Source organism: Streptomyces sp. NPDC031049 (assembly GCF_055571015.1).
Window position 1 is genome coordinate 180,555 of sequence record NZ_JBVIGC010000011.1, and the last position, 54,297, is coordinate 234,851.

At 73.6% G+C, this 54,297-nt stretch carries 55 protein-coding genes and 2 pseudogenes (2 of these 57 running past the window's edge); 20 read left to right on the forward strand and 37 right to left on the reverse strand.

Translation table 11 applies throughout. The features are described from left to right. Both ACZ45Q_RS20210 and ACZ45Q_RS20215 read right to left on the reverse strand, forming a co-directional pair. Positions 1-471, reverse strand: the 5' portion of a protein-coding gene (locus ACZ45Q_RS20210) for an immunity 21 family protein (RefSeq protein WP_468262981.1). 48 nt of this gene lie to the left of the window's left edge; 471 of the gene's 519 nt are visible here — the first part of the coding sequence; it begins with the start codon at positions 469-471; its stop codon lies off the left edge, out of view. A 21-nt stretch (positions 472-492) separates the two neighbouring features. Further along, complete coding sequence (locus tag ACZ45Q_RS20215) at positions 493-984, reverse strand: rhodanese-like domain-containing protein (protein ID WP_468262983.1); 492 nt, start codon at positions 982-984, stop codon at positions 493-495. Positions 985-1,106: 122 nt separating this feature from the next. Here ACZ45Q_RS20215 and ACZ45Q_RS20220 point away from each other — a divergent pair, with 122 nt between their 5' ends. Further along, complete coding sequence (locus tag ACZ45Q_RS20220; protein ID WP_468262986.1) at positions 1,107-1,553, forward strand: Lrp/AsnC family transcriptional regulator; 447 nt, start codon at positions 1,107-1,109, stop codon at positions 1,551-1,553. Between the two features lie 6 nt (positions 1,554-1,559). Here ACZ45Q_RS20220 and ACZ45Q_RS20225 read toward each other — a convergent pair whose 3' ends face one another. From ACZ45Q_RS20225 to ACZ45Q_RS20240, 4 genes are all read right to left on the reverse strand, one after another. Beyond that, positions 1,560-4,553 (reverse strand): AAA family ATPase, encoded by a 2,994-nt coding sequence (locus ACZ45Q_RS20225; RefSeq protein ID WP_468262988.1) that lies wholly within the window; start codon positions 4,551-4,553, stop codon positions 1,560-1,562. A gap of 34 nt (positions 4,554-4,587) precedes the next feature. After that, entirely contained in the window at positions 4,588-5,751 is a 1,164-nt protein-coding gene (locus ACZ45Q_RS20230; protein ID WP_468262991.1) for an exonuclease SbcCD subunit D, read from the reverse strand. 115 nt (positions 5,752-5,866) lie between these two features. After that, positions 5,867-6,493: a YigZ family protein gene (locus tag ACZ45Q_RS20235; RefSeq protein WP_468262994.1), complete on the reverse strand. Its 627-nt coding sequence runs from the start codon at positions 6,491-6,493 to the stop codon at positions 5,867-5,869. A 17-nt stretch (positions 6,494-6,510) separates the two neighbouring features. Then, entirely contained in the window at positions 6,511-7,053 is a 543-nt protein-coding gene (locus ACZ45Q_RS20240) for a SixA phosphatase family protein (protein ID WP_468262996.1), read from the reverse strand. Positions 7,054-7,277: 224 nt separating this feature from the next. Between ACZ45Q_RS20240 and ACZ45Q_RS20245 the strand changes: the two genes are divergently transcribed. Continuing rightward, positions 7,278-7,685, forward strand: a complete 408-nt coding sequence (locus ACZ45Q_RS20245) for a CoA-binding protein (protein ID WP_468262999.1) — start codon at positions 7,278-7,280, stop codon at positions 7,683-7,685. Here the strand turns inward: ACZ45Q_RS20245 and ACZ45Q_RS20250 are convergent. The 3 genes from ACZ45Q_RS20250 to ACZ45Q_RS20260 form a co-directional block, all read right to left on the reverse strand. Beyond that, a complete protein-coding gene (locus ACZ45Q_RS20250; RefSeq protein WP_468263001.1) occupies positions 7,682-8,527 on the reverse strand; it encodes an alpha/beta fold hydrolase in 846 nt (281 codons plus the stop codon). The genes ACZ45Q_RS20245 and ACZ45Q_RS20250 overlap by 4 nt on opposite strands. Positions 8,528-8,614: 87 nt before the next feature. After that, a complete protein-coding gene (locus tag ACZ45Q_RS20255; protein ID WP_468263004.1) occupies positions 8,615-10,033 on the reverse strand; it encodes an aminotransferase-like domain-containing protein in 1,419 nt (472 codons plus the stop codon). Between the two features lie 144 nt (positions 10,034-10,177). After that, a complete protein-coding gene (locus ACZ45Q_RS20260) occupies positions 10,178-10,537 on the reverse strand; it encodes an ArsR/SmtB family transcription factor (RefSeq protein ID WP_468263006.1) in 360 nt (119 codons plus the stop codon). A 79-nt stretch (positions 10,538-10,616) separates the two neighbouring features. On the opposite strand from ACZ45Q_RS20260, the gene ACZ45Q_RS20265 reads away from it, so the two are divergent. Next, positions 10,617-11,759 (forward strand): cation diffusion facilitator family transporter, encoded by a 1,143-nt coding sequence (locus ACZ45Q_RS20265; protein WP_468263009.1) that lies wholly within the window; start codon positions 10,617-10,619, stop codon positions 11,757-11,759. A gap of 114 nt (positions 11,760-11,873) precedes the next feature. Here the strand turns inward: ACZ45Q_RS20265 and ACZ45Q_RS20270 are convergent, their stop codons facing one another. Both ACZ45Q_RS20270 and ACZ45Q_RS20275 read right to left on the reverse strand, forming a co-directional pair. Continuing rightward, complete coding sequence (locus tag ACZ45Q_RS20270; RefSeq protein ID WP_468263012.1) at positions 11,874-12,431, reverse strand: YbaK/EbsC family protein; 558 nt, start codon at positions 12,429-12,431, stop codon at positions 11,874-11,876. Between the two features lie 43 nt (positions 12,432-12,474). Beyond that, a complete protein-coding gene (locus ACZ45Q_RS20275) occupies positions 12,475-13,047 on the reverse strand; it encodes an XRE family transcriptional regulator (RefSeq protein ID WP_468263255.1) in 573 nt (190 codons plus the stop codon). Between the two features lie 110 nt (positions 13,048-13,157). Here ACZ45Q_RS20275 and ACZ45Q_RS20280 point away from each other — a divergent pair, with 110 nt between their 5' ends. Next, positions 13,158-14,015 carry an EamA family transporter gene (locus ACZ45Q_RS20280; protein WP_468263015.1) on the forward strand — a complete coding sequence of 286 codons (858 nt, stop codon included), beginning with the start codon at positions 13,158-13,160 and terminating at the stop codon, positions 14,013-14,015. Positions 14,016-14,058: 43 nt separating this feature from the next. On the opposite strand, the gene ACZ45Q_RS20285 is transcribed toward ACZ45Q_RS20280, so the two are convergent. After that, entirely contained in the window at positions 14,059-14,823 is a 765-nt protein-coding gene (locus ACZ45Q_RS20285) for an acyltransferase (protein ID WP_468263018.1), read from the reverse strand. Positions 14,824-14,930: 107 nt separating this feature from the next. Here ACZ45Q_RS20285 and ACZ45Q_RS20290 point away from each other — a divergent pair, with 107 nt between their 5' ends. After that, complete coding sequence (locus ACZ45Q_RS20290; protein WP_468263021.1) at positions 14,931-15,461, forward strand: gamma carbonic anhydrase family protein; 531 nt, start codon at positions 14,931-14,933, stop codon at positions 15,459-15,461. Between the two features lie 100 nt (positions 15,462-15,561). Here the strand turns inward: ACZ45Q_RS20290 and ACZ45Q_RS20295 are convergent, their stop codons facing one another. The 3 genes from ACZ45Q_RS20295 to ACZ45Q_RS20305 all read right to left on the reverse strand — a co-directional run bounded on the left by ACZ45Q_RS20295 (position 15,562) and on the right by ACZ45Q_RS20305 (position 19,517). Next, positions 15,562-16,188 (reverse strand): DedA family protein, encoded by a 627-nt coding sequence (locus tag ACZ45Q_RS20295; protein WP_468263024.1) that lies wholly within the window; start codon positions 16,186-16,188, stop codon positions 15,562-15,564. Between the two features lie 105 nt (positions 16,189-16,293). Beyond that, positions 16,294-18,807, reverse strand: a complete 2,514-nt coding sequence (locus ACZ45Q_RS20300; protein ID WP_468263027.1) for a beta-glucosidase — start codon at positions 18,805-18,807, stop codon at positions 16,294-16,296. Positions 18,808-19,079: 272 nt separating this feature from the next. Beyond that, positions 19,080-19,517, reverse strand: a complete 438-nt coding sequence (locus ACZ45Q_RS20305; protein WP_468263258.1) for a DUF4442 domain-containing protein — start codon at positions 19,515-19,517, stop codon at positions 19,080-19,082. Between the two features lie 275 nt (positions 19,518-19,792). Here ACZ45Q_RS20305 and ACZ45Q_RS20310 point away from each other — a divergent pair, with 275 nt between their 5' ends. After that, positions 19,793-20,821, forward strand: a complete 1,029-nt coding sequence (locus ACZ45Q_RS20310; RefSeq protein ID WP_468263030.1) for a DUF8017 domain-containing protein — start codon at positions 19,793-19,795, stop codon at positions 20,819-20,821. 28 nt (positions 20,822-20,849) lie between these two features. Here ACZ45Q_RS20310 and ACZ45Q_RS20315 read toward each other — a convergent pair whose 3' ends face one another. Together ACZ45Q_RS20315 and ACZ45Q_RS20320 are read right to left on the reverse strand one after the other, a co-directional pair. Further along, the gene (locus ACZ45Q_RS20315; protein ID WP_468263033.1) at positions 20,850-21,695 is read right to left on the reverse strand and encodes a spermidine synthase; all 846 of its coding nucleotides are present in this window, start codon (positions 21,693-21,695) and stop codon (positions 20,850-20,852) included. Between the two features lie 58 nt (positions 21,696-21,753). Further along, positions 21,754-23,193, reverse strand: a complete 1,440-nt coding sequence (locus tag ACZ45Q_RS20320; RefSeq protein WP_468263036.1) for a purine-cytosine permease family protein — start codon at positions 23,191-23,193, stop codon at positions 21,754-21,756. A 70-nt stretch (positions 23,194-23,263) separates the two neighbouring features. Between ACZ45Q_RS20320 and ACZ45Q_RS20325 the strand changes: the two genes are divergently transcribed. After that, entirely contained in the window at positions 23,264-24,055 is a 792-nt protein-coding gene (locus ACZ45Q_RS20325; RefSeq protein WP_468263038.1) for a TetR/AcrR family transcriptional regulator, read from the forward strand. A 209-nt stretch (positions 24,056-24,264) separates the two neighbouring features. After that, a complete protein-coding gene (locus ACZ45Q_RS20330) occupies positions 24,265-25,902 on the forward strand; it encodes an amidohydrolase (protein WP_468263041.1) in 1,638 nt (545 codons plus the stop codon). A 54-nt stretch (positions 25,903-25,956) separates the two neighbouring features. On the opposite strand, the gene tuf is transcribed toward ACZ45Q_RS20330, so the two are convergent. Both tuf and ACZ45Q_RS20340 read right to left on the reverse strand, forming a co-directional pair. Beyond that, positions 25,957-27,141: an elongation factor Tu gene (gene tuf, locus ACZ45Q_RS20335; protein ID WP_468263044.1), complete on the reverse strand. Its 1,185-nt coding sequence runs from the start codon at positions 27,139-27,141 to the stop codon at positions 25,957-25,959. Positions 27,142-27,402: 261 nt separating this feature from the next. Then, complete coding sequence (locus tag ACZ45Q_RS20340; protein ID WP_468263047.1) at positions 27,403-28,125, reverse strand: DNA alkylation repair protein; 723 nt, start codon at positions 28,123-28,125, stop codon at positions 27,403-27,405. A gap of 49 nt (positions 28,126-28,174) precedes the next feature. On the opposite strand from ACZ45Q_RS20340, the gene ACZ45Q_RS20345 reads away from it, so the two are divergent. From ACZ45Q_RS20345 to ACZ45Q_RS20355, 3 genes are all read left to right on the forward strand, one after another. Then, positions 28,175-28,945 (forward strand): TVP38/TMEM64 family protein, encoded by a 771-nt coding sequence (locus ACZ45Q_RS20345; protein ID WP_468263049.1) that lies wholly within the window; start codon positions 28,175-28,177, stop codon positions 28,943-28,945. 192 nt (positions 28,946-29,137) lie between these two features. Continuing rightward, on the forward strand, positions 29,138-30,013 hold the full coding sequence (locus ACZ45Q_RS20350) for an undecaprenyl-diphosphate phosphatase (protein ID WP_468263051.1): 876 nt from the start codon (positions 29,138-29,140) through the stop codon (positions 30,011-30,013). 80 nt (positions 30,014-30,093) lie between these two features. Beyond that, positions 30,094-30,273: a hypothetical protein gene (locus ACZ45Q_RS20355; RefSeq protein WP_468263054.1), complete on the forward strand. Its 180-nt coding sequence runs from the start codon at positions 30,094-30,096 to the stop codon at positions 30,271-30,273. Between the two features lie 109 nt (positions 30,274-30,382). Here the strand turns inward: ACZ45Q_RS20355 and ACZ45Q_RS20360 are convergent, their stop codons facing one another. Next, positions 30,383-31,123 (reverse strand): SDR family NAD(P)-dependent oxidoreductase, encoded by a 741-nt coding sequence (locus tag ACZ45Q_RS20360; protein ID WP_468263057.1) that lies wholly within the window; start codon positions 31,121-31,123, stop codon positions 30,383-30,385. Between the two features lie 304 nt (positions 31,124-31,427). On the opposite strand from ACZ45Q_RS20360, the gene lnt reads away from it, so the two are divergent. Further along, positions 31,428-33,011, forward strand: a complete 1,584-nt coding sequence (lnt, locus tag ACZ45Q_RS20365) for an apolipoprotein N-acyltransferase (protein WP_468263060.1) — start codon at positions 31,428-31,430, stop codon at positions 33,009-33,011. Here the strand turns inward: lnt and ACZ45Q_RS20370 are convergent. Continuing rightward, a complete protein-coding gene (locus tag ACZ45Q_RS20370) occupies positions 32,935-33,840 on the reverse strand; it encodes a Gfo/Idh/MocA family protein (RefSeq protein ID WP_468263063.1) in 906 nt (301 codons plus the stop codon). The two genes, lnt and ACZ45Q_RS20370, sit on opposite strands and share 77 nt — an antisense overlap. Positions 33,841-33,851: 11 nt before the next feature. Beyond that, positions 33,852-35,036 (reverse strand): FAD-dependent monooxygenase, encoded by a 1,185-nt coding sequence (locus ACZ45Q_RS20375; protein ID WP_468263066.1) that lies wholly within the window; start codon positions 35,034-35,036, stop codon positions 33,852-33,854. Between the two features lie 93 nt (positions 35,037-35,129). Between ACZ45Q_RS20375 and ACZ45Q_RS20380 the strand changes: the two genes are divergently transcribed. The 3 genes from ACZ45Q_RS20380 to ACZ45Q_RS20390 all read left to right on the forward strand — a co-directional run bounded on the left by ACZ45Q_RS20380 (position 35,130) and on the right by ACZ45Q_RS20390 (position 36,952). Beyond that, positions 35,130-35,747: a TetR/AcrR family transcriptional regulator gene (locus tag ACZ45Q_RS20380; RefSeq protein ID WP_468263069.1), complete on the forward strand. Its 618-nt coding sequence runs from the start codon at positions 35,130-35,132 to the stop codon at positions 35,745-35,747. Between the two features lie 44 nt (positions 35,748-35,791). Continuing rightward, positions 35,792-36,304 (forward strand): DinB family protein, encoded by a 513-nt coding sequence (locus ACZ45Q_RS20385; protein WP_468263072.1) that lies wholly within the window; start codon positions 35,792-35,794, stop codon positions 36,302-36,304. A 129-nt stretch (positions 36,305-36,433) separates the two neighbouring features. Then, positions 36,434-36,952, forward strand: coding sequence for a hypothetical protein (locus ACZ45Q_RS20390; protein ID WP_468263075.1), 519 nt, complete (start codon positions 36,434-36,436; stop codon positions 36,950-36,952). A 245-nt stretch (positions 36,953-37,197) separates the two neighbouring features. On the opposite strand, the gene ACZ45Q_RS20395 is transcribed toward ACZ45Q_RS20390, so the two are convergent. From ACZ45Q_RS20395 to fabG, 5 genes are all read right to left on the reverse strand, one after another. Further along, entirely contained in the window at positions 37,198-37,776 is a 579-nt protein-coding gene (locus ACZ45Q_RS20395; RefSeq protein ID WP_468263260.1) for a hypothetical protein, read from the reverse strand. Positions 37,777-37,903: 127 nt separating this feature from the next. Continuing rightward, entirely contained in the window at positions 37,904-38,587 is a 684-nt protein-coding gene (gene ung, locus ACZ45Q_RS20400) for a uracil-DNA glycosylase (RefSeq protein WP_468263077.1), read from the reverse strand. 118 nt (positions 38,588-38,705) lie between these two features. Further along, on the reverse strand, positions 38,706-40,292 hold the full coding sequence (locus ACZ45Q_RS20405) for an ABC transporter substrate-binding protein (protein ID WP_468263080.1): 1,587 nt from the start codon (positions 40,290-40,292) through the stop codon (positions 38,706-38,708). A gap of 189 nt (positions 40,293-40,481) precedes the next feature. Next, positions 40,482-41,249 (reverse strand): SDR family oxidoreductase, encoded by a 768-nt coding sequence (locus tag ACZ45Q_RS20410; RefSeq protein ID WP_468263082.1) that lies wholly within the window; start codon positions 41,247-41,249, stop codon positions 40,482-40,484. Between the two features lie 21 nt (positions 41,250-41,270). After that, positions 41,271-42,032, reverse strand: coding sequence for a 3-oxoacyl-ACP reductase FabG (gene fabG / locus ACZ45Q_RS20415; protein ID WP_468263085.1), 762 nt, complete (start codon positions 42,030-42,032; stop codon positions 41,271-41,273). A gap of 259 nt (positions 42,033-42,291) precedes the next feature. Here fabG and ACZ45Q_RS20420 point away from each other — a divergent pair, with 259 nt between their 5' ends. Then, positions 42,292-42,735, forward strand: a complete 444-nt coding sequence (locus tag ACZ45Q_RS20420; protein WP_468263088.1) for an excalibur calcium-binding protein — start codon at positions 42,292-42,294, stop codon at positions 42,733-42,735. An 11-nt stretch (positions 42,736-42,746) separates the two neighbouring features. Here the strand turns inward: ACZ45Q_RS20420 and ACZ45Q_RS20425 are convergent, their stop codons facing one another. From ACZ45Q_RS20425 to ACZ45Q_RS20440, 4 genes are all read right to left on the reverse strand, one after another. Continuing rightward, complete coding sequence (locus tag ACZ45Q_RS20425; protein WP_468263090.1) at positions 42,747-43,163, reverse strand: DUF3037 domain-containing protein; 417 nt, start codon at positions 43,161-43,163, stop codon at positions 42,747-42,749. Then, positions 43,160-43,915: a HipA family kinase gene (locus ACZ45Q_RS20430; protein WP_468263093.1), complete on the reverse strand. Its 756-nt coding sequence runs from the start codon at positions 43,913-43,915 to the stop codon at positions 43,160-43,162. Before ACZ45Q_RS20430 ends, ACZ45Q_RS20425 begins: the two co-directional genes overlap by 4 nt. Before the next feature lie 79 nt (positions 43,916-43,994). Beyond that, a complete protein-coding gene (locus tag ACZ45Q_RS20435) occupies positions 43,995-44,684 on the reverse strand; it encodes a site-specific integrase (RefSeq protein ID WP_468263097.1) in 690 nt (229 codons plus the stop codon). A 626-nt stretch (positions 44,685-45,310) separates the two neighbouring features. Beyond that, a complete protein-coding gene (locus ACZ45Q_RS20440; RefSeq protein WP_468263100.1) occupies positions 45,311-45,721 on the reverse strand; it encodes a helix-turn-helix transcriptional regulator in 411 nt (136 codons plus the stop codon). Between the two features lie 354 nt (positions 45,722-46,075). On the opposite strand from ACZ45Q_RS20440, the pseudogene ACZ45Q_RS20445 reads away from it, so the two are divergent. Then, positions 46,076-46,348: pseudogene (locus ACZ45Q_RS20445) on the forward strand (hypothetical protein); the annotation flags it as partial. 152 nt (positions 46,349-46,500) lie between these two features. Here the strand turns inward: ACZ45Q_RS20445 and ACZ45Q_RS20450 are convergent. Together ACZ45Q_RS20450 and ACZ45Q_RS20455 are read right to left on the reverse strand one after the other, a co-directional pair. After that, positions 46,501-47,184 carry an ABC transporter ATP-binding protein gene (locus ACZ45Q_RS20450; RefSeq protein ID WP_468263102.1) on the reverse strand — a complete coding sequence of 228 codons (684 nt, stop codon included), beginning with the start codon at positions 47,182-47,184 and terminating at the stop codon, positions 46,501-46,503. Beyond that, complete coding sequence (locus ACZ45Q_RS20455) at positions 47,181-48,269, reverse strand: ABC transporter permease (RefSeq protein WP_468263105.1); 1,089 nt, start codon at positions 48,267-48,269, stop codon at positions 47,181-47,183. The genes ACZ45Q_RS20450 and ACZ45Q_RS20455 overlap by 4 nt, the downstream gene beginning before the upstream one ends. Before the next feature lie 174 nt (positions 48,270-48,443). Between ACZ45Q_RS20455 and ACZ45Q_RS20460 the strand changes: the two genes are divergently transcribed. Beyond that, positions 48,444-49,664: a sensor histidine kinase gene (locus ACZ45Q_RS20460; RefSeq protein ID WP_468263109.1), complete on the forward strand. Its 1,221-nt coding sequence runs from the start codon at positions 48,444-48,446 to the stop codon at positions 49,662-49,664. Further along, on the forward strand, positions 49,661-50,299 hold the full coding sequence (locus tag ACZ45Q_RS20465; protein WP_468263112.1) for a response regulator: 639 nt from the start codon (positions 49,661-49,663) through the stop codon (positions 50,297-50,299). The genes ACZ45Q_RS20460 and ACZ45Q_RS20465 overlap by 4 nt, the downstream gene beginning before the upstream one ends. Positions 50,300-50,333: 34 nt before the next feature. Here the strand turns inward: ACZ45Q_RS20465 and ACZ45Q_RS20470 are convergent, their stop codons facing one another. The 3 genes from ACZ45Q_RS20470 to ACZ45Q_RS20480 are packed head-to-tail and all read right to left on the reverse strand — an operon-like array spanning position 50,334 to position 51,418. After that, on the reverse strand, positions 50,334-50,915 hold the full coding sequence (locus ACZ45Q_RS20470; RefSeq protein ID WP_468263115.1) for a hypothetical protein: 582 nt from the start codon (positions 50,913-50,915) through the stop codon (positions 50,334-50,336). Further along, the gene (locus ACZ45Q_RS20475) at positions 50,909-51,175 is read right to left on the reverse strand and encodes a hypothetical protein (RefSeq protein WP_468263118.1); all 267 of its coding nucleotides are present in this window, start codon (positions 51,173-51,175) and stop codon (positions 50,909-50,911) included. Before ACZ45Q_RS20475 ends, ACZ45Q_RS20470 begins: the two co-directional genes overlap by 7 nt. 9 nt (positions 51,176-51,184) lie before the next feature. Continuing rightward, complete coding sequence (locus tag ACZ45Q_RS20480) at positions 51,185-51,418, reverse strand: hypothetical protein (RefSeq protein WP_468263121.1); 234 nt, start codon at positions 51,416-51,418, stop codon at positions 51,185-51,187. Positions 51,419-52,984: 1,566 nt separating this feature from the next. Here ACZ45Q_RS20480 and ACZ45Q_RS20485 point away from each other — a divergent pair. After that, a pseudogene (locus tag ACZ45Q_RS20485) lies at positions 52,985-53,134 on the forward strand (IS5/IS1182 family transposase); the annotation flags it as partial. Between the two features lie 47 nt (positions 53,135-53,181). On the opposite strand, the gene ACZ45Q_RS20490 reads toward ACZ45Q_RS20485, so the two are convergent. Then, positions 53,182-54,297 carry the 3' portion of an N-acetylmuramoyl-L-alanine amidase gene (locus ACZ45Q_RS20490; protein ID WP_468263124.1) on the reverse strand. The gene runs 984 nt beyond the window's last position, so the window shows 1,116 of its 2,100 coding nt (coding positions 985-2,100); its start codon lies beyond the right edge, outside the window — the gene reads right to left on this strand; it ends in the stop codon at positions 53,182-53,184.

The window sequence follows — 54,297 nt, forward strand, 5'->3', positions numbered from 1 at the left end:
CGGCCCGGGCCGCACATGGGCGGCCCGCACCTCGTACCGCCCGGGTTCCAGGGCCACCGTCACATGGTCGGTGCCGGTCGACTCGCCGCCGGGCCAGGCCGCGTCGAACAGCCGTACCGCACCCGGCACGTCCCAGCGCACCTCCGGTTCCCACTCCGCGGTGCGCAGCGCGTCCGGGACGCCGGCCAGCAGTTCGTCCTCGTCGTCGGCGGCGCACCACCGGACGAAGGTGCCGTGGTCCGGCAGGTAGGCGGTCGAGGCGGGTTCGTCCCCGAGCACCAGGGCGGTGGCGTCGCCGACCGGGAGCAGCCCGACCTGTCCGTCGACCTCGCAGGCCCGGTCGTAGTCGGACGCCGTCTCCTCACCGTCGGCGCCGGTCCAGAACGGCAGCACCGTCTCCGGTACGGCGACGAGCGGCCCGCCGCCCGACTCGACCCAGTCCACCACACCCGGTTCCGCGTATCGCACCATGCGGCAGAACCTACACGTCCGTCAGCAGCCGCAGTCCGCCGCGTCCACGGGTGCGGTCAGGGGATCGGCGGGGCGCCGCGCGAGGCCCCGCCGGGTGTCGTACGCGAAGCCCTCCCGCACCCAGTACTCGAACCCGCCGAGCATCTCCTTGACCCGGTAGCCGAGTTCGGCGAGGGCGAGCGCGGCGCGGGTGGCGCCGTCGCAGCCGGGGCCCCAGCAGTAGGTGACGACGGGCACGGACCGGTCGAGGAGGTGCGGGGCCCGCTCGGGGACGAGCGCGGTGGGCAGGTGGACCGCCCCGGGGATGCGGCCCTGGTCCCAGGCCTCGGTGGAACGGGAGTCCACCAGGACGAAGCCGGGGCCGCCGTCCGCGGCGAGGGCGGCGGCGACGTCGGAGACGTCGGCGTGGAAGGCCAGGCTCGCCCGGAAGTGGGCGGCGGCCTCGGCCGGGGGCGCGGGGGGAACGCGCAGCACGGGGTCGGCGGATGCGGGATCGACGGTGGTGGCACTCATGGTCCTGCCTTTCCTCATCGGGCTCCTGACCGGGAAATCTACGGGCGGGCGACCCGGGTCAGAAGGGACGATCGACGGCGCACCCCTTGCTCCGCCGGGGATTGCCCTGCTACCAATCCGGGATGACCGCGTATTCCCCGGACGCCACCGACTGGCGCATCCTCGACGTCCTCCAGCGGGAGGGACGCGCCAGCTACGCCGAGCTGGCACGTGCCGTCTCCATGTCCGCGAGCGCGGTCACCGAGCGGGTCCGGCGCATGGAGGAGGCCGGGGTCATCCAGGGGTACGCGGCCGTCGTCGATCCCGACCGGCTGGGACTGCCGATCCTGGCGTTCGTCCGGCTGCGCTATCCGAACGGCAACTACAAGCCGTTCCACGACCTGGTCGCCGTCACCCCGGAGATCCTGGAGGCGCACCACGTCACCGGTGACGACTGCTTCGTCATCAAGGTCGCGGCCCGTTCCATGCGGCACCTGGAGGAGGTGTCCGGGAGGATCGGCGCGCTCGGCTCGGTCACCACGAGCGTCGTCTACTCCTCGCCGCTGCGCCGGCGCCCGCTGGGCCGCTGAGGACGCTCAGGCCGCGCCCCGCTGCCGCAGCGCCGACCCGGTCCGCCCCTTGACGACCTCCAGCTGGGCGTGGATGCGGCGCCGCAGGTCGGGCACGTGGCTGACGATGCCGACGCTGCGGTCCCGCTCGCGCAGGGAGTCGAGCACGTCGAGGACCTCGTCCAGGGTCTGGTCGTCGAGGCTGCCGAAGCCCTCGTCGATGAAGAGCGTGTCGAGGCGGACCCCGCCGGCCTCCTCGGTGACGACGTCGGCGAGCCCGAGGGCGAGGGCGAGCGAGGCGAAGAACGTCTCGCCGCCGGAGAGGGTCGAGGTGTCCCGCTCGCGCCCGGTCCAGGCGTCCACGACGTGCAGGCCGAGGCCGCTGCGCCCGCGGCCGCTGCGGTCGTCGGAGTGGACGAGGGTGTAGCGGCCCGCCGACATGCGGCGCAGCCGTACGGTCGCGGCGGCGGCGACCTGCTCCAGACGGGCCGCCAGCACGTACGACTCCAGGCGCATCCGGCGGTCGTTGTCGGCCGAGGTGCCCGCGGTGAGGCCGGCGAGGCGGGCGACGCGGGCGTGCTCCTCGCGCAGCGGGGCGAGCCGGCGTACGGCGGCGCCGGCGCGGGCGGAGAGCCGGTCGAGTTCGGCGCAGCGCCGGGCGGCGGCGTCGCGCGCGGAGGCCGCCTCGCGCAGCCGCCGGGCGGCCTCCTGGGCGGTGGTCTCCGCCGCGGCGAGGTCGGCGGGCGGCTGCTGGGCGGCGGCTGCGGTGTCCGCCTCGGCGAGCACCGCGCGGACGGCCGAGTCCTCGGTCTGCCAGGCGTCGAGACGGCGTTGCAGTTCGCGGTGGGCGCCGGCGTCGAGGAGGGCGCCGGCGGCCTCCTGCGGGGTGTCGAACCCGGCGCGGAAGGCGGCGTCGGCGAGCCGGGCGTCGGCCTCCTTGAGCCGCTGGGCGGCGTCCTCGGCGACGCGGGCCGCCTCGGCGGCGTCGGCAAGGAGGGCGGCGTTCCGCTCCAGCTGGGCGGCGCGCGCGGCCACGCTCTCCGCGTCGCCTCTCGCCTGTGCCAGCTCCTCTTCCAGTGCGGCCCGTTCGCGGTCGAGGCGCTCGCGGTGGCCGACGCGGGAGGCGGCCCGGACGGCGGCCTCCTGCCGGGCGGCGATCCGCTGTTCGCGTTCCTGTTCCAGGCGGCGCAGTTCCTCCTGCGCCGCGTGCAGGCCGGAGGCGGCGGCACGGGCCCGGGCGAGGCGGCGTTCCCCTTCCTCCGCCTCCCGGGCGAGCGCGTCGGCGGGGGCGTCCCCGGCCTCGGCGGTGGCGGCGGCGAGGGCTTCCCGGACGGCGCCGAGGCGCTGTTCGTCCTCGGCGCGCCGCTCCTCGGCGGCCTGGTGGGCGGCGAGGGCGCGTTCCTCGGCGGCCCGGTCGACATGGCCGGCGACCCTGCGGGCGGGCGCGGGGTGGTCGGTGGAGCCGCAGACGGCGCACGGCTCGCCGGGGGTGAGGCCGGCGGCGAGTTCGGCGGCGATGCCGTTCAGCCGCTGCTCCTTCAGGTCGAGCCAGTGGGTGCGGGCCTCGACGGCGCGCTCGGCCGAGGCGAGGGCACGCCGCCGGGCGTCGGCGGTCTCCTCGGCGAGCCGGTCGCGCCGCCGTGCCGCCGTCAGCCGCCGCCCGGCGCTCTCGCGCTGGTCGGCGAGGCGTTCGGCGTGGGTGACGGCCTCCTGCGCGTCCTCGATGCGCCGTCTGAGGGCGTCCCGGGTCGTCTCCCAGCCGGCGAGCCAGCTCTCGGCTTCCTGGCGGACGTCCTGGTCGGCGCGCTCGTCGCGGTCGAGGCCGGCGCGTTCGGCGACCAGTTCGGCCAGGCGGCGTTCGGCGCGGCGGGCCGATTCCAGGCCGCCCAGTTCCTCGGCGGCCCGGCGTGCGGCGGCGGCCAGTCCCGCGGGGCCCGCGTCGGCGTGGGCTCTCGGCAGCAGGGCACGCGCGTGGGCCTCGGCACCGGCCGCGCGCCGGTGGTCGGCGTCGGCGGCCTCGCGCAGTTCCAGGGCGGGGGCGACGGTCTCGGCCTTGCGGGCGCGGTCCATGCGGTCCTGGTCCGCGCGGTGGGCACCGGCCCGCTCCGCGAGGCGCGCCGCCCGCTCCCGGGCCTCGGCGAACCGGCGCTGGAGGCGGGCCAGTTCCCTGGCTCCGGCGAGTTCGCGCTCGGCGGCGGCCTGCGCGGCCTCGGCGGCGGACAGCCGGAGGTGGGCGGCGCTGAGCTGCTCGCGGGCGGTGCTGCGGGCGAGGGCGGCGGCGGTGAGGACGGCTTCGGCGAGGCCGGGGTCGCCGGGGGCCAGCTCGGGGAGTTCCATGGCGTCGCCTGCGGCCTGCTGCATGCGGTGCGCGTCGGCGAGCAGCTCGGCGTCGCCGTCGCGCACCTGGGCCTCGGTCGCGCGGCGGCGGTCGGCGAGGCGCTTCTCGACGTCGGCGAAGCGACGGGTGTCGAACAGCCGGCCGAGAAGCTTGCCGCGGGCTTCGGCGTCGGCACGCAGGAACCGCGCGAAGTCGCCCTGCGGCAGCAGCACGACCTGGCAGAACTGTTCCCGGCTCATCCCGAGCAGCTGGGTGATCTCCTCGCCGGCCTCCTGGTGGGAGCGGCTGAGGTCCTTCCAGGTGCCGGTGGTGGCGTCGTACTCGCGCAGCCAGGTCTGGGCCTTGTCGACGGTCGTGCCCCTGCCGCGCTTCTTCGGCCGCTCCCAGGGCGGCTGCCGGGTGATCTCCAGCCGCCGTCCGGCGACGGTGAGGTCGAGACGCACCTCGGTGCGGGTGCCGGGCGCGGCGTGGTCGCTGCGCAGGGTGAGGCCCTGGGCGCTCTGGCGGGCGCCGGGCACGGAGCCGTAGAGGGCGTAGCAGACGGCGTCCAGGACGGAGGTCTTGCCGGCGCCGGTCGGGCCGTGCAGCAGGAAGAGCCCGGCGGCGGACAGCTCGTCGAAGTCGACGGTCTGCGTGCCGCCGAAGGGCCCGAACGCGGTGATGTCCAGCCGGTGCAGTCTCATCGGGCCTCCCCCGTCGGTGGTGCGGCCGGCGTCCTCACCGCGCCACCTCCCGGACGGCCTCGTCGGCGCGCACCGCGTCGAAGGCGTCCCGCAGCACGGTCCGCTCCCGGTCGTCGGGTCCGGCACCGCGCACATGGGCGACGAAGTCCTCGGCGATCTGCTGGTCGCTGCGCCCGGCGAGCCGCCTGGCGTAGGAGACGGCCGGGTCCTCGGCGGGGCGCTCGGGGTCGAAGACGAGGCTGAGGGTGTGCGGGAAGCGTGCGGTGAGCCGGACCATGGGTTCGTCCGGGCGGACGGGGTCGGTGAGGGTGGCCTCGACCCAGGCCTCCTCGTGCGGGGTCAGCCGGGGGTCGGCGAGCAGGTCCTCCAGGGTGCCGCGCAGCCGGGCCAGCGGGCGCGGCACGGGGCAGTCGAGCCGCTCCGCGCTGACCGTGCCGTCCGCGTCCAGGTCGACGAGCCACATGCTCTTGCGGTGCGCGGCCTCGGAGAAGGAGTACGGCAGCGGGGAGCCGGAGTAGCGGACGCGCCCGGTGATGGTCTGGCAGCCGTGCAGATGGCCGAGGGCCACGTAGTCCACGCCGTCGAACACGCCGGCGGGGACGGCGGCGACCCCGCCGACGGTGATGTCGCGTTCGCTGTCGCTGGGCTCGCCTCCGGTGACGAAGGCGTGGGCGAGGACGACGGACCGGGTGCCGTGGGGGCGGGTGGCGAGGTCGGCCCGGACCCGGTCCATGGCGGCGGCGAGCACGGCTTCGTGCCCGGCCTTGTCGACCCCGAACTCGCCCCGGACCAGGGCGGGTTCCAGATAGGGCAGTCCGTAGAAGGCGACGTCCCCGTGGGCGTCGCGGAGCAGTACGGGGGTGCCGCACTCGGCGGGCGCGGTCCGCAGGTGGATGCCGGCCCGGCCGATCAGGCCCGCGCCCACGCCGAGTCGGCGCGCGGAGTCGTGGTTCCCGGAGATCATCACCGTGGGGACGCCGAGACCGGCGAGGCGGTGCAGGGCGTCGTCGAACAGTTCGACCGCGGCGAGCGGCGGCACCGCCCGGTCGTACACGTCACCGGACACGACCACGGCGTCGACGGCGTGCTCGCGCACGGTCGCCACGAGGTGGTCGATGAAGGCGGCCTGGGCGCCGAGCATGTTCACGCGGTGGAAGGCGCGGCCCAGGTGCCAGTCGGACGTGTGCAGCAGTCTCATGATCCCCCGAGACTAACGGCCGGGTCCGACACCACGGGCGGTTACTCCCGTATCGACCGTTCACACCCCGGAACTTGGTCCCGCTATGCCTGCCTTGCCCGGCTCTGCGGTCCGGTCACGCGTCCCCGTACGCCTCTCCGCCCACCTCGAACCCGGCCGTCCCGGCGGTGGCGTCGGCGAGCCAGGCCCGGAAGGCGTCCACGTCGGCGTCCGGCAGGCCGATCTCCAGGGTGACCGCCTCCCCGTAGTGCACGCCCCGCACCTCCCGCCCGGTGGCGCGCAGGTCGTTCTGGAGCTTGCCGGCGCGCTGGTGGCCGACGGTGACCGTGGCCAGCCGGAACCGGCGCCGGGTGATCGTGCCGAGCGTGTCGAGGGCCTCGCCGACCGCTCCGCCGTAGGCGCGGATGAGCCCGCCCGCGCCGAGCTTGACGCCGCCGTAGTACCGGGTGACGACGGCGACGACGTACCGCATGTCGCGGCGCAGCAGCATCTGGAGCATGGGCACGCCCGCGGTGCCGCCGGGCTCGCCGTCGTCGCTGGCCTTCTGGATCGCGGCGTCGGCACCGACGACGTACGCCCAGCAGTTGTGGCTGGCGTCCGCGTGCTCCTTGCGCACGGCCGCGACGAACTCCTGGGCCTCCCGCTCGGTGCCGGCCGGCGCGAGGGCGCACAGGAAGCGCGAGCGGTTGACCTCGGTCTCGTGCACACCCGCGCGGGCGACGGTGCGGTACTCGTCCTGCATCCGGCCAGCCTATGTGCTCACGCCCGGCGGCCCCGCGGCACCATGACCGCGGTCAGCAGGGCGGTGCCCGGGGCCGGCGCGCGCCAGGTGGGGCCGTGCCAGGCCAGTACGGCGACGGCGGAGGTGGGGAACTTCGCCCGGACCCGGTCCAGGCCGTCGCCCAGGGCGTCGCCGGCCAGGGCCAGGACCAGGTCCTCCAGCCCGGGGTTGTGGCCGATCAGCAGGAGCGTGGCGACGTCGGCGGGCGTCTCGCGCACCACCGCGAGCAGCTCGGCCACGCCCGCGCCGTACAGCCGCGGGTCCAGGCGCACCGGCGGGGGCGCGCCCCACTGGGCGGCGGCCAGTTCCCAGGTGGCACGCGCGCGTGCGGCGGTGGAGCACAGGGCGAGGTCCGGCAGGCAGTCGGCCTCGGCGAGCGCGCGTCCGGCGGCCGGGGCGTCGCGCCGGCCGCGTCCGGCGAGCGGGCGGTCGTGGTCGGCGACGCCCTCGGGGCGGGCCGACTTGGCGTGCCGCAGGACGACGAGCCGGCGCAGCGGGCCCGCACCCGCGCGCTCGATCATGTCGCGGCCCCCGGGCCACGGGCACCGGCGGGAGCGGGGCGCCGGTGGGTGCGGGCGCACCCCTCGTGGCCGGCGGTGGGCGGCGCGGGACGGACGGCGGGCGGCACAGGGCGAGGGTAAGCCGCCGGCCCGGGGCGCGCAGTCGGTGGGGCACCGGGAATCTCCGCGGGGCGCCGGCCGTTGCCGGGGAGGAGAGCGTGTCCAGGAGCCGAAGGAGGCCGCCGGTGTACGGCGACGAGGCAACCGTCCGCAAGATCCTCACCGAGCTGGGCGACACCTGGGCGGTGGTGGGTCTGTCCGCCAACCGGCAGCGCGCGGCGTACGGCGTGGCGGAGGTGTTGCAGCGCTTCGGCAAGCGTGTCGTGCCGGTGCACCCCAAGGCCGAGACGGTGCACGGCGAGCGGGGTTACGCCACGCTGGCCGACATCCCCTTCGACGTCGACGTGGTCGACGTGTTCGTCAACAGCGACCTGGCCGGGCCGGTCGCCGACGAGGCGGTCGCCAAGGGCGCCCAGGCGGTCTGGTTCCAGCTCGGCGTGATCGACGAGGCGGCGTACGACCGGACCCGGGCGGCGGGCCTGGAGATGGTGATGGACCGCTGCCCGGCGATCGAGATCCCGCGCCTGGGCTAGGAGCCGACGCGGCCCCGGCTGCCGTCCACGGCATCCACGGCGTCCGCGTGGGCGGGTCCGTCGCACCGGCGCAGGAAGGCGGCCAGGGCGGCGTTGAAGTCGTCGGGCCGTTCCAGGTTGGGCATGTGGGCGGCGCCGTCGATCACGACGAGGTCGGAGTCCGGCAGCAGGTCGTGCAGGGACCGGGCCACGTGGACAGGGGTGTACTCGTCCTCGGCGCCGACGACGACCAGCGCGGGGACGGCCAGGCCGGCCAGCACCGGCCGGTAGTCGGGGCGTTCGGCACGGCCCCGCAGCGCCGCCGCGGCACCCCGCGGATCGGTGCCGGTCATCATGCGGTGCACGTGGGCCGCGACGGCCGGGGCCGCGTGGGGGGCGACCATCTTGTACAGGACCTCGTCGGCGTAGCCCCGCATCCCCTCGCGCAGCAGCCGGTCCGCCATGTCGTTGCGGGCGGTGCGTCCCTCGGGCGTCTCCGGTGCGGCGAAGGTGTCGGCGAGCAGCACGCCGCGCACCCGCTCGGGGAAGCGGGCGCAGCACTCCATGACGATCTGGCCGCCCATCGACAGACCGCCGAGCACGCACCGGTCGGCACCGAGCGTGTCGAGCAGCCGCTCGATGTCCTCCGCGAACACCGACAGCGGGGTCGCGCGGCCGGTGACCCGCGTGGCGGCACCGTAGCCCCTGAGGTCCGGTGCGATCACCCGGCGTCCGGGTGAGAAGGCGGCGACCTGAGGCGCCCACATCGTGTGGTCGAAGGGATGGCCGTGGACGAGGACCAGGGGCAGCGCGGACGGCGCACCGGTCGCGTCCCCGGTCTCGTGTGCGAGACGGGAAGTCATGCCGTCGACCCTAGAAGCGCGGGTCTTCTCGGTGCAATGAAAACATTGCCCTCGGTGCAATGTCGCTCGGGCGTCGCCGGCGTCGCGTCAGCGTGGTGCCGGGCCCGCTTCCGGCGGGCCGCCGCGGGCCACCCTCGCGAGCGTTCCGAGGGCCCGTTCGAGCGCTTCGAGGGGTACGGACGCCAGGCCGAGCCGCACGCAGTCCGTCGCCGCGGGGACGGACTGCGTGCGGTTGTCCGTCGCCCCGGGGACGGCGGGGCCCGACGACCCGGCCCGGCCCGGCCCGGCGGCCGGCACCGCGAAGGACGGTCCGGGCGTCACCGCGATGCCGTGGGCGGCCGCGGCGGCGGTGAACGTGTCCGCCCGCCACGGCTGCGGCAGGCGCCACCAAGCGTAATAGGCCCGCGGGTCGGCCTGGACGGCGAATCCCCGCAGGTGCTCGCCGACCAGCCGTTGCCGGCGTGCGGCGTCGGTGCGCTTGGCCCGCACCAGCCGCGTGACGGTGCCGTCCGTCATCCACCGCTGGGCCGCGTCCAGCGCGAAGCGCCCCGCGGTCCAGCCGCCCGACCGCAGTGCGCCGCCCACCTCCCCGGCCCGCCCGCCGGGTACGGCGAGGAAGCCGACGGTCAGCCCCGGGGCGACCCGTTTCGACAGTCCGTCGACCACGTACGTGCGCTCGGGGGCGTGGGCCGCGAACGGCTCGGTGCCGTGCGCGAGGAAGGACCACACGCGGTCCTCGACGACCGGCAGGTCCGCCTGGCGCACGTGATCCGCCAGTCGCCGGCGGCGGTCCTCCGGCATGGTCGCCGACGTCGGGTTGTGCAGCGTCGGTTGCAGGTACAGCGCCGACAGCGGCGCCCTGCGATGGGCCTCGGTCACGGCCTCGGGAAGGATGCCGTCCGCGTCCCCGGCGAGCGGGACCAGGGTGGCGCCGAGCCGCGCCGCGATGTCCTTGACCAGCGGATAGGTCAGCGTGTCGATGCCCACCCGTCCACCCGGCCGGACCAGTGCGGCCAGCGCGCCGGCGATGGCCTGGCGGGCGTTGCCGGTGAACAGGATCCGGTCGGGCGGGGGCCGCCATCCGGCTGTCGCGAGCAGGGCGGCGGTCGCTTCGCGTGCGGCCGGCGTGCCCGCGGCCGGTGCGGTACGGGTCGCCTCCGCCAGCACGTCAGGGCGCAGCAGCGGTGCCAGGGCCGGGGCGAGGAGACCGGCCTGGTCCTCCGCCGTGGGGTAGTTGAGCTCCAGGTTGACCGGTGCGGTGGTGGACGGCTCGGCGAGCGCCCGGCCGGACGGTACGGGCGCGGCCCGCACGAACGTTCCGCGGCCGACCTCGCCGACGACCAGTCCGCGCCGGACGAGTTCGGCGTAGACCCGGCCGGCCGTCGACGGCGCGATCCCCCGGCGGCGCGCGAAGGCCCGCTGCGGGGGCAGCCGCCGGCCCGGCTCGAGCCGCCCGCTGAGGATGTCGGCGGCGATCCGGTCGGCGATGCGCTGGTAGTCGTGCACGTCACCAGTAAACCCCCGGCCCACTCACGCCCCGCCCGCACGGACCGCTCCGCCCCCGCGCGAGACCCGCGCGCGGTCGTTCCGCCCTCCCTCGGGGCGGGGACCGCCGGCTGAGGCGCGGGCCGCACCCGTCCCCGGCCGGCCTCAGTCGTGGGCCGGCCGGTCGCCGAGACGGTGGTCGGCCACGTTCAGCGCCTCGCCCACCAGCCGGCGCAGATGTCCGTCGCGCAGCGAGTAGACGACCCGGCGGCCCTCCTTGCGGCTGTGCACCAGACCGGCCAGGCGCAGCCGGGCCAGGTGCTGGCTGACGGCGGGCCGGGCCGCGCCGCACGCCTCGGTCAGCGTGGTGACGTCCGCCTCCCCCGTGGTGAGGGTGTGCAGCAGCGCGAGCCGCGTCCGGTCGCCGAGCAGGGCGAGGAGTTCGGCGGCGAGCGCCAGTTGCTCCTCGCTCGGGGTGTGCGGATGCGCATCGTGCGCATCTGATAGGTGCATGCGTGCGCTCATACGCACATAATGGGGCCGTGGGCGTCGCACGTCCAGCTCCGTGACCGACGCGACCGGATCACGACCGGAAGGGGAATCCGTGAGCGACCAGCACGACGAGGGGCACCGGCACCGCCACCACCACCCCGAGGGCCTCCGGCACCACGACCGCCACGACCACCACGGCCACCACGACAGCCATCGGCGCCAGGACGGCCCCGGCGGTCCCGGGCACCACGACCACCCGCGCACCGCCGGACGGCGTCACCGTCTCGCCCATCTCCTCACGCCGCACTCCCACGCAAGCGCCGACAAGGTGGACCCGGCCCTGGAGTCCTCCGCCCGCGGTCTGCGCGCGCTGTGGGTGTCGCTGGCCGTGCTCGGCGCGACGGCACTGCTCCAGGCGCTGGTCGTGGCCGCTTCCGGGTCGGTGGCGCTGCTCGGCGACACGGTGCACAACACCGCGGACGCGCTCACCGCCGTCCCGCTGGGCGTGGCCTTCCTGCTGGGCCGGCGCGCGGCCACCCGCCGCTTCACCTACGGCTACGGCCGGGCGGAGGACCTGGCGGGCCTCGTGATCGTGCTGACGATCGCCGCCTCGGCGGTCTTCGCGGGGTGGACGGCGGTGGACCGGCTGCTGGACCCGCGCGACGTCGAGCACGTCCCGGCGGTCGCGGCGGCCGCGCTGGTCGGCTTCGCCGGCAACGAGTGGGTGGCCCGTTACCGCATCCGCGTCGGCCGTGACATCGGCTCCGCCGCGCTGGTCGCCGACGGCCTGCACGCCCGTACCGACGGCTTCACCTCCCTGGCGGTGCTGCTGGGCGCCGGGGGTGCGGCTGTGGGCTGGCGGCTCGCCGACCCCCTGGTCGGGCTGGCCATCACGGCCGCGATCCTGCTGGTGCTGCGGGACGCGGCGCGCGAGGTGTTCCGGCGGATGCTGGACGCCGTCGACCCGGCGCTGGTGGACCGCGCGGAGCGGGCGCTGCTGGACGTGCCGGGCGTGCGGGAGGTCGGCGAGCTGCGGCTGCGTTGGATCGGGCACCGGCTGCGCGCCGAGGTCGCGGTCGTGGTGGACGGCGAGGCGACGCTGCGTCAGGCGCACCGCACCGCCGTGGACGCCGAGCACGCGCTGCTGCACGCCGTGCCGCGCCTCACCGCGGCCCTGGTGCACGCCGATCCGGCGCCGGCACCGGGTGAGGCGGACCCGCATCTGGCGCTGGCCCACCACACCACGCCGGCCTGACGCCCCTGGCCGACCTGACCCACTGGCCCACCGGCCCATTGACCCACTGACCCACCTGACCCACTGGCCCACAGGCGCCCGGCCCGTCGCGGGGCCACCACGCGGGCCCCCGGGTCAGGCGACGCCCAGGCCCTCCAGGACCACCGCGCCGGGCAGTTCCGCGAAGGCCTTGCCGGGCACGAGCAGCTTGCCGCGCCGGCGTCCGCTGCCGACGAGGACGTAGGGCAGGTCGACGACGGCCGAGTCCACCAGCACGGACCAGGCCTCGGGCAGTCCGATCGGGGTGATGCCGCCGTACTCCATGCCGGTCTCGCCGGTGGCGGTGTCCATGGGGGCGAAGGAGGCCTTGCGGGCGCCCAGGTGGCGGCGGACGACGCCGTTGACGTCGACGCGCGTGGTGGAGAGCACCACGCACGCGGCGAGCGTGGTCCCGCCGCCCCGCTTGCCCGTGACGACCACGCAGTTGGCGGACTGTTCGAGCAGCTCGCGGCCGTAGTGCTCGACGAAGACGGCGGTGTCGGCCCACTGCGGGTCGGTGTCGACGTAGACGATCTGGTCGGCGGGGACGCTGCCGCTCCAGCGGCGTACGGCGTCGGCGACCGGGGCGGTCAGCTCGTCGAGGGCCTCGGGGGCGGGGGTCGCGGTGTCGAAGTGTCCGATGGGTGCCTGCATGCCGGCACGCTAGCAAGGGCGGCCGGGGCGGTGACCGGCCGTCTCAGCGGACGGGCGGCACCGAGACGGCCATGATCATCTCCATGGGCACCTCACCCGCGTTGCCGTAGCCGTGCGGGGTGTTGGCCTCGAAGGAGGCGCTGGCGCCGGCCGGGACGCGGTACTCGGTGCCGTCCACGGTGAGGGTCAGCTCCCCGGCGGTGACGTGCACCAGCTCGACCGTGCCCGCGGGGTGCGGGTCGGAGGGGCTGGACTCGCCGGGCATGAGCCGCCAGTCCCACATCTCCACCGGGCCGGGGGCCTCGGTGCCGGCGAGCAGGCGGTTGTAGCTGCCGGCGTCGGTGCGCCACAGCCGGACGGCCTGTTCGGCGGGGACGATGCGGACGGCGGGGCCCTGCTCGTAGTCGAGGAGGGTGGTGATGCTGACGCCGAGGGCGTCGCCGATCTTGACCACCGTGCCGAGGCTGGGGTTGGTGCGGGCCTGCTCGATCTGGATGAGCATGCCGCGGCTGACGCCGGCGCGGGCCGCCAGGGCGTCCAGGGTGAAGCCGCGCTCGGCGCGCCAGCGCTTGACGTTGCGGGCCAGGGACTGGGTCAGCAGATCGAGGTCCGACACGTTCCGTCCGTCGTCGTGGTCCATCATTTTGGATGACAGGGTGCACCAGACTGAACTATGGTCTGCTGCACCCGATCGTCCACCGAACTGTACTGCGAGGCCCTCCCGTCATGACAGCGCTCTTCGCCCTGGCCACCAGCCTGCTGTGGGGTCTAGCGGACTTCGGCGGCGGGGTGCTGACCCGGCGCACTCCCGCGCTGACGGTGGTCGTGGTCTCCCAGACCATCGCGGTCGCGGTGCTCGGCGCGATCGTCGTCGCCACCGGGGCCTGGAGCGAGGCGACACCGAGGCTGTGGTTCGCGGTGGCCGCCGGTCTCGTCGGGCCGGTGGCGATGCTCGCCTTCTACAAGGCGCTCGCCCTTGGCCCGATGGGCGTCGTCTCGCCGCTCGGCTCGCTCGGCGTCGCCGTCCCGGTCGCCGTGGGCCTGGTGCTCGGCGAGCGCCCCGGGCTGCTCCAGTTCGCCGGCATCCTCGTCGCCGTCGCCGGCGTGGTGCTCGCCGGCGGCCCGCAGCTGCGCGGCGCCCCGGTGCAGCGGCAGGCCGTCGTCCTCACCCTGGTCGCGGCCTTCGGCTTCGGCGCGGTGATGGCGCTGATCGCCGAGGCGTCGACCACCCTGACCGGGCTCTTCCTCGCTCTGTTCGTCCAGCGCGTCACCAACGTCGCGGCGGGGGGCCTCGCGCTGTTCGTGTCCGTGCGGCGCGGCGCTCCCGCCCTCGGCCCCGACGGCTTCCCGTGGCGCGCGCTGCCGGCGCTGGCCTTCGTCGGCCTCGCCGACGTCGCGGCCAACGGCACCTACTCGCTGGCCGCCCGGCACGGTCCGGTCACCGTCGCCGCGGTGCTCGCCTCGCTGTACCCGGTGGTGACGGCCCTGGCGGCGCGCGGGCTGCTCAGCGAGCGGCTGCGCGGCGTGCAGGCGGCGGGCGCCGGGCTCGCCCTGGTGGGCACGTTGCTGCTGGCGACGGGGTGAGAACGGGCCGGCACGGCGGCAGCCGGAAAGCCGGCGCGCCGGGTCAGGACTCCGCGTCCAGCCGGGCCAGGTCCGCGACCGCGGCCTCGTCCAGCTCGGCCAGGGCGCGCAGTTGGCCCGGAGTGGTCCCGTCCGGTATGGGCACCGGAGCCGGGGTCCGCAGCGGCGGCTGCCAGCCCTCCTCGGAGGTCCAGCGGCGTACGACCCGGGCGGGGGCGCCCGCGACCACGGCGTGGTCGGGCACCGTGCCCCGCACCACGGCGCCCGCGGCCACGACGACGTTCCGGCCGATGCGGGCGCCGGGCAGGATCACCGCGCCGGTGCCGATCCAGCAGCCGGGCCCTATCTCGACCGGCTCCATCCGCGGCCACTGTTTGCCGATGGGCTCATGGGGGTCGTCGTAGGAGTGGTTGGTGGACGTGACGTACACGTACGGCCCGAAGTAGCAGTCGCTGCCGATCGTGACGGTGGTGTCGGCGATGACGTGGCTGCCCCGGCCGAGGACGACGCCGTCGCCGATGCGCAGGATCGGCTCCGGACCGAGGTCGAGGTCGGGCATGAGCCCCGCGGTCAGCGTGACCTGCTCGCCGATGATGCAGTGGGCGCCCAGCTCGATCCAGGGCTCGCCGAAGACCGTGCCGAGCGGGAAGGCGAGCCGGGTGCCGGTGCCCAGCGCGCGGAACCGGAAGCGTCCGGGCCGCTCGGCGGTGACGGAGCCCGTGCGCTGCACCCAGGCCCAGCCCGCGTGGACGGCCCGCTGTACGAGGCGGCCCCGCCAGGACGAGAACGTGTTCTTGCGCTTCGGCACCCGCTCACGGTACTCAGCGGGCGCGCCGGCCACGGGGCGGGAGCCCTGTGATCTTCACCCCACCGGGTGGCGTACCGTGCCGTACATCACCCGACCAGGAGGCGACGATGACGCACAAGGCGCTGATCACGGGCATCGGCGGCAGAGACCCGAAGGTGGACGAGGAGGCCTTCGTGGCGCCGACGGCCACCGTGATCGGGGACGTGACCCTGCACGCGGGCGCGAGCGTCTGGTACGGGGCGGTGCTGCGCGGCGACGTCGAGCGGATCACCGTCGGCGCGAGCAGCAACGTCCAGGACAACTGCACGCTGCACGCCGACCCCGGCTTCCCCGTCACGGTCGGCGAGCGGGTCTCCATCGGGCACAACGCGGTGGTGCACGGTGCCGTCGTCGGCGACGACTGCCTCATCGGCATGGGCGCGACGGTCCTCAACGGCGCGGTGATCGGCGCCGGTTCGCTGGTGGCCGCGCAGGCGCTGGTGCCGCAGGGGATGGAGGTGCCTCCGGGGTCGCTGGTCGCGGGGGTGCCGGCGAAGGTGCGGCGGGAGCTGACGGAGGAGGAGCGGCAGGGCGTCACCCTCAACGGGACGATGTACGCGGCGCTGGCCGGGGAGCATCGGGACGCGGTGGCGGACTGACCGTGGTGGGCGGCCTGCGGGTGGGGGCTGGCTGCCGTGGGCGGCCCGCGGGTGGTTCGGTGGTCGCTCGCGCCGTTCCCCGCGCCCTTCGGGGGCGCTGCTACTCGGCCGCGGGGAGCGGCTCGGCCCGCTTCGCCGCCTTCCTCTTCAGCACCAGCACGGAGACCGTGCCGACCAGGACCGCCGCCACCAGACCCACCCAGGAGAACCGCTTCAGCCAGGGCTCGGCGACGATGCCGGCGTAATGGACGACGGCGGTGGTGCCGCCCGCCCAGACGATGCCGCCGAGGACGTTGGCGGTCAGGAACTTCCCGTACGGCATGCGCAGCACACCGGCGAGCGGCCCGGCGAAGATGCGCAGCAGGGCGACGAAGCGGCCGAAGAACACCGCCCACATGCCCCACCTCCTGAAGGACCGCTCGGCGGTGGCGATGTGCGCCTCGCCGAAGTGACGCGGGAACCTGCGGCCCAGCCGGGCCAGCAGCCCTCGGCCGCCCTTGCGGCCGACGGCGTAGCCGACGGAGTCGCCGGCCACGGCGCCGGCGACCGCGCAGATCCCGAGGACCAGCGGGTCGACGCCGGTGTGCTGGGAGGACAGCAGCGCCGCCGAGACCAGGACGATCTCGCCCGGCAGCGGAATGCCCAGGCTCTCCAGTGCGATGACCAGGCCCACCGCGGCGTAGACCGCCGCCGCGGGCACCGTGCCGAGCCACTCCTGGACGTGCACCGCCGTCCTCCCTCGTCGAGACACCGTCTTGTCGGGACGCCACCGGGGCCGGCCGCCTCGGCCGCCCCTGTCCGCCCCCGCTACCCCGGGAAGGGTACTTGGCCGCTACATGGAACCGACGTCGGCACTCGTCCTGAGCCGCAGGTCCCCCGCCGACGCCCCGACCCACACGGTGCGCCGGCCGGTGCCGCGCACCCAGTCGTGGCGCTCCGGGTCCCAGCACGCCAGCGTGCGCCCGCCGACGTGCACGGTGATCCGGCGTCGTTCTCCCGCACCCAGGGCGACCCGCCGGTACCCGGCCAGCGTCCGCACCGGCTGGTCGAGCCGCAGGCCGGGGGCGGGTCCGACGTACACCTGCGGCACCGCGATGCCCTCCCGCTCACCGGTGTTGCGCACGGTGAAGCTCACGTCGAGCCCCCCGCGGGCCGCCCGGGCCCGAAGGTCCTCGTAGGCGAAGGACGTGTACGACAGTCCGTGCCCGAAGGGGAACAGCGGTCGCACGCCGCGCGCGTCGTACCAGCGGTGGCCGGTGTGCACGCCTTCCGAGTACTCCTGGACGCCGTCCACGCCGGGGTAGCGCACGGGGTCGGCGGCGACCGGGTGGTGGGCGTCGTCGGCGGGGAACGTCTGGGTGAGCCGCCCGCCGGGGTCGCGGTCGCCGAACAGGACGGCGGCGGTGGCCGCGGCACCCTCCTGGCCGGGGTAGTACATCTGGAGCACGGCGCCGGTGCCGTCCAGCCACGGCATCGTGGTGGCCGACGAGGTGTTGAGGACGACGGTGGTGCGCGGGTTGGCCCGGGTGACGGCCTCGATCAGCCGCTCCTGGTTGCCGGGCAGGGCGAGGGTGGTGCGGTCCTGGCCCTCGGTGGCGTCCTCGTAGGCGAAGAGGACCACGTCGTCCGCGGCGCGGGCGGCCCGCACCGCCTCGGCCACGTCGGCCGCGCGGGTCGCGCCGGTGATGTGGCGCAGCCTGAAGAGCTGGCCGCCTTCCCCGCCCTCCGCCACGATGCGCAGCCGGTGCGGGCCCGCGGCGAGCGTCACGGTTCTGCGGCGCACGGCGAGGCCGTCGGGGGCGGTGGTGACCAGCCCGCCGGCGAAGTACTCGGTGTAGCCGGGGGCCATCGGGAAGAGGTCCTCGCCGTCCAGCAGGACCTGGGGCCGGTCGGCCGGGGCCGCGGAGTAGTGCAGGACGAACGTCCACGCGTCGGCCTCGTCGACGGTGAGCGTGCCGTCGTACGTCCACCTCCGCCCGGCGGCGACGCGGCGTTCCCCGGTGTCCAGGGCCGGGGCGAGGGCGGTGGCGGGCAGCCGCTTGCCGAAGACGTCCTCGCCGAGCGCGTACGTCACGCGGGCGGCGCGGGGCCCGATGACGTCGAGCGGGCTGTCGGCACGGTCGGGGACGACGTGTGCGCTGCCGCCGCCGCTGACCAGCGGCCGGGCGCCGGTGGGGCCGATCACGGCGATGTGGCGGCCCGGCGCCAGGGGCAGGGTGCCGCGCTCGTTGCGCAGCAGGGTCGCGCCGGCCTCGGCGACCTCGCGGGCGACGGCGGCACCGGCCGCGGCGTCGCGCGCGGGACGTGGCGGCGGGGCGCCGTCCAGGAGCCCGAAGCGGTCCATGACGGTCAGGACGCGGCGCACGGCGCGGTCGACGTACCGCTCGGGTACGCCGCCGTTCTCGACGGCCTTCCGGAGCGCCTCCCCGAAGTGCTTTCCGTCCGGCATCTCCATGTCGAGGCCCGCCGTGAGCGACGCGGCGGTGCTGTGGGTGGCCGACCAGTCGCTCATCACCCAGCCGTCGAAGCCCCATCGTCGGCGCAGCACGTCGGTGAGCAGCGTGGCGTTCTCGCACGCGTGCGTCCCGTTGACCTTGTTGTAGGCGGCCATCACCGCGCCGGTCCCGGCGGCGACGGCAGCCTCGAAGCCGCGCAGTTCGACCTCGTGCAGGGTGCGCTCGTCGACGCGGACGTCGATGGTCTCGCGGTCCTTCTCCTGGTTGTTCAGCGCGAAGTGCTTGACGGTGGCGACGAGCCCCTCGCTCTGGATGCCCTCGATCTCGGCGGCGACCAGGTCGGCGGCGAGCAGCGGGTCCTCGGCGAAGGTCTCGAAGTTGCGGCCCGCGTACGGGGTGCGGATGAGGTTGACCATCGGGGACAGCAGCACGTCCTGGCCGAGGGCGCGTCCCTCGTGTCCGATGACCCTCCCGTAGCGGCGGGCCAGGTCCGGGTCGAAGGCGGCGGCCAGCAGGACCGGGGCGGGCAGGGCGGTGGCGTGCGCCGTGACGCGGACGCCGGCCGGGCCGTCGGCGAGCCGCAGCGGCGGGATGCCGAGGCGTTTCACTCCGGGGACGTAGCCCGCCTGGCCGAGCGGTGCGGGGTCGGTGGCGCCGTGCAGCAGGGAGACCTTCTCGGCGAGGGTCAGCCGGGCCAGGAGCCCCTCGACGCGCGGGCCGGCGCCTGCGTCGGCGGGCCCGGCACCGGCGGCGGCGGACGCCACGGAGGGAAAGCCGCTGCTGGACGCCGCCGCGACGGCGACGGCACCGGCCAGGAGGCGCAGGGTGGAGCGCCGGGACGGGGGCCGGGAGGACGGGTCCGGGGTGGTCCGGGAGACGGGATCGGTCATGCGCCGTGGCTCCTTCGTGCGTGCGGGATCTGCGCGCACTATGCGCCACAACCGACCTGACGCCCCGTTGGCCCCGATTGCCCCGGCGGGTCTCCCCGCGCCGCTGGAGAGACGGACCAGGGCCCCGTCCGGGCGGTGTCGCACCCGGACGGGGCCCCGAAGCCGGGGGTTCCGGCGGCGCTTCTGCCATCGCGGGCACGCCGCGGCACCCTCGCACCGCCCTCACCCTCATCCTCGCCGTCGGTGGCGGTGACCGTGGCGGTGGCGGTGGTTCAGCTGTTGGGCCGCAGCGTCCAGACGACCGTCATCTCGCCGGTCACGGCTCCGTCCTCGCGCTGGATGGCGACCGCCACCGGGAACTCGGGCCGCTTGCCCTCGTCCAGTTCGGCGACGACGTCGGCGATCGGACGGCCCAGCGTCGCCGTCGCCGTGACGGGACCCAGCGCGATCTTCTTGAACGCGATCTCGGCGTTGACGGGAAGCGGCACGGCACGGGAGAGCTGGTCCCCGAACGCGGCCAGCACGATGGCGCCGCTGGCCGACTCACCGAGGGTGAACATCGCCCCGGCGTGCGGCCCGCCGACGTGGTTGCGGTACTCGCTCTGGTCCGGCAGGGCCAGCACGGCCTTCTCCGGAGTGGTCTCCAGGTACTCCAGGTTCAGCGTCCGAACCATCGGCACCGTCGCGGCGAGCAGCTCGCCGATCGACATCTGATCTGCGCTCATGACCGACAGGTTACCCGCGAGTAGCTTCCGGGGCCAGATCCCGGCGGCGATCACCGTGCGCTTGCCGCGCAAGTGGCCGGGAGAACAGTCGCCCGCTGACGAGGGACCACGGCCGGCCGTCGCGGGCCGGAAGACCGTGGTCAGCCGAGATCCGGGCGTCGCCTTCGACGCGCCGGCCGCTCGGGAGCGGCCGTTTCGGTACGTCCCTGACAAGGGGCAGTGACCGAATCGTGTCCCGGACGCGGATAGGGTTGCTGCCCATGTGGCCAGGACAGCAGCCGCCCGGGGGCGAGCAGAACCCGCAGCAGAACAATCCGTACCAGCAGCCGGGGTACCAGCAGCCGAATCCGTACCAGCAGCCCGGCTACCAGCAGCAGCCGAACCCCTATGCGCAGCAGCCGCAGTGGGGCCCGGCGCAGCCGGCGGGCTCCCCGCAGCCGCCCACCCAGGGCGGCGGCGGTGGCGGCGGGAACCGGACGAAGCTGGTCGCGATCGTGGCGGCCACGGCCGTGGTGATCGCCGCCGGCGTCACCGGGTTCCTGGTGCTCGGCGGCGACAAGGACGACGAGGCGGGCGGCGGCAAGGACGCCAAGCCCACGGCGAGCAAGTCCGCCGAGCCCAGCGGGTCCACCGAGCCGAGCCCGTCGGGCGGCGGCGACAACCCGCGGGGCGACGGCGAGCTGAAGCCCACCGTTCCCGGCTGGAAGGTGGTGGCCAACCCGCGCTTCGGCACCATGTTCGACGTCCCGCCGGAGTGGGAGATCGAGAAGACCGGCACCAGCGTCGGCTTCGAGTGGGAGGCCGAGGACGGCGAGATGGACCGCACCACGGTCACCGCCCCCGCCTATCTGAAGTCCAAGTGGTGCACGACCGACGAGGACAAGGACGGCCGCGAGGAGGACACCGCGCTCGTCACCGCCGGCACGCGCGGCGAGAACGGCGCGAAGACCGCGCAACAGGCGGCCGAGACCCGCGTGCCGTGGTGGATCTTCGGCGGTTACACGCAGCCCGACAAGAAGAGCGTGAAGTACGGCAAGCCGAAGCCGTACAAGACGGCGTCGGGCATCGAAGGCAGTCTCGCCACGGCGCACTCGGAGAACACCCCGCAGAAGGGCAAGTGCGCCACCGACGGCAAGGCGGTCACCTTCGCCTTCAAGAACGGCGCCGGCGACTTCGTCACCTGGAACCTCTACGGCGCCAAGGGCGTCGACGAGGAGATCCCGCAGAAGACGATCGACAAGATCCTCAGCACGGTGCGCCTCACGGAGGAGCCTCCGACGGGGTCGTGACCCCGGGAACCGGGCCGGGCCCGCGCCCTCAGCCGATGCCGAAGGCCCCGTCGGGGGGCTCCGGTGACGGTACGGCGTCCTCGTCCCGCACCGGCCGCGCGTCGCCGACGAAGTCCCGCAGGGCACTTCCGTGTGCGACGCGGGCCGGGAAGGCGTCGGCGGCGGTCAGCCGGATCAGGGCGGCCGTGTCCAGGGGGCGGTGCGCGGCCACGAGCACGGCGTTGCCGAAGCGCCGCCCGCGCAGCACCGCCGGCTCGGCGATCAGCGCCAGCTCCTCGAACAGCGAGGCGAAGGTGGCCAGTTGCGAGCGGAGGAAGGCGAACGGCGCGGCGTCGGGGAGGTTGGCCAGGTAGACCCCGTCGGCCCGCAGCACCCGCTCCGCCTCACGGGCGTAGCCGAGGGACGTCAGGTGCGCGGGCACGCGGGAGCCGCCGAAGACGTCGGCGACGAGGACGTCGGCCGTGTCCGCCGGGGCCGCCGCCAGCCAGGCCCTGGCGTCGGCCGTGTGCAGGGCGACGCCGGAGCCGTCCGGCAGCGGCAGCTGTTCGGCGACCAGTTCCAGCAGGCGCCCGTCGGCGTCGACGACGTCCTGCCGGGAGCCGGGCCGGGTCGCGGCCAGGTAGCGGGGCAGGGTGAGTGCGCCGCCGCCGAGGTGCAGCGCGTCCAGCGGGCGTCCGGGCTCGGCGACGGTGTCCAGGACGTGCCCGAGCCGGCGCGCGTACTCGAACTCCAGGTGGGCCGGCTCGTCCAGGTCGACGTACGACTGCGGTGCCCCGTCGACGGTCAGCAGCCAGGCGCGCCTGCGGTCGACGTCGGGCATCAGCTTGGCGGTGCCGTGGTCGACCACGCGGCTGACCGGGAGGGGCTCGTTCACGGGCACCATTGTGCCGCCGCCCGGGGCGCTCAGGGCCACGGTGCTCACGGCCCGGTGCTCACGGCCCCGTGCGCAGGGCGCGGGTGAGCACCGCGTACAGCGCGGAGGCGACGAGCAGCCCGACGGGCAGGGCCAGGTCCACGCCGCCCAGGACGCGGGCGACCGGGCCGGTGTAGAGGGTGTCCACGCACAGGGCCGACGCGGTGACACCGCCGACGAGCGCCAGTGCGCCCGGGAGGCTGTACCCGCCGGTGTACCAGAAGGGGCTGCCGCGGGTCTCGTCCGCGAGGGCCGGACCGTCGTAGCGGTTGCGGCGCAGGACGACGTCGGTGGCGTAGACGGCCATGGCGGGGCCGAGCAGCACGACGGTGAGCTGGAGGACGTTGCTGACGGTGTCGAGGAAGTCGGAGACCAGGAGCCCGTAGAGGGTGAGGGCGACCGCGGCGGTGCCGTCGACGAGCACGCTGCGGGAGCGGCGGATGCGCAGGCCGACGGCCTGGAGGGCGAGTCCCGCGCTGTAGGCGGTCAGGGCGTTGATGGCGACGGTGCCGAGGACCAGGGCGAGCAGGAACACCGGGTGGAACCAGCCCGGCAGGATCCGCTGGAGGCCGGCCTGCGGATCGCTCATGTCGACGGCGGTGGCGGCCAGGGCGCCCAGGGAGCACACGGCCGCTCCGGGCAGGGAGCCGCCGAGCGCCGTCCAGCCGACGACCGCCTTCGCCGACGTGGTGCGCGGCAGGTAGCGGGCGAAGTCGGCGCTGGTCGTGTACGACAGCGGGCCCGAACCGACCAGGGTGACCCCGGCGATGAGCACCGCCCACAGCTCGGTGCCGGTCAGTGGTTCGGCGGGGGCGTGGGAGAAGTCGGTGTGCCCGAGCACCGCGACCGCGACGACGGCGAAGACCGCGGTCAGGACCAGGGTGATCGGGAGGTACAGCTTCATGATCGCGGCGTGGCCGTAGACGCCGATGGCCAGGGTGAGGGCGGCGACCACCAGCACCACGGCGATCTGCACGCCGGTGGTGGCCCGGACGCCGGCCATCTCGACCAGGGCGAAGGCGGCGGTCGCGGCGGCGGCCAGGTTGAGGGCGAAGTAGCAGACGGAGATCAGCCAGCCGACGATCGCGTTGTTCACGCGGTTGCCGCGGATTCCGTAGACCGCGCGCGTGATCACTTCGCTCGGCGCGCCGGCGGCCGGCCCCGAGACCGACAGCAGACCGGTGAGCACCCAGAACAGGTTGCCCGCCACGATCACGGCGAGGGCCTGCCACAGGCTCAGGCCCATCAGGACCAGGGCCCCGCCGACGACCAGGTTGAGGTAGTTCACGTTCGCCGCCGCCCAGACGGAGAACAACTGCCGGGGCCGGCCGTGGCGTTCGGCGTCGGGGATGTGGTCGATGCCGTGCGCCTCCACGCCGCCCGCCCGGCCCGAAGGGGGCCGGACCTCCTGGTGTGCGGCGCGGGCGCCGGGTTGCGGGTCGCCGATCGTGGACGCCATGGGCCCCTCCGGGTGTGCTGTTGTCACCACCTGCTTGCTTGTTGGTCGCACACTCAATAGCATTGATTCCATGGCGTCAAGCGTTCCGAACAAGCGAATCCGTAAGTCTCCTCCCGAAAGACGTGCGGAAATCGTTGCGGCAGCCGCGAGGGTGGCTCTGAGCGAAGGGCTGGAGTGCATCACGCTCCGCCGGATCGCCGAGGAGCTGGCCGTCCGGCCGGGACTGATCAGCCACTACTTCCCCGCGGCCGAGGAACTGGTCGCCGAGGCCTACGGCAGCGCCGTCGGGTCGGAACTCGACGACCTCCTCCCGGCCGACCGGGGCGACGCCACGTGCACCCGGCACCTGGCGCGCTTCCTCGCCCGCACGTCCGGTCCGGCCTACGACGACATCAGCCGGCTGTGGCTCAACGCCCGGCATCTCAGCCGCTACCGTCCGGCCCTGTGGCAGCGGGTCGCCGTCCAGGAGGACGCCTGGCGGGACCGGCTCGCGGGCCTCGTCCGCGAGGGGGTGGAGCGGGGCGAGTTCCACACCGCGGACCCGGTGCTGACGGCGGTGCACATCCTGGTCGTCCTCGACGGCATCGGCATGCTCGTCAACAGCGCCTCGACCGCCGACGACCCGCCCGCCGTACGCGAGCTGCCGCTCAGCACGGCGGAACGCGAACTGGGCCTGCCCCGGGGCACGTTGAAGGCCGCCGCCGCTCCCGGCGGGCCGGCGTCCCCGCCCGGTGCCACCACGGACGCCGGCTCCGCCACGCACGCCGGCCCCACGGCGGACGCCGGTCCCACCACGGACGCCGGCTCCGCCGCGGAAGCAGGCCCCCCTGACGGCCCCCGCTCCCCCTCCGTCCCCGGCTAAGGATCCGCCCGCCGCTCACCCGTCCGTCCCACCCGGTTTCCGCGCCCGGGGATTCGTCCCCGATCCGGTATCCGACCCCCGACCCGGCATCCGCCCCACCCGGCGTCCGGCCCCGGCACCCGACCCCACCCGGCCTCCAACCCCCGACCCGACACCCCGCCCCCACCCGGCGCCCGCCTCCTCCCCGCGTCCGCCCCTAGGAGACCTCTGTGCAGTCCCCCGCGCGCACCTCGCTCGTCCTGCTCTCGGCCCGTCTGCTGGACCCGGTCACCGGCCGGTTCCTGCCCGGGACCGCCCTCGCCGCGGCCGGCGGCCGGATCACGGCCCTCGGCGACGACCGGGAGATCCGCGCGCTCGCGGACCCCTCGGCCACGGTGATCGACCTCAAGGGCGCCGTGGTGACCCCGGGCCTGGTCGACGGGCATCTCCACCCGGTCCACGGCGCCGACCTCACCCACGGCCTCGACCTGTCGGCCTGCGCCGATCTGGAGCAGGTGCGGGCGGCTCTGGCCGCCGAGGCGCGCTCGCTCGCGCCCGGCGCGTGGCTGCGCGGCTGGGGCCTGGACCCCAACGTCTTCGGCGACGGCCCCGCCGGCATCGCGCCGTTCGACGACGTGCTCGACGGCGTACCCGCCCTCCTGCTGCTCTTCGACGCGCACTCCATGCTGGCCAGCAGGCGCGCGCTGGAACTCGCCGGGGTGGACGGGCCGCGCACCTTCGACCAGGCCTCGGCGGAGGTGGTCTGCGACGCCGACGGCCGGCCCACCGGGCTGCTCCTGGAGGACGCCGCGTGCGAGCTGGTCGAGCGCGTCGCCCCGCAGCCGAGCCGCGAGGAGCGCCGCGAGCGGCTGGCCTCGACGCTGCGCGGCATGGCCGCCGCGGGCCTGACCGGCGGGCACGTCATGGACGCCAACGGCGACAGTCTCGCCTTCTTCGCCGAACTGGACGCCGCCGGTGAGCTCCCGCTGCGGCTGCGTGTCGCACCGTGGTGCCAGCCCGGCACGGACGCCGACGGGGTGCGCGCGCTGATCGAGCAGCAGGGGACGGGCGGCGCGCTGTGGCGGACGGCCGGCGTCAAGATCTTCATGGACGGCACCGTCGACAACGGCACCGCCTGGCTGGAGCACCCGGACTGCCACGGCGAGTCCACACACGCCTTCTGGCCGGACCCGGAGGTCTACACCGGGATCGTGGGCGAGCTGCACCGGGCCGGGGTGCCGACCGCCACGCACGCGATCGGTGACGCGGCGGTGCGCCATGTGCTCGACGCCGTCGAGAAGGCGCAGGCCGAGGGCGGGCGCGGGGTGCGGCACCGGGTGGAGCACATCGAGACCGTGCCGGACGACACGCTGCGCCGGTTCGCCGGGCTGGGCGTCGTCGCGTCGATGCAGCCGACGCACTGCTGCGACTTCACCCGCGCCGACCACACGGACAACTGGTCGCGCCGGCTCGGCGAGGAGCGGGCCTCCCGCGCCTGGCGCTGCCGCGACCTGGTCGACTCCGGCGCCACGGTGGTCCTCGGCTCGGACTGGCCGATCGCCCCGTACCCCCCGCTGGGCGTGCTGGCCGGCGCCCGGCACCGCCGCCCGGCCCGGGACCTCACCCAGCCGCCGCACGGCCCGGAGCAGGCGCTCACCGCCCTGGAGGCGCTCCAGGGCATGACGGTCAATGCCGCGTACGCGGCCGGCGAGGAGCACGAGGCGGGCCGGATCACCGTCGGACGGCGCGCGGACCTGACGGTCCTGGCCGCCGACCCGCTGACCACGGAGGCCACCGAGCTGCCCGGGGTGCCGGTGCTGCTCACGGTCGTGGACGGCCGGCCGACCCACCGCGACGCGAGCCTCTGACGGACGGGGTCCGCCTCCCGTACGGCCTGAGGGAGGCGGACCCGTGGACTCCGGTCAGCCCGCGCGGTCCACGGTCGTCACGGTGCCCGCGCCGACCGTCCGGCCGCCTTCGCGGATCGCGAAGCCGTCACCGGGCTCCAGCGGCATCGGGCGTCCCAGCTCGACCGCCATGGTGACGGTGTCGCCGGGCCGGGCCACCCCCGCCTCGCCGAGGTCGATGTCACCGACGACGTCGGCGGTGCGCAGGTAGAACTGCGGGCGGTAGCCGGTGGTGACCGGCGTGGTCCGGCCGCCCTCGCCCGCCGACAGGACGTACACCCGGGCGGTGAACCGCCGGGCCGGCTTCACGCTCGCGGGCGCCGCGACCACGTGCCCGCGGCGGACCGCGTCGCGCGGCACCCCGCGCAGCAGCAGGGCCACGTTGTCACCGGCCTGGGCCTCCTGCATCGGCCTGCCGAAGGTCTCCAGACCGGTGACGACCGTCTCGACGTCCGCGCCGACCACCTCGACCCGGTCGCCGACGCGGACGGTGCCGCGCTCGACGGCGCCGGTGACGACCGTGCCGCGGCCGGTGATGGTGAGCACGTTCTCCACCGGCAGCAGGAACGGGGCGTCCAGATACCGCTCGGGCATCGGCACATAGGTGTCCACGGCGTCGAGCAGCGCCTCGATCGACGCGGTCCAGCGCGGGTCCCCCTGGAGGGCCTTCAGTCCCGAGACCCGTACGACGGGCACGGCGTCGCCGCCGTAGCCGTGCGCGGTGAGCAGCTCGCGGACCTCCAGCTCGACCAGGTCGGTCAGCTCCTCGTCCCCGGCGTCGGCCTTGTTGAGGGCGACGACGACGTGGTCGACGCCCACCTGCCGGGCGAGCAGCACGTGTTCGGCCGTCTGCGGCATGATGCCGTCCACCGCGGAGACGACCAGGATCGCCCCGTCGAGCTGCGCGGCGCCGGTGACCATGTTCTTGACGTAGTCGGCGTGGCCGGGCATGTCGACGTGCGCGTAGTGCCGGGTGTCGGTCTCGTACTCGACGTGCGCGATGTTGATGGTGATGCCGCGCGCCGCCTCCTCCGGGGCGCGGTCGATACGGTCGAACGACACGTACCGGGTGGTGCCGGCGCCGCGGTCGGCGAGGACCTTGGTGATGGCGGCGGTCAGGGTGGTCTTGCCGTGGTCGACATGGCCCATCGTGCCGATGTTCAGATGCGGTTTGGTGCGGACGTACGCCGTCTTGGGCATGGCGGTACCTCGAAGCCTGGTGATGGTGGTGGGGACCCCGGTCGCTCGCCGACCCTCCCCCTGCGGGGTCCGCCGGACGATCCGGGGAGGGTCAGCTTCGGGCGCCGTCGACGGCGGTCAGGAAGGTGGGGACGGCAGCCTTCGGGGCATCCGCGGCGGCGGATGCGGCGAGGTGGAAGGCGTACCGGAACATGGCGTCGATCATGGCCGACGCGGGGTCCGGCGTCGAATGGTTTTCCGCGCCGAGGGGGTGGCGGCCCGTCAGGCTCCGGTGTTCTTCAGCGCCTCCCGCACCGACAGCGGCGCGAAGCGGTGCCCCTCGCGGGCCAGGAAGCCCCGCACGGCCTCCGGGTCGGTCTTGGCGTATTCGCGCAGGGACCAGCCGATCGCCTTGCGGACGAAGAAGTCGGGGTGGCCGCACTGGCGCAGGCAGTGGGCGAACAGGCGCGCGGAGTCGGTGCGCTCCTTGTAGCGCAGCTGGTGGAGCAGGGCCGTGCGGACGAGCCAGCGGTCGGCGTCCGCGCTCCAGGCGTCCATGTCGGCGGTGAGCGCGGGGTCGGCCGCGACCAGGCCGCCCACCACGTGCGCGGCGAGCAGGTCGACGGTGTCCCACCAGGGCGCGGTGGTGATCAGGTGCCGGGCGACGGGCAGGAAGCCGGAGGAGCAGTGGCGCACGTGCCGGCGCAGGTAGTCCACGGCGAAGTAGTGGTACTCGCGCTCGGGCAGCCGCCAGCAGCGCAGCGCGATCGCGGTGCAGTCCGCCTCGGTGGGGCGGGGTGTGCCGTCGAGGACGGTGCGGGACAGGGCGCGGCGCTCGGGGGTGGCCAGGCCCAGGAAGGGGGCCACGTCCTTCATGTAGGCGGCCATCGTCACGGCGCGCTCGGGGTCGGCGGCGGCGGAGTAGGCCGCGGTGAGCCGCTCCAGCACGGTGTCGGCGAGCGGACTGCGCGGTACGGCGTGAGGTGCGGCACCTGTGACGCTCATGGGACCCACCCTACGGCGATCACACACGTTCGTCGGTTAATGTCACCGGATGCTCGATGCCACCACCCGCTCTGGGGGCACCGCCGCGGTCTCTCCCCGGACCGCCGCCGCAGAACTCGCCGTCGCCGGACCCGCCGCCCCGGCCCCATCCGGTGCGCGCGCGGCGAGAGTTCTGCTCTCGCCCTGGTCCCGGCTCGGTCTGCTCGTCCTGCTGCTGGCCTCCGCCGGATGCGCCGTGCTGCTGTTCCAGCCGCAGAGGCTGCTGACGGACGGCTGGCCCCAGCAGCTCGGCGGCGTCGCGGCGGCGATCGCCTACGCGGCGGCGTACGGGCTGTGCACCGTCGCGTTCGTGCCGCGCCCGCTGCTGAACCTCGCGGCGGGTGCGCTGTTCGGCTCCCAGCTGGGGCTGGGCTCGGCGCTGGCGGGCACGGTGCTCGGCGCCGGGATCGCCTTCTGCCTGGGCCGGGTGCTGGGCCAGGACGCGCTGCGCCCGCTGCTGCGCGGCAAGTGGCTCAAGGCCGCGGACGGCCAGCTCAGCCGGCACGGCTTCCGCTCCATGCTGGCGGCGCGACTGTTCCCGGGCATCCCCTTCGCCGCGTCGAACTACTGCGCCGCCGTCTCCCGCATGGGCCTGCTGCCGTTCCTGCTGGCGACGGGCCTGGGGTCGATCCCGAACACCGCCGCCTACGTCGTCGCGGGCGCCCGCGCCTCGACGCCGACGTCACCGGCCTTCCTGATCGCGCTGGCCTGCATCGCCGTGCCGGCTCTGGCGGGTGCCGTGGTGGCCTGGCGCAAGCGGCACCGGCTGCGCGGGCACTGACCCCGCCCGTGCGCGGTCGCCCGGCCGGACGCCGGGGGCCCGGCGGCGGTGTGACCCGGCCCGCCCCTGTGCCGTGGTCTTCACTTGGGGGCGCTACGCTGCCCCTCGGCACGCTCGGAGCCGATCACCGCACAGGGCGGCTCGGCGTGCTCATCGACCGTTTCTCGATCGGCACTTGGACTCCGTAACTTCATGTCTTGGTTCGAATCACTCATCCTCGGACTCGTCCAGGGGCTGACCGAGTTCCTCCCCGTCTCGTCCAGCGCGCACCTGCGCCTGACCGCGGCGTTCTCCGGCTGGCACGACCCGGGCGCCGCCTTCACGGCGATCACCCAGATCGGCACGGAGGCGGCGGTGCTGATCTACTTCCGCGACGACATCGGCCGGATCCTGTCGGCGTGGACCAGGTCGCTCACGGACAAGGCCATGCGCAAGGACCCGGACGCCCGCATGGGCTGGCTGGTGATCGTCGGCTCGATCCCGATCGGTCTGCTCGGCGTGACGCTGAAGGACCAGATCGAGGGGCCCTTCCGCGACCTGCGGATCACCGCGACGATGCTGGTGGTGGTCGGTCTGATCATCGGCATCGCCGACCGGATGGCGGCGCGCGACGAGACCGGCGGCCGGCACCGGGCCGCGAAGCCGCGCAAGGAACTGCACGAGCTGGGCGTCAAGGACGGCCTGATCTACGGCCTCTGCCAGGCCGCGGCGCTGATCCCGGGCGTCTCCCGGTCCGGCGCGACCATCAGCGGCGGTCTCTTCATGGGCTACCGCCGGGAGGCCGCGGCGCGCTACTCGTTCCTGCTCGCGATCCCCGCCGTGCTCGCCTCGGGCCTGTTCGAGCTGAAGGACGCCATGGAGAGCGACCACATCTCCTGGGGCCCGACGATCTTCGCGACGATCATCGCCTTCGGGGTGGGCTACGCGGTCATCGCCTGGTTCATGAAGTTCATTTCCACGCGTAGCTTCATGCCCTTCGTCTGGTACCGCGTGGCCCTCGGGATAGTGATCATCGTGCTGGTCAGCATGGGGATACTGTCCCCGGACGCGGGCGAGCCGGCGCACTGACCCGCCCGCCGGGGACGGGACCGGCGGGTGCGTAGCCGTCCGGTAGCGCAGTGTCAGTGCTTGCCCCTAGGCTTGCCCGCATGTCCCCCGAATTCCCGTCCCCCGGTTCCGTGCGGTCTGCCGCGGAGCTGAACGAGCAGATTCGCGCCCTGTGGATGCGTGCGGGCGGCACACTCTCGGCACAGGAGCGCGCGGAGTACGAGTTACTGGTCGTGAAGTGGGCCGCCGCGATCCGCGGCGAGGTCGTCGAGGCCGCCTGACCCGACGGCCCGCCGACCGGGCGGGCCGACCGCCCAGTCCCCGTCTCCGTGCGTCCCGCCCCGTTGCCCCGCCCTCGTGCCCCGTCCCGGCGTCGCGCGCCGGGGCGGCTCAGCGTCCGCCGGCCACCCGCAGCACCGCCCCCGTCGTGTACGAGGCGTCGGGGGACATCAGCCAGGCGACGGCCGCGGCGATCTCCTCGGCGCGGCCGGCGCGCCGCAGCGGGATCCCCGGAGCCATCTGCCGGACCCGGTCCGGCGCCCCCATGGCCGCGTGCATGTCGGTGTCGATCAGCCCGGGCGCGACCGCGTTGACCCGGATGCCGTCGGGGCCGAGCTCCTTGGACAGGCCCACGGTCAGGGCGTCGATGCCGGCCTTGGTCGCCGCGTAGTGGACGTACTCCCCCGGGCTGCCGAGGGTCGCCGCGCCCGACGAGACGTTGACGATGACGCCGCCGCCCCGCGGGGTCATCAGCTGCGCGGCGCGCCGGGCGCACAGCAGCGTGCCCAGCAGGTTCACGTCGAGGACCCGCCGCAGGTCCGCGGGGTCGCTGTCGGCGAGCCGGCCCAGCGGACCGGTCACCGCCGCGTTGTTCACCAGCCCCGTGACCGGTCCGAGCCGCGTCTCGGCCGCCTCGAAGAGCCGGTCGACGTCGGCCTCGGCCGAGGTGTCCCCGCGGACGGTGAGCGCCCGTCCGCCGGCCGCTCGGACACCGTCCGCCACGGTCTCGGCCGCCACCTCGTCGCGGACGTACCCGACGACGACGTCGTGGCCGTCGGCCGCGAGCCGCAGACAGGTCGCGGCGCCGATACCACGGCTGCCGCCGGTGACCACCGTGAGGGGACGCGACATGAGTACCTCCTGGACGAGCAGCCTCACCGATCCGCCCGAGCGGTGCCGAACGGTTCGATCGCCGGCCGAGCTGTTTGATCGTCGGCCGAGGTGTTTGATCGATCATCGATCAGTCTAGGGTCTCGACGGCGGCCGGTCACCGCCTCCGACCGGAAGAACGACGGGCGCGGACCGATGGGGCGCGGCGACGTGACGGCGCGTTCCCGGTCGACGGAGGGCCGGTGTGATCAACTGACCGGGTGCGCTTCTCGTCCGCCCGGCGGCCGGGCGCACACTGGAGGCACCACGGGGTAGGGAGGCGTCCATGAACTCGTTGAGCCGCTGGCTCGCCTCCCCGTGGCGCCGCTCGGCCGCCGCCGCGCTGGCGGGTGCCCTGCCCGTCCTGGCGTTTCCGGCCCCGGCCCTGTGGTGGTGGGCGTACGTCGCCCTGGTCCCCTGGCTGCTGCTGGCCCGCTCCGCGCCCACCGGCCGGCGGGCCCTGTACGACGGCTGGTGGGGCGGCTTCGGGTTCATGCTGGCCATGCACCACTGGCTGCTGCCGAACCTGCACGTGTTCACCTTCGTCATCGCGGCGCTCCTCGGTGCGCTCTGGGCACCGTGGGGCTGGCTGGTGCGCCGGCTGCTGGGCGGTGCGCCCGCAGGGTCGCGGGCCGCGGCGGCGCTGCTGGTCCTGCCGTCGGGCTGGCTGGCGGTCGAGCTGGTCCGCTCCTGGGAGGGGCTCGGCGGCCCGTGGGGCATGCTCGGCGCGAGCCAGTGGCAGGTCGGGCCGGCGCTGCGGACCGCGTCGGTCGGCGGGGTCTGGCTGATCAGTTTCCTGGTCGTGGCCGTGAACGTGGCCCTCGCCGTCCTGATCGCCGTCCGCGGTGCCCGGGTGCCCGCTGTCGCCGGGCTCGTCGCGGTCGCCGCCGCCGGTTCCGCGGCCTGGGCGGGATCGCCGCGCCCGGACGCCGGGGACCGGGCGCGGATCGCCGTGGTCCAGCCGGGGGTCGTCGCCGGTCCGGACAGTGCGGACCGGCGGTTCGACCGCGAGGAGGAGCTGACCCGGCGGCTCGCCGGACGGGACGCCGATCTGATCGTCTGGGGCGAGAGCAGCGTCGGCTTCGACCTGGGCGACCGGCCCGACCTGGCGCGGCGGATCGCGGCGCTCTCCCGGGAGACCGGCGCGGACATCCTGGTCAACGTCGACGCGCGGCGCTCGGACCGGCCCGGCATCTACAAGAGTTCGGTGCCGATCGGGCCCGACGGCCCGACCGGCGACCGGTACGACAAGATGCGGCTGGTGCCGTTCGGCGAGTACGTCCCGTTCCGCTCGCTGCTCGGCTGGGCCACGTCCGTCGGGGAGGCGGCGGCCGAGGACCGGCGGCGGGGCGGTGCACAGGTGGTGATGGACACCGGGGCGAACGGGGGCGGGCTGCGGATCGGGCCGATGGTGTGCTTCGAGAGCGCCTTCCCCGACATGAGCCGCCGGCTGGCCGCGGACGGCGCGCAGGTGCTGCTCGCGCAGTCGTCGACGTCGACCTTCCAGCAGAGCTGGGCCCCCGAGCAGCACGCCTCGCTGGCCGCGCTGCGCGCCGCCGAGACCGGCCGCCCCATGGTGCACGCGACCCTGACCGGCGTCTCCGCGGTCTACGACGCGGGCGGGAAGCGGATCGGGCCGTGGCTGGGCACCGGCGCGAGCACCGCGCACGTCTACGAGGTGCCGCTCGCCGACGGCACCACGCCCTACGTCCGGTTCGGCGACTGGACCGTGTACGCGTCCCTGCTGATCCTCGCCGCGTGGGCCGCCTCCGACGGCGTACGGACGCTGCGGCTCAGGCGGTCTGCTCCCGCACCGCAACCACCACCCGCTCACACAGCTCATGGGTCGCCAGCGCGTCCCGGGCGCTGAGCACCTTTCCGGCGCGGACGGCGTCGAGGAAGGCCAGCACGGCCTGCTCGATGCCGCGCTGCCGGGCGACCGGCACCCAGTCGCCGCGGCGCCGCACCGTCGGCTGCCCCTTGTGGTCGATCACCTCGGCGAGGTTGACCACCTGGCGCTTGGTGTCCTGCCCGGAGACCTCGAGGATCTCCTCGGCGGAGCCGCTGAGCCGGTTCATCACGCCGAGCGCGGTGAAGCCGTCCCCGGCGAGCTGGAGCACGACGTGGTGCAGCAGGCCGCCCTCGGTGCGGGCGCGGACGGTCACGTCGTCGACCGGGCCGGGCACCAGGAACCGCAGGGTGTCGACGACGTGGATGAAGTCGTCGAGGATCATCGTGCGGGGTTCCTCGGGCAGGCCTATGCGGTTCTTCTGCATGAGGATCAGCTCGCGCGGGTGCTCGGCGCACTGCGCGTAGCCGGGGGCGTAGCGCCGGTTGAACCCGACGGCGAGGGCGACGCCGCGCTCCTCGGCGAGCGCCACGAGCCGCTCGGAGTCGGCGAGTTCGTAGGCGAGGGGCTTGTCGACGTACGTCGGCACGCCGGCCTCCAGCAGCCGGGCGACGATCTCCGGGTGGACGGCGGTCGGCGCGTGCACGAACGCGGCGTCGAGACCTGCGGCGAGCAGGGAGTCGAGGTCGGCGTGGCGCTGTCCCGGCGGGAGGTGCAGCCCGTCGGCGACCCGGGTGAGGGTCGCGGGGGTGCGGGTCTGCACGTGCAGCTCGACGCCGGGCTGGACGGCCAGCACCGGAAGGTACGCCTTCTGCGCGATGTCGCCGAGTCCGATGCAGCCGACCTTCACGGGGTGTTCTCCTAGCGCTCGCCGACCTGGGTCTGCCGGGAAGCATACGGCGCCTGCGGGGGCCGCCAGTCGGCGATGCCGTCGAAGCCGCGCAGGAACAGGGCGGGGCCGGCCTTGGACAGCGCGGCCAGGGCGGTGTTGCGGACCGCGGCGACCGCGCGGTTGGAGGTCATGTTCAGCCGGGCGACCCGCACGGCCTGCCGGGTGACGGCGGTCGTCCGGGGCAGCCGGGCGGCGGTGTACGCGGCCAGGTCGTCGGCGTGGTGGGCGAGCACGATCGCGTCCTCGACGGCCTGGTTGCCGCCCTGTCCGAGGGTGGGCGGCATGGCGTGCGCGGCGTCGCCGAGCAGGGCGACCCGGCCGCGGTGCAGGGCGGGCAGCGGTTCGGCGAGGTGGTGCACGTCGTGGCGGAGGACGTCCTCGGGGCGCGCGGCGGCGAGGACGGCGGGGATCGGGTCGTGCCAGTCGCCGAAGCGCCGCAGCAGTTCCGCCCTCTCGTCGTCGGGGGCCCGGCCTCCGGCCTCGGTGACGGCGGCGGCGTAGGCGTAGACCCGGCCGTCCTTGAGCGGGTGCGTGCCCCAGAGCCGGCCCGGGCCCCAGGTCTCGTGCGAGGCGAACCGCAGGCCGGGCACGGGGATCACCACGCGCCAGGTGGTGAAGCCCGAGTAGACGGGCCCCGGGTGGTCCGGGAACAGCGTGTCGCGTACGGCGGAGCGGATGCCGTCGGCGGCCACGACGAGGTCGGCCTCCAGCTCGCCGGCGGGCGTGCGGACCCGGGCGGGCCGGTCCGCGTCGCCGGGGTCGGCGAGGGTCGCGGCGGCGGACGTGCGGACGGTGCCCGGCGGGAGCCGGCCGGCGAGGCGGTCGATGAGCGTGGCCCGGTGCAGCAGGACCAGGGGTCCGCCGAAGCGCCGGGCCGCCGCCTCGGCGCTGGAGCGGGACAGCCAGCGCCCGCCGGGCGTGCGCAGCCCTCCGTCGCCCTGCCAGGCGGCCAGGGCGCGGATCTCGTCGCCGAGGCCGATGACGTCCAGCGCCCGCAGGGAGTTGGGGGACAGGGAGATGGCCGCGCCGACCGGTTCCAGCGACGGAGCGCGCTCCAGCACGGTGACCTGCCCGCCGCGCAGGTGGAGGGCGACCGCCGCGGTCAGTCCGCCGATCCCGCCGCCGATGACGACGACCCGCTGTGTGCCTGCCATGGCCCCTCCTCGCACCTCACCGCTCACTACAGATGTAGTCGGCCCGTGCCTCGACTGTACTACAGCAGTAGTGAGCCGGGTAGGTTGGCTGTCATGTCCGTACGCCCCGCCACCGCATCCCGTGCCGGCCTCGTCGCCGACACCGCGCTCGCGCTCCTCGCCGAGCGCGGCATGCGGGGGCTCACGCACCGGGCGGTCGACGAGGCGGCCGGGCTGCCGCAGGGGTCGACGTCGAACGTCGCCCGGACCCGGCAGGCGCTGCTGGAGCTGGCGGTGCGGCGGCTGGCCGACCGGGAGGCGCGGGTGCTCGCGCTGCACGAGATGCCGGACCCGGCCGCCGGTCTCGACTCCCTGCTGGACGCCCTGGCCCTCGCCACCCACCGGGCCCTGACCCGCAACCGCGAACTGACGCTGGCCCGCTACGAACTGGCCCTGGAGGCGACGCGCCGCCCCGAACTGCGGGCCCACTTCGACGCGGCCGGCGCCCGCTTCCGCGAGCAGCTCGGCGCCCTGGTGAGGGGGCTGGGTTCGACCGATCCGGACCGGCACGTGCTGTCGCTGGTGGCCTGGGCCGACGGACTGATGTTCAGCTGCGTGGCCGGGACCTTCCACGCCGAGGTCCCGAGCCGGGAGGAGGTCCGGGCGGGGCTGCGGGAGCTGCTGGAGGGCATGGTGGGCGGTGGCCGGCGGGGCGGTACGGGCGGCGGGTGAAACCCCGTGGTGCCCTCGGGACGCGGTGCGCGAGGATGCGGGGCATGACCACCGAGCGCCGGACACCCGCGGGCAACGCCGACGAACGCACCATGCTGGAGGGCTGGCTGGAGTACCACCGCAGGACGCTGGCCTGGAAGTGCGAGGGCCTGACCGACGCCCAGTTGCGCACCGCCTCCGTACCGCCGTCCGAACTGTCCCTGCTGGGACTGGTGCGGCACATGGCCGACGTGGAACGGTCCTGGTTCCGCAGGGTGCTGATGGACGACGGTGCCGCGCCGATCTACTACAGCGACGAGGACCGCGACGGCGAGTTCCATCCGACCGAAGCGGACACCTGGCAGGAGACCTACGACACCTGGCAGGCCGAGATCGGCACCGCCCGGCGCAACGCGGCGCGGTTCGGGCTGGACGACCTCTCCCGAGGCCGCAGCCGGTTCACCGGCGAGCCCTTCAGCCTCCGGTGGATCTACACGCACATGATCGAGGAGTACGCGCGGCACAACGGCCACGCCGACCTGGTCCGGGAGCGCCTCGACGGCACCACCGGCGACTGACGCCCGCGCGGGGAGCACGGAGCACCGTGCGCGGAGCACCGCGCGGGGAGCGTGCAGGGATCACCCGTGCGGGGCATCCTCCGCCGGACCGGTGCCGTGGGCGGTCCCGGACCCAGCAGAGTGGCGCGCGTGCATCGATCGACGACCACCGCGACCACCACCGCGACGCTCCTGCTGACCGTTGCCGTCTCGGCCCTGACCGGCTGTGTGACGGTCCAGCGCCCGCCCGCGACGGGGCCGACGGCGGCCGGGACCCCGCCGACCTCGGCCCGCCCGGACGGTGCGGCGGAACCGCGGGTCGTGCAGGCGCCGGCCCGGGAGGCGCTGGAGATGGCCGGCTCCGCGCCGCCGTCGGAGCGGGCCGACGCCGAGCCGCGCCGGACGGCTCCCTCGGCTCGGGCGCCGCGGCGGACACCGTCGGCCGCTCCCGAGCAGCGGGCGCGGCCGGCTCGCCCCGAGCCGCGCAGGGCCGCCCCGCCCACTCCGCGACAGCCGCGCGCCGACGTCCCCGCCCGGCCCGCCGTCCCCGGGCCCGCGCTCGGCGACGCGGGCGGGAACGCGGACGTGTGCGCCCTGGGCAGGCAGTACGGAGGATGGCACCCGGACAGTCCGCAGGCCCGCATCTGCGACCAGACCTACGGCCGCTGACCCGCTCGGCCGCTGCCGGAGCGGAGCACCGTAGAGCCGGTACGGCCACAGCCCGGTCGGCGCCCGGCGCCTGGGAGGCGCCCCGTGCGAGGCAGGCGCCCGGCGCCTGGGAGGCGCCCTGTGCCAGGCGAACGCCCGGCACCCAGGCAAGCCCCGGTTCCCAGGCAAACGCCTGCCCAGACAGGCACCCTTTGCCCGGGCGGGTGGCCGGCACGGTCGCAGGCCCGGCGACGACCCGGCGGGCGTCACGTCCGACGGCGCGGCGGGCCGAGCCCACCGCCGCCCGGCGGACCGCCCGGGAAGCCGTCGTCCGGGGAGCCTGCGCCGGAGGAACCGCCGCCCGGAGGGTCCTCGTCGCCCAGCCGTGCCGCGAGCCGGCCGATGGACGCGCGTACGCCACGGCCGTACGGATCGTCGGCGAGGACGTGCGCCGCCGTCCGGGCACGCCGCAGATGCAGCCGCGCGGCCTCGCGGTGGCCGAGACGGTCGTAGTCGGCGGCCAGGTTCAGGTGCAGGGCGGGACGCAGGGCTCGCGCCGCCGGCGCGCTCTCGTGGCCGGCGAGCCGGTCGTCGGTGAACTCCTCCGCCGCCGACAAGGCCCTGAGATCCCAGGCCAGTTCGTCCGCCGGATCGTCCTGGGTGTCGGCCAGGTAGTGGGCGAGCGTACAGCGGTGCAGCGGGTCGCCGTGCTCGGCCAGCTCGGCCCACAGGCCGAGGAAGCGGTGCCGGGCCTCTTCCCGGTCACCCGCGTGGTGCAGCATCACGACCTGTCCGATCCGCGTCAGCACGGCATCCGGCGCCGCCTGGTCCTGCCCCTGCGCCACCACGTCCTCCGGGCACTCGTCGGCTGCTGTCGCCACCGACGCTAGCCGCCGCGGACGCCGATACCGGTCAGGCGGCTCCGTGCGGAAGGGGCGGGGCGCCGCACGGGCCGCGCGCCCGCCCCGCCGGTCAGCCCAGGTTCGGGATGGTCCAGTCGATCGGCTCGTGCCCCTGCCGGGCGACCGCTTCGTTGATCTGCGTGAACGGGCGGGAGCCGAAGAACTTCTTCGCCGACAGCGGAGAGGGGTGGGCGCCCTTCACCACCACGTGCCGCGTCTCGTCGATCAGCGGCAGCTTCTTCTGGGCGTAGTTGCCCCACAGCACGAAGACCGCCGGGTCGGGGCGCCTCGCCACCGCGCGGATCACCGCGTCGGTGAACAGCTCCCAGCCCCGGCCCTTGTGGGAGTTGGCCTCGCCGGCCCGGACCGTGAGCACCGCGTTGAGCAGCAGGACGCCCTGCTTCGCCCACGGCATCAGATAGCCGTTGTCCGGGACGGGGGTGCCCAGCTCCTCGTGCATCTCCTTGTAGATGTTGCGCAGGGACGGCGGGACCTTCACGCCCGGCCGGACCGAGAAGCACAGGCCGTGGCCCTGGCCCTCGCCGTGGTACGGGTCCTGGCCGAGGACCAGGACCTTCACCTGGTCGTAGGGCGTGGCCTCCAGCGCGGCGAAGACCTCCTCCCGCGGCGGGTAGACGGGGCCGTTCGCCCGCTCCTCCTCGACGAACTCCATCAGCTCCTTGAAGTAGGGCTCCTGCAGTTCGCCGCCCAGCACCTCGCGCCAGGACTCGGGCAGCATGGCGATGTCGGTCACGTCAACTTCCTTACGGTGTGCGGTCACTTCCCACTGCCACCGAACCTACCGGCAGCCACTGACAACCGGTCCCCGGGCCCAGTGACAACCCGGTCCCCGGGCCCGGCGGCGGGGAGCGCTACCAGCTGGTCTTCCGGCCCAGCTGCCACACCATCATGATCGTCGACGGGTCGAGCGCCCGCTCGCCGCCCGAGATCTCCTCGCTCGCGGCGAGGTACTGCTTGCCCTGCCACAGCGGCAGCAGCCGGGCGTCCTCCACCAGGATCTCCTGCGCCGCCTCGAACTCCTTCTCCACTCCCCCGCGGTCGCTCTCCCGGCGGGACCTGGGCAGCAGTTCCTCCGTGATCCGGGGCGCCTCGTAGGGCGTGCCGAGCGCGTTCTGCTTGCCGACGAACGGGGCGATGAAGTTCTCGGCGTCCGGGAAGTCCGGGGACCAGCCGCGGCCGAACACCGGGTACTCGCCCTTCTGGTAGCCCTCGGCGAACGTCTTCCAGGGGCGGCCCTTGACGGTGATGGTGAACAGGCCGGAGGACTCCAGCTGACGCTTGATCTCCTCGAACTCCTTGCCGGTCTCGGAGCCGTAGCGGTCCGTGGTGTACCAGAGGGTGAGCGGCACCGGCTCGGTGATGCCGGCCTCCCTGAGGAGCGCGCGGGCCTTGGAGACGCTGGGGTCGCCGTACTCGTCGAAGAAGCCCGCGGTGTGCCCGGTCAGACCCTTGGGGACCATCGAGTACAGCGGGTCGACGGTGTCCTGGTAGACCTTGTGGGCGATCGCCGCGCGGTCGATGAGCTGGGCCACGGCCTGGCGCACCGGCTTCTTGCTCGCCCAGGGGTCCTCCGGGTTGAAGACCAGGTAGCTGATGTCGGCCGCGGAGCCCTCGATCAGCTGGAGGTTCTCTTCCTTGGTGGACACGCCCTGGAGGTCGATGATGTCGTCGGCGGCCAGGCCGCGGTAGGTCACGTGGATCTCGCCGCCGCGCAGCGCCTTGACCATGGCGCCGGAGTCCTGGAAGTAGCGGACGGTCACGGCGTCGTTGCGGTGCTCGGCGAGGCCTTCGTAGCGGTCGTTGCGGACCAGTTCGGCCTTCTTGCCGTCCTCGTACGACTGGAGTGTGTACGGTCCGGAGCCGAGGACGGAGCCGCCCTCGCGCACCTTGTCCGCGGGGTAGCTGTCGGGGTCGACGATCGACATGGCGGGCGTGGCGAGGACGAACGGGAAGGTCGCGTCGGGCTTGTTGAGGTGGAAGACGACCTCGCGTTCGCTCGGCGCCTGGACGCGGTCGAGGCTGCCCAGCAGACCGGCCGGGCCGCCGTTGAGGTTGATCTTCTTGATCCGGTCGATCGAGTACTTGACCGCCTTGGCGTCCAGGGCGCCGCCGTCGGAGAAGGTCAGGCCCTCGCGCAGTTCGCAGCGGTAGACCTGGTACGAGCTGTCGGTGAAGGCGCACGACTCGGCGGCGTCCGGCTCCGGGGCGGTCGCTCCGCTCGGGTAACTCAGCAACGTCTGGTAGATGTTGCGGAACAGCTCCCAGGAACTGTCCCAGGAGGCGGCGGGGTCCAGGGTACTGGGAGCGCTGGTGGTCCCCACGAGGATGGGCGCTTCCTTGTCCGAGGAGTCGGAGGACAGGATGCCGCATCCGGTGACCAGGGACGATATGGACGCGATGGCCGCCACCCGCCGCAGGCATCGGTTCCGGTTGAACACGCGCACGCTCCTCGATCTGCCGTACCAAGGGTCGGCAGACCATACCGCAGCACGAGGCCCCCTGAACCCCCCTGCGAACAGGGGGTTTGATCATTCAAGCGATGACTACGTTGTCAGGACCCGCCGGTCTCGCCACCCGGACACGGGCGCCGTCGCGTGCGACGGCGCCCGTGGTCACGAAGACACAGCTCAGGCCACGCCGGCGTTCAGGAAGATCCCGCCGTCGACCACCAGTGTCTGGCCGGTGACCCAGTCGGACTGGTCGGAGGTGAGGAACGCGGCGGCGCCCCCGATGTCGGAGGGCACACCGAGCCGCCCCAGCGGATAGGCCGCGGCAGCCTCCGCCTCCCTGCCCTCGTAGAGCGCCTGGGCGAACTTGGTCTTCACCACGGCCGGGGCGATCGCGTTGACCCGCACCTTGGGCGCGAACTCGTGCGCCAGCTGCACGGTCAGGTTGATCATGGCGGCCTTGCTGACGCCGTACGCCCCGATGAACGGGGACGGCGCGAGGCCCGCGACGGAGGCGATGTTGACGATCGCGCCGCCGTTGTCCTTCTGCCAGGCGTGCCAGGTGCGCTGGGCGAAGCCGAGCGCCGAGACCACGTTGGTCTCGAAGACCTTGCGCGCGACGTTCAGGTCGAGGTCGGCGATCGGACCGAAGACCGGGTTGGTGCCGGCGTTGTTGACGAGGTAGTCGACGCGGCCGAAGGCCTCCATCGTGCGCTCGACGGCGACGGCCTGGTGGGCCTCGTCGTGGGCCTTGCCCGCGACGCCGATGACCCGGTCGGCGCCGAGCTGCTCGACGGCCTCCTTCAGGGCGTCCTCGTTGCGGCCGGTGATGCACACCCGGTCGCCGCGTGCGATCAGCGCCTCGGCGACGCCGTAGCCGATGCCGCGGCTGGCGCCCGTGACGAGGGCGACCTTGCCCGAGAGTTCGGGCAGTTCCTGGTTAGTCATGGTGTCCGTGTCCCGTTCCTGTTAGTCGAGCGGTCCGCCGGCGACGTACAGCACCTGGCCGGAGACGAAACCGGCGGCCTCGCCGGTGAAGAAGGCGATGGCGTTGGCGATGTCGTCGGGCTCGCCGACGCGCTGGACCGGGATCTGGGTGGCGGCGGCGGCCTTGAAGTCCTCGAAGCCCATGCCGACCCGCTCGGCGGTCGCGGCGGTCATGTCGGTGGCGATGAAGCCGGGGGCGACGGCGTTGGCGGTGATGCCGAACTTGCCGAGCTCCTTGGCGAGGGTCTTGGTGAAGCCCTGGAGTCCGGCCTTGGCGGCGGAGTAGTTGACCTGGCCGCGGTTGCCGAGGGCGGAGGACGAGGACAGGTTGACGATGCGGCCGAAGCCGGCGTCGACCATGTGCTTCTGACAGGCCTTGGACATCAGGAAGGCGCCGCGCAGGTGCACGTTCATGACGGTGTCCCAGTCGGAGACGCTCATCTTGAACAGCAGGTTGTCGCGCAGCACGCCCGCGTTGTTGACCAGGATCGTCGGCGCGCCCAGCTCCTCGGCGATCCGCGCGACGGCCGCCTCGACCTGCGCCTCGTCGGAGACGTCGCAGCCGACCGCGATCGCCTTGCCGCCGGCCGCGGTGATCTTCTCGACGGTGTCCTTGCAGGCGGCCTCGTCGAGGTCGAGGACGGCGACGGCACGGCCCTCGGCGGCCAGGCGTACGGCGGTGGCGGCACCGATGCCGCGTGCGGCACCGGTGACGACGGCGACCCGCTGCTCAGTGGTGGACATGCTGCTTCTCCTCGTCCTGGGGATGCGGCCGGCGCGCTCGCCTGCGGTGAGCGACCGCTTAGTACCTTCAGCAGAACGTGACGCTAGAAGCCCTGGCACCCGGTGTCAACGGGACACCGTGCGGGTGTGATCCATTACCTGGTCCGGCGCGCTCGTGCCTCGGTGTGCCTCCCCCGTTCGGCCCAAGGTGACGCGCCCCTCGGCCATCCGGCCCATAGCGTCGAGCCGCGAACCTCTCGGGGCCGGAAAGGAGGCGTCCATGCGCCCTCGTACGACTGCCGCGGGTCTGCTGATCGCCGTCGCCGCCACGGCGCCGGCGGCCGGTGCCGCGACCGCCCAGGACGGGTCGTCGCCGGGGGGCGGCACCGACGGCACCATCTCCGCGACGAGCCGCCCGCGGCCCGAAGCGAGCCCTCCCGCGAACCCGCCGGCCAGCCCGGTGGACCCCCCGGCGAGTCCGGCGAACCCCCCGATCGCCCCGGTGAATCCGACGACGGCCCCGGTGGGTCCGGGTCCGACCACCGCTCCGGCCGCCCCCGTCACGCCCGCGCCGGTCACCTCCCCGACCCGCGGTGTCCGCGGCGGGCTCGGCGGGGCGTCGGACGCCGGCCCCAGCGGCTGGGACGTCGGCCTCGGGCTGACCTTCGTCACGGGCGCCGCCTTCGCCGCCGGGTACGCGGTGCGCCGCCGGCGCCGGTCCTGACCGAGGAGGGGCTAGCGGACCAGCACCTCCAGCAGCCGTTCGGTCTCGGCGACCGGGTCGGCGGTGAGGCCGGTGTGCACCGGGCCGGGCTGGACGATCGTGGAGCGGGGCGCGATCAGCCAGCGGAAGCGGCGGCCGGGGTCGTCCTGGGCCGCCTGGCCCGCGGACTCTCCGCCGGCGCACACCCCCTCGACGGCACGCAGGGCGGCGCGCACGCCGGGGAGGTCCACGTGCGGGTCCAGGGCCAGCAGCCGTGCCTCGTCGAGGTGGGTGCGCGCGGCGACGAAGGACTTGGCGCGGCAGTAGACGAGCACACCGGCGTTGACGCACTCGCCGCGCTCGACGCGGGGCACGACACGCAGCAGCGCGTACTCGAAGACGTGCCGGTCGGCCGGGTCGGTCCCGGACAGCGGTCGCGGGTCGGTCACTTCAGCCCCTCGATGCGGTCGTGGATGCCGGCGGCGCGGGCCAGCAGTGGACGGGCGTAGGCGCGCCGCAGGTCGTCCGGGGCCAGGAAACCGGGCTCGTCGGCCAGCCAGGCGTCGGGGATCTCGGCGGTGACCTCGGCGAGGAGTTCCTCGGTGACCAGCGGGGCCAGGGCCGCGGCGGCGGCGCGCACGTCCGGCCCGAAGGGCAGCAGCGCGTGGTCGGAGGCGTCGTAGGGGCGGGCGGCGGAGGCCTCGGCGCCGGGCCAGTTGTGGTGCCAGATCATGGTGGCGCCGTGGTCGATGAGCCAGATCTCGCCGCGCCACCGCAGCAGGTTGGGGTTGCGCCAGGACCGGTCGACGTTGTTCACCAGCGCGTCGAACCAGAGGATCCGCCCCGCCTCCTCGGGGCTCACCTCGAAGGCCAGCGGGTCGAAGCCGAGCGCCCCGGAGAGGAACTCCATGCCCAGGTTGGCGCCGGCGCTGGACTTGAGGAGGTCCTGCACCTGGGGGTCGGGTTCACCGAGCCCCAGGACCGGATCGAGGTCGACGGTGACCAGGTGCGGCATCCGGAAGCCGAGTCGGCGGGCGAGTTCGCCGCAGACGACCTCGGCGACGAGGGTCTTGCGTCCCTGCCCGGCGCCGGTGAACTTCAGGACGTAGGTCCCGAGGTCGTCGGCCTCGACCAGCCCCGGCAGCGAACCGCCCTCACGCAGGGGGGTGATGTAGCGGGTGGCGGTGACCTCGGTCAGCATTTCCCCAGGTTACGCGATCTCATGACCTTGTAATCCATGACGTTCCCAGGATCCCCATGCTCGGGGCGAACTGCCACGATCACCTCTGGGCAGAATCTGGGGAGTTTCCGCTGGCGCGCTGATTCCCCCGCTCCCCGAGCAGTCCGTCGAGCACCATGCGCCCCTTGCTCCCGGCCTCCGGCATGAAGTGAGCGTAGTAACCGAGCGTGATGGCCGGCGAGGAGTGCCCGAGCCAACGCGCCGACGTCACGACCGATTCCCCCGCCTCCAGCATGATCGAGGCATAGGTGTGAGGCAGCACGTGGGAGCCGTCCTTCGGCGCCGCCTCCCACTGCCACTGCTTCGCGCCCTCGGCCCGCGGTGAAATGATCCCGGCCTTGGCGAGCGCGGGCTTCCACGTGTAGGTGTTCCACGTGTTCACGGCGACGGCGCTGCTGAACCGCGTGGTGAGCACGAGGGAGAACTTCCTTTTCGGTCTGTCCGGCCCCGGACTCCCCCACGGGAGCTCCACCTCCACGAACAGCTCGACATGGCGCTTCAGCTCCTCGGCCACCGACGCGGACATGTCGACGGTGCGCGTCGTCGCGCCCTTCGGCAGGGTGAAGTACAGCTTCCCGTTGATGGCCTGAACCTGGCGGCGGACGTGAAGCACGCCCCGCGCATAGTCGATTTCCACCGGGCTCAACCCGAACACTTCGCCCTGGCGAAGCCCGCACCCGAGACCGAGCACGACGGCTATGCGGTTTCGTGCGCTGATCACGTCACGCACTCGCAGCGCCGTCTCGAGCAACCACGCCTCTCGACGTTCTTTCGGTGCCTTGGGCAGCGTACGTACTTCGCGTGCATCGGGTTCCTGGCGAGACGCTTATCGTCGACGGCCGCCTCCAGGATGCTCGACAGCTCTGACAGAATGCCACGCCGGTAGTCGACCGAAGAGACCGTGGCCTCCTCCAACTTCGCGGTACAGGCACGCAGCTGCGCCGCTGTGATACTCCTGAGCGGGAGGTCACCCAGATGCGGACGATGTGAAGCCGTGCTTTCCGCTCCTGGTTCTGCTGGGTCTTCGGAGCGCCTCCCCTGCCCGGGACCCAATGCTTCGTGATGTATCGGCCAGCGTGATGGATCCGTCAGGCGGGTCCACGAACTCTCCGCGCTCCTCATCCGTGGCCGACCGTCGAAGCCACGCCTTGTCGTCCTCCAAGGCCTCGAAGGAACGATCCCGGATCCCGGGAATGCCGGCGACCTTGTATCGCTTGCCCTTCCCGTAGCGAGCGGTCCTTTCTCTCTTCCCGGTGAGCGGATCCTTCTTATTGATCCAACGGTCTTCTATGTAGCCGGGCAGGGGACTCTCCTTAATCGTGAAAGAGGTAACAGCGTCCTACAACACGCGATGCATCAGGCGCTGGAGCTGCGTTCAGAACGGTGCCGCGGAGTCGGGAACAAGGGGCTCAAGGCTGGGTTGGAGCGGGAGTCGGCCTGCTCCTGCTCACGGACCCAGGCATCGAGTGCTTCCCGTCGGTACATGACGCGTCCGCGAGGCCCCATACGGAAGCCGGGTGGCCCTTGCCGCCGGTGCCGCCGGACATAGAGTGTGCGGACTGATAGGCCGAGATACTCGGCAGCATCCTTGACGTTGAGGAACGCGGCGCTCACGGCGTTCGCAGGAGCGGGCAGGGGCGAGGAAGCAGGCCTCGGTGGAGTAGGCATGGATGCAATGGTCGCCACGATCACCGGTTTGGCTAACCGGCGATCGTGGCCTATATTGCGCTCACGCTTCGCTAGAGTTGGCTGCCAGACGCCCTGCATGGATTAGCGTCAAGAGAGCGAAGTCGATCGCCTGAACAGATCGAAGGGCTTATGTCGACAGAGTAAGATTCCTCATCAGGTCATCTGGTGGCACGCTTACCGACCCCGTCCTTCACGGTTTTTTTGCACGTTGACATAGCCCACGTCCGGGCCCTGGGCGTCGACCCGCGCGCCGAGGAGACCACGATCCGGCTCGTACGGACCGCGGCCCTCCAGCACCGGATGGCGGCCCGATGACCACGCCGGCCGCCACCACCGCGGCGATCCTGGAGCAGTATCACCGCCCACCTTGCACAACCCGCTGCTCCTCCGCCGGGCGAGCCGTGGGCGGTGCAGTCCCCCGCCGACGGCGCCGCCGGTCCGATGGTCCGCCTGCAGGAACTTCCGGAGACGAGCAGCCAGTTCACCAGCGCCCTGGAGACCGTGCAGGGCCGCCAGATCGCCGCCCGCCTCTCAGCGCTGGGGCCGGCAGATCGAGTTCCTCACCCGCGAAGTCGAAGAGGCAGCCGAGGGCCTCGGGGCGACCGTCGCCGTCCTGCCCCCGCACTGCACCCCGTGCTGCGCACCCGCCCGCGCCCGGCCGTGGGCACCACACCGCCCGCACCGCCCCGGCACCAGACGCCCTGATCAGGGCGCCCCCCATACACACCACCACCACTTTCTACCTCTACAAGGAGGCCCCATCATGGCCGTTGTTGGTAAGCCCGGCTATCAGAACCTGCGGAATGGTCCTCGTACGCGGAGCTCGTTTAGCCCTGCAAATCGTGCAAGCCGATCGCTTACCGGTTCGTGGCCGGGAGGCGCAGGCGTCCGTCGTGGACTTCGGTGATCTGGTCGACGGCGGTGAGGTGGGTGCGGTCGTGGGTGACCAGGATGGTGGCGGTGGCCTGTTGGTGGGTGAGGCGGGTGATGAGACCGAGGACGGCGGCGCCGCGTTCGTGGTCGAGGGCGCTGGTGGGTTCGTCGACCAGGAGGACGGTGGGGTCGTTCATCAGGGCGCGGGCGATGTTGATGCGCTGGCGCTGGCCGCCGGAGAGCTGGTTGGGGCGGCGGTCGGCTTGGTTGGCGAGGCCGACGGCGTGGAGGAGTTCCATCGCGCGGTCGCGTGCGGTGCGGGGTTTGCGGCCGTCGATCTGGGCCATGACCTGGAGTTGTTCGGCGGCGGTGAGCGAGGGCAGCAGGTTGGGCTGCTGGAAGACGACGCCGATCTTGTGGCGGCGCAGTTCGGTCAGTTCGCCGCGGTTGAGGCCGGCGGTGCTCTGGCCGTCGATGGTGACGGTGCCGGCGTCGGGGGTGATCAGAGTAGCGGCGACCGCGAGGAGGCTGGACTTGCCGGAGCCGGACGGGCCCACCACGGCGGTCAGGCTGCCCTGGGGGACCTCCAGGCTGACCTGGTCGAGCGCGGTCAGGCGGGTGTCGCCGTCAGGGTAGGTGAGGGTGATGTCGGTCAGGGTCAGGCTCATCGGGCGCTCCCCAGGGCGGTCAGCGGGTCGACGGAGGTGATGCGGCGGATGGACAGGGCGGCGCCGAGCGCGCCGAGGAGAATGATCACGACGGCTGGGATCAGGACGGTGGCGGGGGTGAGGAGGAACGGCACGGCGGCGTCGGCCACGAGTCCGCCCAGGGCGGCGGCGACGCCGGTGCCGATCAGGGTGCCGAAGACAAGCAGGACAACTGCCTGCCCGAGCGCGTCCTTGAGCAGGCTGGCGGTGGAGGCGCCCAGGGCTTTGAGGACGGCGACGTCACCGCTGCGCTGGACGGTCCAGACCGTGAAGAAGGCGCCGATGACGAGGGCGGAGATCGCGAAGAGGAAGCCGCGCATCAGCTGCAGGGAGCCGTTCTCGGAGGTGTAGGAGCCGATCGCGGACAGCGAGTCGTCGGTGGAGACCGTCTTGGTGCCGACCTGGCGGTCAGTGGCGGCCGTATCGGCTTTGGAGGTGGTGCTCAGGGCGATGACGGTCGCGGTCGGGCCGTCGTCAGTGCTGGTGGGCGGCGCGGTCTTCTGCCAGGTGTCCAGACTGGTCCAGATCACCGGGGTGTGACTGTAGTGGGCATCGCCCGCAACGGCGGCCACCTTCAGTTGTCGGCCTGCCAGGGCCAGGGCGTCCCCGGCTTTGACGCCGAGGTCGTCGGCGGCTGCGGTGGACAGCACCACCGCGCTGCCGGTGATCTTGTCGCTGTCCGGGGCGAGGCGGGAGCCGGGCTTGACGCCGAAGGCCGAAAGACCGGTGCTCTTGTCTCCCGCGGTGGCTTTGGTCGTGGTGATCCCCAGCGGCTCGGCGCTTTCGACACCCGGCGCCTTCGCCCACTTTTTCCACTGCTGTTCGGTGACGGTGGAGTTGGAGTACGACAGGTTCTGCCCGCCGCTGGGAGCCTGGAAGGCGATCTTGTCGGCGGGCAGGGACGTGATCGCCGAGATGTTCTGCTGGCCCAGTCCGGCCGTCAGCCCGGACAGCAGCCCGACCAGCAGGGTGATTAGTACGATGACGGTCCCCATCAGGGCGAAGCGCCACTTGGCGAACTTCAGGTCTCTCCAGGCGACAAACACGGCCCTGGCCTGTCCTTTCCAGCGGTGGATGCGCGGTATGACTCCACCCTCTCCGCCGGCCCCTGCGTGCGCGTCTGGCGCAGGACGGCATTCGGCGGTCCGAAAGACAGCACGCGGGTTCTAACTTTTGATGGAGGCCCTTCCGGCGTCGGTTTTCGTAACCTGGGACGCACTGTGAACTCTGCCGCTCCTGCCCTGACCCCGACCACCCGGGCCCTGGCCTGGTGCCTGCACCTGCTGGTCATCGGCTTGCTCGCCCTGGCCGCTGGCCGGGCCGTGACCGGCGAGCCGCCCCACGCTGGATGGATCGTCGTCACGGCAGCAGCGTGCGGCCTGGCGTATGCGGCTGGTCCCGTGCTGCCTGGCGTACGTCGCTCGCGGCGGGCGGCCGCGCTGTGGCTGGCCGCCGTGGGGGTCTGCTGGCTGGTGCTGCTGGCTTTCACTCCCGACGCCGTGTGGGTGGCCTTCCCGTTGTACTTCCTCCAGCTGCACCTGCTGTCCCGCCGCGCCGGACTGGTGGCCGTGGCCGCCACCGCCGCCGCGGCCATCGCGGGCTTCGCCGCCCACCAGCACTCCTTCAGCCCCGCCATGGCCCTCGGCCCCGCCCTCGGCGCCGCCGTCGCCGTCGCCGTGGTGTGGGGATATCAGGCCCTGTATCGGGAGAGCGAACACCGCCGTCGTCTGATCGAAGAACTCACCGCTACCCGCGCCGACCTGGCAGCAGCCCAGCACACCGCCGGCGTGCTCGCCGAACGCGACCGCCTGGCCCGCGAGATCCACGACACCCTCGCCCAGGGCCTCTCCAGCATCCAGCTGCTGCTGCGCGCCGCCGAACGAGCACTCCCCCAGGCACCGCAGAACGCAGCCCGCTACGTCGACCAGGCACGGCTGGCCGCCGTCGACAACCTCGCCGAGGCCCGCCGCTTCGTCGCCGCCCTCACCCCGCCCACCCTGGAAGGCACGACCCTGGCCGGCGCCCTGGAACGCCTGTGCACCACCACTTCCGCCCGGCACCGGATCACCGCACGCTTCCACCTCACCGGCACCCCCACCCCGCTCACCACCGCACACGAGGTCGCGCTGCTGCGCATCGCCCAATCCGCCCTGGCCAACACCGTCCAGCACGCCGAAGCCACCGCCGCCGACGTCACCCTCAGCTACCTCCGCGACCACGTCGCCCTCGACATCGTCGACGACGGCCGTGGCTTCGACCCCACCCGCCTGCCCACCCCCGACCCCGAGACCGGCGGCTTCGGGCTGGCCGCCATGCGCGCCCGAACCCAGGCCCTCGGCGGGACCCTCACCGTCGAATCCGCCCCCGGTCACGGCACCGCCCTGGCCGTCCAGCTGCCCTTCACCCCGCCAGCCGACCCTGAGCCCGAGGCCCGTCTGTGACCGACGACACCCCTATCCGCCTGCTCTTGGCCGACGACCATCCTGTCGTACGGGCCGGACTGCGCGCCGTGCTGGAAACTGAGCCCGGCCTCGTCGTCATGGCCGAAGCCGCCACCGCCGAGGACGCCGTCACCCGCGCCGCCGAAGGCGACATCGACGTCGTCCTGATGGACCTGCAGTTCGGCAAGGGCATGGGCGGCGCCGAGGCAACTGCCCGGATCACCGCCCGCCCGGGAGCCCCTCGCGTGCTGATCGTCACCACTTACGACTCAGACGCCGACACACTGCCCACCATCGAAGCCGGCGCCACCGGCTACCTCCTCAAGGACGCCCCACCGGAGGACCTGGCTGCCGCCGTACGTACCGCAGCCGCCGGCCGCACGACACTCGCACCCACCGTCGCCGACCGGCTGATGAACCGCCTGCGTACCCCCGGCACCACCCTGACCCGGCGCGAGACCGAAGTCCTCGCCCTGGTCGCCGACGGACTGTCCAATCAGGCCATCGGCGCACGCCTCCACCTGACTGAAGGCACCGTCAAGTCCCACCTGGCCCGCATCTACGCCAAACTCGACGTCGACTCCCGCACCGCCGCCGTCGCCGCAGCCACCGACCTCGGCCTCATCCGGCGTTGAGCCGGGTGAACACCACACCCTGAGCCGCCCGTGATCACTGGCCCCTGATGCGGGAGGAGACTTCGGCGCCGTAGGCCGAACTGAAACCTCTGGCCTCGGCGTCCCAGTTGTCGGCCGTGGACTGGCTGAAGCCCAGCAGCCTGCTGAAGACGTGGGCGGGCAGTTCGGAGGCGATGTCCATGAGCGAGGCGTTGCGGGACACACGTGGCCGGATACCCAGACGCTTGAGGCGGCGTCCGAGACTGTGCGGTTCCAGGGGCCGCCCGCCGTAGGCTCTGGGAAACAGCCAGACGGATTCGTGCCCGGCGATCACGGGAGCACGGCCATGCCAGTGTTGCACGAGGTCGCGGATGAGGTCATCGAGCGGTGCGGGCATGTCCGCGGGCTGCTGCCCCAGACGGAGCTGGAGCACGCGGCCGTTGTCGATGACGCGCTCGGTGGTGAGGCGGCAGATCCGCGAGGTGGGCTGTGCGAACAGCAATAACAGCAGGCCAGCGACCCGGTCGATCGTCGTCAGATCGGTGTCGTGGACCAGGCGGCGTACCATCGCCCAGCGCCGGTCCTGGGCCACCACCTGTGCGGCGAAGTCACTGGTGTAGAGCGGGGCTGTCAGCACCCGGGAAGGCCGTGCCGGGTCGTCCAGTGCAGGAACCCTCGGACCAGAGCGTGCTGCGGTGCTCCATCGGCGAGCCAGGCATCGATCTGGTCTTGGGTACAGGTGCCCAGTCCAGTGCTGTCGCCGTGCAGTTGCTCCAGCAGTCGTACGACACTGCGGATCTCCATGCGTACGGAGTCGGCCTGGCCGTGGGTGACGTGACTGCCGTGCGGGAGACGGCGCTGTCGCCGGATCGGCTGCCAGCGGGCGTAGTGGTGCACGATCCGGCGTCACTGGGCGTCGGGGATGCGCGCCACCGTACGGATGAGCCACTTCTCCAGGCGGCCGAGGTGCTCATCACGTTCGGCCAGTACGCCGCCGGTCACGAGCAGCGCACGCAGATGGGCGGCGACCGCGTCGCTGGTGATGCGGTCGAGGACCTCGTGGGTGACGGGCCCCGTGGCGCCGGCCAGGGTGCGGAAGGCCGCGCGGCGGGCGGGAATCTTGTGGATCCAACGCAGCACAGTACGGGGTGGCGGCTTCGACAACGCCACCCGGACCCCGTCGAGTCCAGAGCGGACATGTCCTTGGCTATCGGCAAGGACCTCGTCAACGCTGCGCGTGCGCGCGCAGGATGGGCACAGACCGTGGTAGCAGAGCCGTTCCAGCACTCCGCACTGGTGACATGGTCGGCGGGCGCCTGGATCCTTGGCCCAGCAGGTAGGCGCAGCGGACGCCCGTCGCTGGTCCGGCCCGTGGGTTCGAAGGTCTTCCCGCAGCCGGCGCATGGTTGGCTGGACTCCGCATCCATTGCAGACGGGGCGGCCTTCGGCAGTCCGGTTGTTCACGCGCCTCAGCTGCCCGCATCGCGCACACGGCCTGCTCCCGCGCTTTCGCGCAGCACGACAGGCATCGAGGTGCGGGCGAGGACACGTATCGGCATGGCCGGTGCTCCCCACAGGTGGCACACGACGCGGTCGGCACCTCCCGGCAGACGGAGCACAAACCGCCGGCAGCGGTGCGGACACTGCGCACCCGTAGCTCGCCGCAGCCGCTGCAAGGCCGTTGGTTGAACACATCGGCCTGGCCGGCAGCTCACGCAGAGCGGTTTCCCTCGAAGGTGCGTCCGCCGACCGGCCGTTGCCGTTCACATCGCGCACACCTCTCGGTGCGGACCTGGTTCCAGCACCAGCTGCAGCAGCGCAGCCCCTCACGGCGTGAGCGCAAGTCTGTAGTGCCGCGGCAGAATGGGCACAGTGGCACCCCGACGCCGCGGGCACCGTGATCCACAAGTGTCTGGGCGAGGTCTGAGATTTTCGGGGCCCCTTCGCTCCCTCACCGCTGAGCAGTCCCGGCACATCCTGCACCGCCCACAACAGAGGCAGCTGGCCGGCCCGAGTGTGGTGCGATCGAACGCACCACCGCAGCGATCGCCTCCCTTGCGAGGCCGGTCCGTACGCTCAGCATCCGGCCGAGCTCGGCTGCCGGATCGATCCCGGCTTCGGGCCGGTGCTTGCGGCAGCGAGGGTGCCCCTCGCGGTCGCGGTCGGCGAAGTCGATGCTGCCGCAGACCACGCAAGGGTTGGCACGGACTCGGCGGCGATTACAGCAGGAGACACAGATGCGTCCCTCCTCACTCAGCGCCTTCAAGGGGCGTTCCCGACCGCAGTCCGCGCAATAGGGCAGTACCAGCCCGCATGCCCCGTGCTCGCGCAGAGCCCGCACCAGACGCTCGATGAGCCGAGGCCCCTCAGGCCACCCCGTCGTCAGCAGCGTCGGATCCTCCAGCAGAGCCTGCGCCAGCGTCCTGCGCTGCGGTCGCTGGCGAAACACCTTGGTCACCACAGCCGCCACATCGACACCGGCGCAGGAGGCGTCGACCGCGCGGACGACCTCGCAGATCACATCGCCGCGGGCGCAGCCCGGTGAACGGACCTATCCACGAAGGCACCGACGCCGTGATCACACCAGCCACGGCAAGATCATCTCACCCCTGGCCAGCAGATACGGGACAACCTCTAGCTGACCACGAGCGTCAGACACAGGCACCTAGAGGAACTCACCTCCACTAAGAAGTCCACTAAGAAGACCTCAACCGGGCCTTGGTTGCGGCACGGGCACCGGTCGAACGCGGCGTCGCCCGCCTGAAGTCATGGCGGATCTTCCGCCGGTCCCGGTGCAGTCCGAACCGCTTGACGTCAATCGCCAAAGCTGTCCTCAAGCTGGAGCGGCAACGCTGAAGAAGCTCACTGATCGAGGGCGACGGGGGCGGGGCCTGCCTCGCTTGTTACTTGAGGTAGACGAGGCCGTCGGTGGTGACGGTCGGGCGGCCCTTCGTGCCGACCACGACGATCTTGACGGTGTGCTTGGCGCTGGTGCTCCAGGTCCTGGACCAGATCGCGTCGCGGTACTTGGTGGTGGCCGACTTCAGGTCGACGGTGGCGGCTTTGACGCCGTCGACGTAGACATGGGCCTGTCCGGATCCGGCGGCGCGGGAGACCACCCAGGCCGCTGACCGGCCGGTGAAGGTCCACGTCAGGCTGGCGTTCCTGGCCGTGCTGGAGTATGACTTCCCGCCCAGGTAGCTGGCGGAGGACTTGGTGCTCCAGGTGCCGGAACGGGTGGCGGAGGTCTCCTGGAGGATCACGGGCGTGCCGGTGACGGAGGCCGACGCGGTGTTGCCGGCCTGGTCGTGGGCGGTCATCTTCCATGCCGTGGCCATGCCGGACTTCGCGGTGTGGGAGGCGCTGTAGGTGGTGGGGCCGTACGTCTTGGCGACCGGTGCGGTCAGGCGTACCTCCTTCAGTGCGGCGCTGTCGGTGGCCTTCCACTTCAGCGTGAGCGGGACGGCCGTGGTGTTGACCGTGCCGGTGCGCAGGGCGAGGTTCGGCTTGGTGGGGAAGCCCGGGGCGGTGGTCTCCGCGACGACGGTCACCGCCGATGTCGTGGAGGTCTTGCCGGACTGGTGCACGGCCCGCACCGCGATCTTGTGACTGCCGACGGCGAGGGTGGCCTTGGCGGAGGTGACGGTCCCCGCGGTGGTGGCGGCCGGCTTGCCGTCGACGAGCAGCTCGTAGCGGGAGACCAGCGAGGAGGGCGTGCCCGCCGACCAGCTCACGGTGATGCCGGCCCTGGTGTAGTAGGTCGTTCCGGACCGCCCGGCACCGGTGACAGACTTGATGGCCAGGCCGGTGACGGGACCGGCGGCCCAGGAGCGGACGGCGGCGAGCCGGCCGTAGAAGGCGTCGCCGGGGCACTGGGTGTTGTAGCCGTCGCGGTGGCCGTGGACGGCGGGGAAGGACAGCTGGGCGCCACTGGCCCAGGTCTTGCCGGAGTAACTTCGGCCGCTCGCACCTGCGGTGAGCGTGGCGGTGCCCCCGGGATCCACGCCGTACTGGCCGAG

What these genes read in the sequence shown, in the direction of transcription:
- ACZ45Q_RS20215 (WP_468262983.1), bottom strand. Translation starts at nt 984, where the DNA reads ATGAGTGCCACCACCGTCGATCCCGCATCCGCCGACCCCGTGCTGCGC.
- ACZ45Q_RS20220 (WP_468262986.1), top strand. Translation starts at nt 1,107, where the DNA reads ATGACCGCGTATTCCCCGGACGCCACCGACTGGCGCATCCTCGACGTC.
- ACZ45Q_RS20225 (WP_468262988.1), bottom strand. Translation starts at nt 4,553, where the DNA reads ATGAGACTGCACCGGCTGGACATCACCGCGTTCGGGCCCTTCGGCGGC.
- ACZ45Q_RS20230 (WP_468262991.1), bottom strand. Translation starts at nt 5,751, where the DNA reads ATGAGACTGCTGCACACGTCCGACTGGCACCTGGGCCGCGCCTTCCAC.
- ACZ45Q_RS20235 (WP_468262994.1), bottom strand. Translation starts at nt 6,493, where the DNA reads ATGCAGGACGAGTACCGCACCGTCGCCCGCGCGGGTGTGCACGAGACC.
- ACZ45Q_RS20240 (WP_468262996.1), bottom strand. Translation starts at nt 7,053, where the DNA reads ATGATCGAGCGCGCGGGTGCGGGCCCGCTGCGCCGGCTCGTCGTCCTG.
- ACZ45Q_RS20250 (WP_468263001.1), bottom strand. Translation starts at nt 8,527, where the DNA reads ATGACTTCCCGTCTCGCACACGAGACCGGGGACGCGACCGGTGCGCCG.
- ACZ45Q_RS20260 (WP_468263006.1), bottom strand. Translation starts at nt 10,537, where the DNA reads ATGAGCGCACGCATGCACCTATCAGATGCGCACGATGCGCATCCGCAC.
- ACZ45Q_RS20270 (WP_468263012.1), bottom strand. Translation starts at nt 12,431, where the DNA reads ATGCAGGCACCCATCGGACACTTCGACACCGCGACCCCCGCCCCCGAG.
- ACZ45Q_RS20280 (WP_468263015.1), top strand. Translation starts at nt 13,158, where the DNA reads ATGACAGCGCTCTTCGCCCTGGCCACCAGCCTGCTGTGGGGTCTAGCG.
- ACZ45Q_RS20290 (WP_468263021.1), top strand. Translation starts at nt 14,931, where the DNA reads ATGACGCACAAGGCGCTGATCACGGGCATCGGCGGCAGAGACCCGAAG.
- ACZ45Q_RS20300 (WP_468263027.1), bottom strand. Translation starts at nt 18,807, where the DNA reads ATGACCGATCCCGTCTCCCGGACCACCCCGGACCCGTCCTCCCGGCCC.
- ACZ45Q_RS20305 (WP_468263258.1), bottom strand. Translation starts at nt 19,517, where the DNA reads ATGTCGATCGGCGAGCTGCTCGCCGCGACGGTGCCGATGGTTCGGACG.
- ACZ45Q_RS20310 (WP_468263030.1), top strand. Translation starts at nt 19,793, where the DNA reads ATGTGGCCAGGACAGCAGCCGCCCGGGGGCGAGCAGAACCCGCAGCAG.
- ACZ45Q_RS20320 (WP_468263036.1), bottom strand. Translation starts at nt 23,193, where the DNA reads ATGGCGTCCACGATCGGCGACCCGCAACCCGGCGCCCGCGCCGCACAC.
- ACZ45Q_RS20325 (WP_468263038.1), top strand. Translation starts at nt 23,264, where the DNA reads ATGGCGTCAAGCGTTCCGAACAAGCGAATCCGTAAGTCTCCTCCCGAA.
- tuf (WP_468263044.1), bottom strand. Translation starts at nt 27,141, where the DNA reads ATGCCCAAGACGGCGTACGTCCGCACCAAACCGCATCTGAACATCGGC.
- ACZ45Q_RS20340 (WP_468263047.1), bottom strand. Translation starts at nt 28,125, where the DNA reads ATGAGCGTCACAGGTGCCGCACCTCACGCCGTACCGCGCAGTCCGCTC.
- ACZ45Q_RS20345 (WP_468263049.1), top strand. Translation starts at nt 28,175, where the DNA reads ATGCTCGATGCCACCACCCGCTCTGGGGGCACCGCCGCGGTCTCTCCC.
- ACZ45Q_RS20350 (WP_468263051.1), top strand. Translation starts at nt 29,138, where the DNA reads ATGTCTTGGTTCGAATCACTCATCCTCGGACTCGTCCAGGGGCTGACC.
- ACZ45Q_RS20355 (WP_468263054.1), top strand. Translation starts at nt 30,094, where the DNA reads ATGTCCCCCGAATTCCCGTCCCCCGGTTCCGTGCGGTCTGCCGCGGAG.
- ACZ45Q_RS20360 (WP_468263057.1), bottom strand. Translation starts at nt 31,123, where the DNA reads ATGTCGCGTCCCCTCACGGTGGTCACCGGCGGCAGCCGTGGTATCGGC.
- lnt (WP_468263060.1), top strand. Translation starts at nt 31,428, where the DNA reads ATGAACTCGTTGAGCCGCTGGCTCGCCTCCCCGTGGCGCCGCTCGGCC.
- ACZ45Q_RS20375 (WP_468263066.1), bottom strand. Translation starts at nt 35,036, where the DNA reads ATGGCAGGCACACAGCGGGTCGTCGTCATCGGCGGCGGGATCGGCGGA.
- ACZ45Q_RS20380 (WP_468263069.1), top strand. Translation starts at nt 35,130, where the DNA reads ATGTCCGTACGCCCCGCCACCGCATCCCGTGCCGGCCTCGTCGCCGAC.
- ACZ45Q_RS20385 (WP_468263072.1), top strand. Translation starts at nt 35,792, where the DNA reads ATGACCACCGAGCGCCGGACACCCGCGGGCAACGCCGACGAACGCACC.
- ACZ45Q_RS20410 (WP_468263082.1), bottom strand. Translation starts at nt 41,249, where the DNA reads ATGACTAACCAGGAACTGCCCGAACTCTCGGGCAAGGTCGCCCTCGTC.
- fabG (WP_468263085.1), bottom strand. Translation starts at nt 42,032, where the DNA reads ATGTCCACCACTGAGCAGCGGGTCGCCGTCGTCACCGGTGCCGCACGC.
- ACZ45Q_RS20420 (WP_468263088.1), top strand. Translation starts at nt 42,292, where the DNA reads ATGCGCCCTCGTACGACTGCCGCGGGTCTGCTGATCGCCGTCGCCGCC.
- ACZ45Q_RS20430 (WP_468263093.1), bottom strand. Translation starts at nt 43,915, where the DNA reads ATGCTGACCGAGGTCACCGCCACCCGCTACATCACCCCCCTGCGTGAG.
- ACZ45Q_RS20440 (WP_468263100.1), bottom strand. Translation starts at nt 45,721, where the DNA reads ATGCAGGGCGTCTGGCAGCCAACTCTAGCGAAGCGTGAGCGCAATATA.
- ACZ45Q_RS20450 (WP_468263102.1), bottom strand. Translation starts at nt 47,184, where the DNA reads ATGAGCCTGACCCTGACCGACATCACCCTCACCTACCCTGACGGCGAC.